The sequence below is a fragment of the Devosia sp. MC1541 genome (genome assembly GCF_012847305.1).
Taxonomy (GTDB): domain Bacteria; phylum Pseudomonadota; class Alphaproteobacteria; order Rhizobiales; family Devosiaceae; genus Devosia.
In genome coordinates this window covers 1-53910 of sequence record NZ_JABBDZ010000008.1, presented here as the reverse complement: position 1 = coordinate 53910, position 53910 = coordinate 1, and the positions used below count along the sequence as shown (strand labels likewise).

Annotated in this window: 61 protein-coding genes and 1 pseudogene (1 of these 62 only partly in view); 27 read left to right on the top strand and 35 right to left on the bottom strand. The window is 58.1% G+C overall.

Annotation, left to right across the window (positions count from 1 at the left end):
* Together HKD40_RS10365 and HKD40_RS10360 are read right to left on the bottom strand one after the other, a co-directional pair.
* Positions 1 to 322 carry the 5' end (the start) of a peptide ABC transporter substrate-binding protein gene (locus HKD40_RS10365; RefSeq protein WP_169195679.1) on the bottom strand. 1277 nt of this gene lie to the left of the window's left edge, so 322 of the gene's 1599 nt are visible here — the first part of the coding sequence; it begins with the start codon at positions 320 to 322; its stop codon lies beyond the left edge, outside the window.
* A gap of 192 nt (positions 323 to 514) precedes the next feature.
* Positions 515 to 2878, bottom strand: coding sequence for a transketolase (locus tag HKD40_RS10360; protein WP_169195678.1), 2364 nt, complete (start codon positions 2876 to 2878; stop codon positions 515 to 517).
* Positions 2879 to 2991: 113 nt separating this feature from the next.
* On the opposite strand from HKD40_RS10360, the gene HKD40_RS10355 reads away from it, so the two are divergent.
* Both HKD40_RS10355 and HKD40_RS10350 read left to right on the top strand, forming a co-directional pair.
* Positions 2992 to 3468 (top strand): Lrp/AsnC family transcriptional regulator, encoded by a 477-nt coding sequence (locus HKD40_RS10355; RefSeq protein WP_169195677.1) that lies wholly within the window; start codon positions 2992 to 2994, stop codon positions 3466 to 3468.
* 460 nt (positions 3469 to 3928) lie between these two features.
* Positions 3929 to 4345, top strand: coding sequence for an IS1 family transposase (locus HKD40_RS10350; RefSeq protein ID WP_169195676.1), 417 nt, complete (start codon positions 3929 to 3931; stop codon positions 4343 to 4345).
* 333 nt (positions 4346 to 4678) lie between these two features.
* Here the strand turns inward: HKD40_RS10350 and HKD40_RS10340 are convergent, their stop codons facing one another.
* Entirely contained in the window at positions 4679 to 5638 is a 960-nt protein-coding gene (locus tag HKD40_RS10340) for a metallophosphoesterase (protein WP_169195675.1), read from the bottom strand.
* Positions 5639 to 5683: 45 nt separating this feature from the next.
* Between HKD40_RS10340 and HKD40_RS10335 the strand changes: the two genes are divergently transcribed.
* Entirely contained in the window at positions 5684 to 6157 is a 474-nt protein-coding gene (locus tag HKD40_RS10335) for an NUDIX domain-containing protein (protein WP_248306013.1), read from the top strand.
* Positions 6158 to 6178: 21 nt separating this feature from the next.
* Here HKD40_RS10335 and HKD40_RS10330 read toward each other — a convergent pair whose 3' ends face one another.
* Positions 6179 to 7138, bottom strand: a complete 960-nt coding sequence (locus HKD40_RS10330) for a glutathione S-transferase family protein (protein WP_169195674.1) — start codon at positions 7136 to 7138, stop codon at positions 6179 to 6181.
* Positions 7139 to 7484: 346 nt separating this feature from the next.
* On the opposite strand from HKD40_RS10330, the gene HKD40_RS10325 reads away from it, so the two are divergent.
* Genes HKD40_RS10325 through HKD40_RS10315 form a run of 3 tightly spaced genes read left to right on the top strand, consistent with a single transcriptional unit; the run spans position 7485 to position 9863 of the window.
* Positions 7485 to 8033, top strand: a complete 549-nt coding sequence (locus HKD40_RS10325) for an N-acetyltransferase (protein ID WP_169195673.1) — start codon at positions 7485 to 7487, stop codon at positions 8031 to 8033.
* A gap of 46 nt (positions 8034 to 8079) precedes the next feature.
* Complete coding sequence (locus HKD40_RS10320; RefSeq protein ID WP_169195672.1) at positions 8080 to 8703, top strand: CoA pyrophosphatase; 624 nt, start codon at positions 8080 to 8082, stop codon at positions 8701 to 8703.
* Entirely contained in the window at positions 8700 to 9863 is a 1164-nt protein-coding gene (locus HKD40_RS10315) for a CCA tRNA nucleotidyltransferase (protein ID WP_169195671.1), read from the top strand. The genes HKD40_RS10320 and HKD40_RS10315 overlap by 4 nt, the downstream gene beginning before the upstream one ends.
* Here the strand turns inward: HKD40_RS10315 and HKD40_RS10310 are convergent.
* From HKD40_RS10310 to HKD40_RS10295, 4 genes are all read right to left on the bottom strand, one after another.
* A complete protein-coding gene (locus HKD40_RS10310) occupies positions 9860 to 10045 on the bottom strand; it encodes a DUF1059 domain-containing protein (protein WP_169195670.1) in 186 nt (61 codons plus the stop codon). The two genes, HKD40_RS10315 and HKD40_RS10310, sit on opposite strands and share 4 nt — an antisense overlap.
* A gap of 66 nt (positions 10046 to 10111) precedes the next feature.
* On the bottom strand, positions 10112 to 11245 hold the full coding sequence (locus HKD40_RS10305) for an AAA family ATPase (protein ID WP_169195669.1): 1134 nt from the start codon (positions 11243 to 11245) through the stop codon (positions 10112 to 10114).
* A 65-nt stretch (positions 11246 to 11310) separates the two neighbouring features.
* Positions 11311 to 12183 (bottom strand): oxygen-dependent coproporphyrinogen oxidase, encoded by an 873-nt coding sequence (hemF, locus tag HKD40_RS10300; protein ID WP_248306012.1) that lies wholly within the window; start codon positions 12181 to 12183, stop codon positions 11311 to 11313.
* A 74-nt stretch (positions 12184 to 12257) separates the two neighbouring features.
* Positions 12258 to 12728, bottom strand: a complete 471-nt coding sequence (locus HKD40_RS10295) for a tRNA (cytidine(34)-2'-O)-methyltransferase (protein ID WP_199532308.1) — start codon at positions 12726 to 12728, stop codon at positions 12258 to 12260.
* 237 nt (positions 12729 to 12965) lie between these two features.
* On the opposite strand from HKD40_RS10295, the gene petA reads away from it, so the two are divergent.
* From petA to HKD40_RS10270, 5 genes are all read left to right on the top strand, one after another.
* Positions 12966 to 13493: a ubiquinol-cytochrome c reductase iron-sulfur subunit gene (gene petA, locus HKD40_RS10290; RefSeq protein ID WP_169195667.1), complete on the top strand. Its 528-nt coding sequence runs from the start codon at positions 12966 to 12968 to the stop codon at positions 13491 to 13493.
* 15 nt (positions 13494 to 13508) lie between these two features.
* Positions 13509 to 14762, top strand: a complete 1254-nt coding sequence (locus HKD40_RS10285; protein WP_169195666.1) for a cytochrome b N-terminal domain-containing protein — start codon at positions 13509 to 13511, stop codon at positions 14760 to 14762.
* Between the two features lie 14 nt (positions 14763 to 14776).
* Entirely contained in the window at positions 14777 to 15619 is an 843-nt protein-coding gene (locus HKD40_RS10280; protein WP_169195665.1) for a cytochrome c1, read from the top strand.
* Between the two features lie 155 nt (positions 15620 to 15774).
* Entirely contained in the window at positions 15775 to 15969 is a 195-nt protein-coding gene (locus HKD40_RS10275) for a hypothetical protein (protein ID WP_169195664.1), read from the top strand.
* Positions 15970 to 15997: 28 nt separating this feature from the next.
* Complete coding sequence (locus HKD40_RS10270) at positions 15998 to 16531, top strand: adenine phosphoribosyltransferase (protein ID WP_169195663.1); 534 nt, start codon at positions 15998 to 16000, stop codon at positions 16529 to 16531.
* Positions 16532 to 16586: 55 nt separating this feature from the next.
* Here HKD40_RS10270 and HKD40_RS10265 read toward each other — a convergent pair whose 3' ends face one another.
* From HKD40_RS10265 to HKD40_RS10240, 6 genes are all read right to left on the bottom strand, one after another.
* Complete coding sequence (locus HKD40_RS10265) at positions 16587 to 16985, bottom strand: GFA family protein (protein WP_169195662.1); 399 nt, start codon at positions 16983 to 16985, stop codon at positions 16587 to 16589.
* 62 nt (positions 16986 to 17047) lie between these two features.
* Positions 17048 to 17440 (bottom strand): VOC family protein, encoded by a 393-nt coding sequence (locus tag HKD40_RS10260; RefSeq protein ID WP_169195661.1) that lies wholly within the window; start codon positions 17438 to 17440, stop codon positions 17048 to 17050.
* Between the two features lie 172 nt (positions 17441 to 17612).
* Positions 17613 to 18632 carry a TerC family protein gene (locus HKD40_RS10255; protein WP_169195660.1) on the bottom strand — a complete coding sequence of 340 codons (1020 nt, stop codon included), beginning with the start codon at positions 18630 to 18632 and terminating at the stop codon, positions 17613 to 17615.
* A 228-nt stretch (positions 18633 to 18860) separates the two neighbouring features.
* Positions 18861 to 19205, bottom strand: a complete 345-nt coding sequence (locus HKD40_RS10250; RefSeq protein ID WP_169195659.1) for a hypothetical protein — start codon at positions 19203 to 19205, stop codon at positions 18861 to 18863.
* A gap of 31 nt (positions 19206 to 19236) precedes the next feature.
* Positions 19237 to 19794, bottom strand: coding sequence for a MaoC family dehydratase (locus HKD40_RS10245; protein ID WP_169195658.1), 558 nt, complete (start codon positions 19792 to 19794; stop codon positions 19237 to 19239).
* Complete coding sequence (locus HKD40_RS10240) at positions 19791 to 20270, bottom strand: MaoC family dehydratase (protein ID WP_169195657.1); 480 nt, start codon at positions 20268 to 20270, stop codon at positions 19791 to 19793. The genes HKD40_RS10245 and HKD40_RS10240 overlap by 4 nt, the downstream gene beginning before the upstream one ends.
* A gap of 196 nt (positions 20271 to 20466) precedes the next feature.
* Between HKD40_RS10240 and ychF the strand changes: the two genes are divergently transcribed.
* The 3 genes from ychF to HKD40_RS10225 all read left to right on the top strand — a co-directional run bounded on the left by ychF (position 20467) and on the right by HKD40_RS10225 (position 24726).
* Complete coding sequence (gene ychF / locus HKD40_RS10235; RefSeq protein ID WP_169195656.1) at positions 20467 to 21564, top strand: redox-regulated ATPase YchF; 1098 nt, start codon at positions 20467 to 20469, stop codon at positions 21562 to 21564.
* 167 nt (positions 21565 to 21731) lie between these two features.
* Complete coding sequence (locus HKD40_RS10230; protein ID WP_169195655.1) at positions 21732 to 23207, top strand: multicopper oxidase family protein; 1476 nt, start codon at positions 21732 to 21734, stop codon at positions 23205 to 23207.
* A 172-nt stretch (positions 23208 to 23379) separates the two neighbouring features.
* Entirely contained in the window at positions 23380 to 24726 is a 1347-nt protein-coding gene (locus tag HKD40_RS10225) for an alpha-glucosidase/alpha-galactosidase (RefSeq protein WP_169195654.1), read from the top strand.
* A 232-nt stretch (positions 24727 to 24958) separates the two neighbouring features.
* On the opposite strand, the gene pth is transcribed toward HKD40_RS10225, so the two are convergent.
* Together pth and HKD40_RS10215 are read right to left on the bottom strand one after the other, a co-directional pair.
* On the bottom strand, positions 24959 to 25690 hold the full coding sequence (pth, locus tag HKD40_RS10220; protein ID WP_169195653.1) for an aminoacyl-tRNA hydrolase: 732 nt from the start codon (positions 25688 to 25690) through the stop codon (positions 24959 to 24961).
* A 71-nt stretch (positions 25691 to 25761) separates the two neighbouring features.
* Positions 25762 to 26355 carry a 50S ribosomal protein L25/general stress protein Ctc gene (locus HKD40_RS10215; RefSeq protein ID WP_169195652.1) on the bottom strand — a complete coding sequence of 198 codons (594 nt, stop codon included), beginning with the start codon at positions 26353 to 26355 and terminating at the stop codon, positions 25762 to 25764.
* A gap of 241 nt (positions 26356 to 26596) precedes the next feature.
* Here HKD40_RS10215 and HKD40_RS10210 point away from each other — a divergent pair, with 241 nt between their 5' ends.
* A complete protein-coding gene (locus HKD40_RS10210; protein WP_169195651.1) occupies positions 26597 to 27028 on the top strand; it encodes a hypothetical protein in 432 nt (143 codons plus the stop codon).
* A gap of 72 nt (positions 27029 to 27100) precedes the next feature.
* Here HKD40_RS10210 and HKD40_RS10205 read toward each other — a convergent pair whose 3' ends face one another.
* The 4 genes from HKD40_RS10205 to lgt form a co-directional block, all read right to left on the bottom strand.
* Positions 27101 to 28033: a ribose-phosphate pyrophosphokinase gene (locus HKD40_RS10205; RefSeq protein WP_169195650.1), complete on the bottom strand. Its 933-nt coding sequence runs from the start codon at positions 28031 to 28033 to the stop codon at positions 27101 to 27103.
* Positions 28034 to 28148: 115 nt separating this feature from the next.
* Entirely contained in the window at positions 28149 to 28913 is a 765-nt protein-coding gene (gene pgeF / locus HKD40_RS10200) for a peptidoglycan editing factor PgeF (protein ID WP_199368528.1), read from the bottom strand.
* Entirely contained in the window at positions 28910 to 29989 is a 1080-nt protein-coding gene (locus HKD40_RS10195; protein WP_248306519.1) for an SAM-dependent methyltransferase, read from the bottom strand. The genes pgeF and HKD40_RS10195 overlap by 4 nt, the downstream gene beginning before the upstream one ends.
* A gap of 33 nt (positions 29990 to 30022) precedes the next feature.
* Positions 30023 to 30847 (bottom strand): prolipoprotein diacylglyceryl transferase, encoded by an 825-nt coding sequence (lgt, locus tag HKD40_RS10190; RefSeq protein WP_169195649.1) that lies wholly within the window; start codon positions 30845 to 30847, stop codon positions 30023 to 30025.
* A gap of 195 nt (positions 30848 to 31042) precedes the next feature.
* Here lgt and HKD40_RS10185 point away from each other — a divergent pair, with 195 nt between their 5' ends.
* The 3 genes from HKD40_RS10185 to proC all read left to right on the top strand — a co-directional run bounded on the left by HKD40_RS10185 (position 31043) and on the right by proC (position 32940).
* The gene (locus HKD40_RS10185; protein ID WP_169195648.1) at positions 31043 to 31288 is read left to right on the top strand and encodes an accessory factor UbiK family protein; all 246 of its coding nucleotides are present in this window, start codon (positions 31043 to 31045) and stop codon (positions 31286 to 31288) included.
* A 330-nt stretch (positions 31289 to 31618) separates the two neighbouring features.
* Entirely contained in the window at positions 31619 to 32119 is a 501-nt protein-coding gene (locus tag HKD40_RS10180; protein ID WP_169195647.1) for a YbjN domain-containing protein, read from the top strand.
* Positions 32119 to 32940 (top strand): pyrroline-5-carboxylate reductase, encoded by an 822-nt coding sequence (proC, locus tag HKD40_RS10175; protein ID WP_169195646.1) that lies wholly within the window; start codon positions 32119 to 32121, stop codon positions 32938 to 32940. Before HKD40_RS10180 ends, proC begins: the two co-directional genes overlap by 1 nt.
* Before the next feature lie 63 nt (positions 32941 to 33003).
* On the opposite strand, the gene HKD40_RS10170 is transcribed toward proC, so the two are convergent.
* Positions 33004 to 33525, bottom strand: a complete 522-nt coding sequence (locus HKD40_RS10170; RefSeq protein ID WP_349236552.1) for a MarR family transcriptional regulator — start codon at positions 33523 to 33525, stop codon at positions 33004 to 33006.
* A gap of 136 nt (positions 33526 to 33661) precedes the next feature.
* On the opposite strand from HKD40_RS10170, the gene HKD40_RS10165 reads away from it, so the two are divergent.
* Positions 33662 to 34555: a branched-chain amino acid aminotransferase gene (locus HKD40_RS10165; RefSeq protein WP_169195645.1), complete on the top strand. Its 894-nt coding sequence runs from the start codon at positions 33662 to 33664 to the stop codon at positions 34553 to 34555.
* A gap of 67 nt (positions 34556 to 34622) precedes the next feature.
* Here HKD40_RS10165 and HKD40_RS10160 read toward each other — a convergent pair whose 3' ends face one another.
* From HKD40_RS10160 to HKD40_RS10135, 6 genes are all read right to left on the bottom strand, one after another.
* Positions 34623 to 35069, bottom strand: coding sequence for a molybdenum cofactor biosynthesis protein MoaE (locus HKD40_RS10160; RefSeq protein WP_169195644.1), 447 nt, complete (start codon positions 35067 to 35069; stop codon positions 34623 to 34625).
* Between the two features lie 3 nt (positions 35070 to 35072).
* Complete coding sequence (locus HKD40_RS10155; protein WP_169195643.1) at positions 35073 to 35324, bottom strand: MoaD/ThiS family protein; 252 nt, start codon at positions 35322 to 35324, stop codon at positions 35073 to 35075.
* Positions 35321 to 35890 (bottom strand): CDP-diacylglycerol--glycerol-3-phosphate 3-phosphatidyltransferase, encoded by a 570-nt coding sequence (gene pgsA, locus HKD40_RS10150; RefSeq protein ID WP_169195642.1) that lies wholly within the window; start codon positions 35888 to 35890, stop codon positions 35321 to 35323. The genes HKD40_RS10155 and pgsA overlap by 4 nt, the downstream gene beginning before the upstream one ends.
* A gap of 165 nt (positions 35891 to 36055) precedes the next feature.
* A complete protein-coding gene (locus HKD40_RS10145) occupies positions 36056 to 37129 on the bottom strand; it encodes a 3-deoxy-7-phosphoheptulonate synthase (RefSeq protein WP_169195641.1) in 1074 nt (357 codons plus the stop codon).
* Between the two features lie 246 nt (positions 37130 to 37375).
* Complete coding sequence (gene uvrC, locus HKD40_RS10140) at positions 37376 to 39253, bottom strand: excinuclease ABC subunit UvrC (RefSeq protein ID WP_169195640.1); 1878 nt, start codon at positions 39251 to 39253, stop codon at positions 37376 to 37378.
* Positions 39250 to 40035, bottom strand: a complete 786-nt coding sequence (locus HKD40_RS10135; protein WP_169195639.1) for an SDR family oxidoreductase — start codon at positions 40033 to 40035, stop codon at positions 39250 to 39252. The genes uvrC and HKD40_RS10135 overlap by 4 nt, the downstream gene beginning before the upstream one ends.
* 177 nt (positions 40036 to 40212) lie before the next feature.
* Here HKD40_RS10135 and HKD40_RS10130 point away from each other — a divergent pair, with 177 nt between their 5' ends.
* Both HKD40_RS10130 and HKD40_RS10125 read left to right on the top strand, forming a co-directional pair.
* A complete protein-coding gene (locus HKD40_RS10130; protein WP_169195638.1) occupies positions 40213 to 41100 on the top strand; it encodes a DMT family transporter in 888 nt (295 codons plus the stop codon).
* 49 nt (positions 41101 to 41149) lie between these two features.
* Positions 41150 to 41590 (top strand): hypothetical protein, encoded by a 441-nt coding sequence (locus tag HKD40_RS10125; RefSeq protein ID WP_169195637.1) that lies wholly within the window; start codon positions 41150 to 41152, stop codon positions 41588 to 41590.
* Positions 41591 to 41630: 40 nt separating this feature from the next.
* On the opposite strand, the gene HKD40_RS10120 is transcribed toward HKD40_RS10125, so the two are convergent.
* Positions 41631 to 42122 carry an SH3 domain-containing protein gene (locus HKD40_RS10120; protein WP_169195636.1) on the bottom strand — a complete coding sequence of 164 codons (492 nt, stop codon included), beginning with the start codon at positions 42120 to 42122 and terminating at the stop codon, positions 41631 to 41633.
* A 116-nt stretch (positions 42123 to 42238) separates the two neighbouring features.
* Positions 42239 to 42661, bottom strand: a complete 423-nt coding sequence (locus HKD40_RS10115; protein WP_169195635.1) for a hypothetical protein — start codon at positions 42659 to 42661, stop codon at positions 42239 to 42241.
* 147 nt (positions 42662 to 42808) lie between these two features.
* Here HKD40_RS10115 and HKD40_RS10110 point away from each other — a divergent pair, with 147 nt between their 5' ends.
* The 3 genes from HKD40_RS10110 to hemH all read left to right on the top strand — a co-directional run bounded on the left by HKD40_RS10110 (position 42809) and on the right by hemH (position 46524).
* Positions 42809 to 43708, top strand: coding sequence for a LysR family transcriptional regulator (locus HKD40_RS10110; protein ID WP_169195634.1), 900 nt, complete (start codon positions 42809 to 42811; stop codon positions 43706 to 43708).
* A 9-nt stretch (positions 43709 to 43717) separates the two neighbouring features.
* On the top strand, positions 43718 to 45415 hold the full coding sequence (locus HKD40_RS10105; RefSeq protein ID WP_169195633.1) for a DUF1007 family protein: 1698 nt from the start codon (positions 43718 to 43720) through the stop codon (positions 45413 to 45415).
* 86 nt (positions 45416 to 45501) lie between these two features.
* Complete coding sequence (gene hemH, locus HKD40_RS10100) at positions 45502 to 46524, top strand: ferrochelatase (RefSeq protein ID WP_169195632.1); 1023 nt, start codon at positions 45502 to 45504, stop codon at positions 46522 to 46524.
* 76 nt (positions 46525 to 46600) lie between these two features.
* Here hemH and HKD40_RS10095 read toward each other — a convergent pair whose 3' ends face one another.
* Both HKD40_RS10095 and HKD40_RS10090 read right to left on the bottom strand, forming a co-directional pair.
* Positions 46601 to 46969 (bottom strand): hypothetical protein, encoded by a 369-nt coding sequence (locus HKD40_RS10095; RefSeq protein WP_169195631.1) that lies wholly within the window; start codon positions 46967 to 46969, stop codon positions 46601 to 46603.
* 106 nt (positions 46970 to 47075) lie between these two features.
* Complete coding sequence (locus tag HKD40_RS10090) at positions 47076 to 47582, bottom strand: pyridoxamine 5'-phosphate oxidase family protein (protein WP_169195630.1); 507 nt, start codon at positions 47580 to 47582, stop codon at positions 47076 to 47078.
* A gap of 168 nt (positions 47583 to 47750) precedes the next feature.
* Between HKD40_RS10090 and HKD40_RS10085 the strand changes: the two genes are divergently transcribed.
* Both HKD40_RS10085 and HKD40_RS10080 read left to right on the top strand, forming a co-directional pair.
* Positions 47751 to 48152: a DUF559 domain-containing protein gene (locus tag HKD40_RS10085; RefSeq protein ID WP_169195629.1), complete on the top strand. Its 402-nt coding sequence runs from the start codon at positions 47751 to 47753 to the stop codon at positions 48150 to 48152.
* Between the two features lie 174 nt (positions 48153 to 48326).
* Positions 48327 to 48674, top strand: a complete 348-nt coding sequence (locus HKD40_RS10080; protein ID WP_169195628.1) for an endonuclease domain-containing protein — start codon at positions 48327 to 48329, stop codon at positions 48672 to 48674.
* Between the two features lie 123 nt (positions 48675 to 48797).
* Here HKD40_RS10080 and uvrB read toward each other — a convergent pair.
* The 4 genes and pseudogenes from uvrB to HKD40_RS18190 all read right to left on the bottom strand — a co-directional run.
* Positions 48798 to 51272: pseudogene (gene uvrB / locus HKD40_RS10075) on the bottom strand (excinuclease ABC subunit UvrB); the annotation flags it as partial.
* Between the two features lie 371 nt (positions 51273 to 51643).
* On the bottom strand, positions 51644 to 52303 hold the full coding sequence (locus HKD40_RS10070) for an NAD(P)-binding domain-containing protein (RefSeq protein ID WP_349236806.1): 660 nt from the start codon (positions 52301 to 52303) through the stop codon (positions 51644 to 51646).
* 52 nt (positions 52304 to 52355) lie between these two features.
* On the bottom strand, positions 52356 to 52931 hold the full coding sequence (locus HKD40_RS10065; protein WP_349236805.1) for an SDR family oxidoreductase: 576 nt from the start codon (positions 52929 to 52931) through the stop codon (positions 52356 to 52358).
* A 2-nt stretch (positions 52932 to 52933) separates the two neighbouring features.
* The gene (locus HKD40_RS18190; RefSeq protein ID WP_349236804.1) at positions 52934 to 53068 is read right to left on the bottom strand and encodes an SDR family NAD(P)-dependent oxidoreductase; all 135 of its coding nucleotides are present in this window, start codon (positions 53066 to 53068) and stop codon (positions 52934 to 52936) included.
* Positions 53069 to 53204: 136 nt separating this feature from the next.
* Between HKD40_RS18190 and HKD40_RS10060 the strand changes: the two genes are divergently transcribed.
* A complete protein-coding gene (locus HKD40_RS10060) occupies positions 53205 to 53753 on the top strand; it encodes a TetR/AcrR family transcriptional regulator (RefSeq protein ID WP_349236803.1) in 549 nt (182 codons plus the stop codon).
* The last annotated feature ends 157 nt before the right edge of the window (positions 53754 to 53910 follow it).

Sequence of the window (53910 nt, the reverse complement as noted above, 5' to 3'; positions counted from 1 at the left end):
AAACAAAGTCTTCCGAGGTCAGAGGTTCACCATCGGACCAAACGAGGCCGGGGCGCAGCTTGAAGGTCCAGGTGAGGCCATCCTCCGATTGGCTCCAGCTTTCCGCTGCCATCGGAACAAGCTCAAATTCCTTATCGAAAGTAGCGATCGGAATTTGCAGGAGTTCAGCGAAGGTGGCGCGGTCATAGACCGTCTTCATGTAGTCCATGTAGGTGCCGGTGGTCGATTGGCCCGGTGCCACAATGGTGGTTTGGGCCAAGGTCGGCATGGTCAACGCTGTTGCGACGGCCAGTGCGCCTACCAATTTCGGTAGAATGTGCATGAGCTCCCTCCTTCTCGAAGCTTGATGTCGTTCCCTGAAGTCCGGCGCATCTTTGCGCTCGTGCTTGGTTCGTCTGTCCCTTCCAAACGAACCAATTGACATATGTCTGACAAATGAAATCGACGCTGACAAGCGTATTTCTAGGAAACGATTGCAATAGAGGGGCCGTGTTTATTGCCTGGCCAGTTCGCCTCAAAATGAGGCGAACTGCTTTGCTGCACGAACAATATCGTCGGAGGAAATGCCGAAGTGGCGGTAAAGGTCCTGAACCGTGCCGGTTTGACCAAAATGCTCGACGCCGAGCGCAATGGTGCGATGACCGCATACGCTGCCGATCCACGAGAGCGTGGCCGGATGGGCGTCAATCGCGGTGACGATGCCGATTTTATTGGGCACTTGGGCCAGCAGTTGCTCGATATGGCTCGGGGTGTGGTCGCCATGCATACGGGCCCGTACAGAGCCCTGCCAGCCCGCGTTGAGGCGGTCGGCGGAGGTGATGGCGAGCACGGCAACATTGCGTCGGTCGCCGCCCAATCGTGCCGCCGCTTCAATGGCTTCGCTGGCCAGCACGCCCTGATAGGCCAGCACCACCTCGCATTGCGGCGTGGGCGGATTGAGCCAATAGGCACCGCGGATAATGCCTTCGCTGAGGGCTGGTGTAACAGGGCGGGGTGGCTGCTCGAGCGTGCGGGTCGAGAGGCGCAGATAGACCGAGCCGCCGGTGACGTCGCGCGGCCAATCGGCGAGGTCAGGGCGAGCATCGCCCGTGCGTTGCATGTAGTCAAAAGCCCAATCGGTGATGATGGATAGCTCGTCGGCAAAGGCTGGCTCAAAGCTGGCGAGACCATCCTGCGCCATGCCAATCAGTGGCGAGGCGATAGACTGGTGCGCGCCGCCTTCACCCGCCAAGGAAACGCCGGAGGGCGTAGCGACCAGCAGGAAGCGAGCGTCTTGGTAGCAGGCATAATTGAGCGCATCGAGGCCGCGCGAAATGAACGGATCGTACAGTGTCCCGACCGGGAGGAGGCGTTCGCCAAAGAGCGAATGGGAGAGCCCTGCTGCGCCGAGCATGAGGAAGAGGTTCATCTCGGCAATGCCGAGTTCCATGTGCTGGCCTGAGGGGGTGAAGCGCCATTTCTGCGTCGACGGGATGGCCTCTTTTTGGAAGAGGTCGACCTTCTCTTTGGGGGCAAAGAGATTGCGCCGGTTGACCCATGCGCCAAGGCCCGTGGAGACGGTGACGTCAGGCGAGGTGGTGACAATGCGTTCGGACAAGGCGCTGTCAGATTTCGCATAGGCGTCGAGAATTTTGGCAAATGCGGCTTGAGTGGAGGTCGCGCCTGTGCCGAGGAGCTGGGGGCCAATGGTTGGGACTGCGGCCGAGGAGAGACGGCGCGAGGCCTTGGTGTTGAAGGGGACTGCGTCCAAGAAGGATTGGAGTTCGTCTTGATTTTCAAGACCTTCAAAGCGATCCCACTCATGCCCGTCGCGGATTTTGTGCGCAGCGCGGAGCTGTTCAATCTGGGCCGACGTCATCTGCCCAGCGTGATTATCCTTGTGCCCCGCGAGCGGCGTGCCCCAGCCTTTTACCGTATAGGCGATGAAGACGGTGGGCGTATCCGAGCCTGCGGCGGTGAACTGTTCGAGCAAGCTCTCGGCGCAGTGGCCGCCGAGATTTGCCATGAGTTCGGCAAGCTCAGCATCAGAACGGCGGGCGAGGAGGGCGGAGACGGCTCCCTGATCGCCGATGGCATCGGTGAGGCGCTCGCGCCAAGCCGCGCCGCCCCGGAACATCAGCGCCGAATAGAGATCATTGGGGCAATTATCGATCCATGCCTTGAGCTTATCGCCGCCGGGCTCGGCGAAGGCGGCGCGCTGGAGGGCGCCATATTTCAGCGTAACGACCGTCCAGCCGAAGGCCTGGAAGATGGCTTCGATGCGGTCGTAAAGCCCTTCGCGCACAACGCCATCAAGGCTTTGGCGGTTGTAATCGATGATCCACCAGCAATTGCGTAGCCCGTGTTTCCAGCCTTCCAAGAGGCATTCGTAGATATTGCCTTCGTCGAGTTCGGCATCCCCGGCGAGTGCGATCATCCGTCCTTCGGGGCGGTCAATCTTGGCCCAAGATTTGGCGCGGACATAATCTTGGATCAGCGAGGCAAAGGCGGTGAAGGCGACGCCAAGGCCCACGGAGCCGGTGGAAATATCAACGTCGGAGGTGTCTTTGGTGCGGGACGGGTAGGACTGCGCGCCGCCGAAGGCTCTGAAATCAATGAGTTTTTGCTTCTCCTGTCGGCCCATCAAATATTGGATGGCGTGAAAGATCGGTGCCGCGTGCGGTTTTACGGCGACACGATCTTCAGGTTTTAAAACGCCGAAATAGAGGGTCGAGAGCAGCATGGCCATGGAACCCGAGCTGGCCTGATGCCCGCCCACTTTAACGCCGTCGACATTGGGCCGGATGTGATTGGCGTGATGCACCATCCAACTGGCAAGCCAGAGAGATTTTTTGTTCAGTGCTTCAATGGCCGCAATGCGATCCGAACCTAGTGTCATCGGCTTGTCCTCCCATAATGTCTGACATTATGCTCTGTTCAGGGACGGTTTCCGCCTATCTCGCCCTCTAAGGCGATTGATAGCGCAGGAAATCGCAAGTTCTGGAGATAATCTTGGCAGAATTCGCCAAACGAGAGATCGATCCAATCGACCACAAAATCTTGCGTGCGTTGCAGGAGGATGGGCGCATTACCGTGCAGGCTTTGTCCGAGCGGGTGGGCATTTCGCCCTCGCCCTGTCTGCGGCGGGTGCGGCAGCTGGAGGAGGCCGGGATTATCTCCGGCTATGGGGCGAGCATTGATCCCAAGGCGGTGGGGCTGCCGGTTTCGGTGTTCATCTCGATCAAACTCGAACAGCAGCGGGCACAAAATCTCGACGACTTTGGTGCGGCCATCAGTCGGTGGCCGGAGGTGATGGACTGCTATCTGATGACAGGCAAGTTCGACTTTCTCATGCGCGTGGTTTGCGCCGATCTGGAAGCCTATGAGACGTTCCTGCGCAAACGGCTGACGCAGCTCGACGGCGTCGCCTCGATCGAGAGCAGTTTTTCGCTGGGGGCAGTGAAGAGTTCGCGCGTGCTGCCGATTTAGGGGCCACAATTGGCACATTATGGGCATTCTGCTGGCCTTTATGGGCACGAGGATGGGCGCGGAGGTGGCGGTTTGGGGCGCGAGAAAGGGGCGCAAAGGCGGAAAAGATCGCGCCGCCAAGGGGGCGGCTTTTTTTGGGGGGAGGCGCTCGGCGCGGAGTGAGGGGCAGGGGGCTCCCATGATGCGCGTGGTTTTGGCGGCGGGGATTGCTTAATTCGTTTGGGTGGTGGTGAGGATCACCGGTGATGGGTGACTTCTGTCATAGCAGGTGTGTCCCTCGCACGGCTCGTTACGCTTGGGGTTGACCCAAGGGGCTACACTTGGGCGTGCCCGGGAGTGAGTAGGTGCGGGTTTGGAGGAAGACCCCCACCCGGCCTCGCCCGAATACGGGACTGTTTACAACTTACTCATTTGGGATTCTAGTTTGACTGCTTGGGGGTGATTTGCCGGAGGGTTTGAGATGGATTGTCCAGATTGTTCTAGCACTGCCACGGTCAAGCGCGGCCTCAAGGCGGGTTACCAGCGATTTAGCTGTAAGGAGTGTGGTCGGTACTTTACTGATCGCGCCCCTAAATTCAGCGCTCAGACAAAAGCGCAGGCCGTTCAGATGTATCTCAACGGCACCGGCATTCGGGCCATTGGGCGCGTCCTTTCGGCCTCCCCAGCCGCGGTCCTTAAATGGATCCGCAAGGAGCACGACATCTTGCAAGAGCGGATTGCGGCTCAGCGCGGTACGCCAGCGAGCGGGCCCGATATTATTGAGATGGACGAGATCTATACCTACGTCCAAAAAAACAGCAGCGAGCGGTTATCTGGACCGTTTATAGCCGAAGACAGCGCCGCGTTGTTGCCCACCACATCGGTGACAAAGGCGTAGAAAGTGCGATCACGGCTTACCGCTTGGCCCTGCAGGCTGTGGGTGAGATCGGGGCCATCTTTACCGATGCCAACTCTTGTTACGCACTCGCTTTCAAGCGCAATGGCGTGACCGTGCCACACCTGGAAACAAAGGCGCAAACCCACCTGATTGAGTCCTCAAATTCCTCAATCAGGGACAATCTTGCGCGGTTCAATCGGCGGACGAAGCGCGTCTCCAAAACAGTGCAGATGCTCGAGATTACGCTCAATCTGTTCTTCAACAGACACCTCATAAGGAGTCCCAAATGAACAGTCCCCCCGAATTCGGGGGAGGAGTAGAGCTGCTTGCTCTTTAGTAAATCCGCATTTGCATGCGCATGACGATGTCGGAGCCGATGCGCTGGAAGCCGTATTCGCGCATGGTGCACTGCCACGTCTCGCCCGCTTTTTCGATGCGGAAGAGATTGTAACGGGCTGGATCGTCGAGCGTGCCGCCTTGGGCGGCGCTGGCGGCGGCGACGCCGATCACTGGAACCTCATGCCCCTTGCCGGGGATGTGGTGGATGGATGAACGGTGGGTGTGGCCGTGAAGGACCATTTCAGCGCCTTCTTCGGCGATGACGCGGCGGAAGGTGCGGTGGCCCTTGAGGCCAAAGCTTGGGTGCTGAAGCGCTTGGACGGGCGGATGGTGGATCATCACCACGCGGAAGTAACCCGCATCGCCGAGAATTTTGAGAAGGCGCGACAGACGCGCGGCCTGCATATCGTCAAACTTGCCGACGGCCAAGAACGGCGCGGTCGGGACAGCGCTTGAGCAAGAGATGATGGCAACGTCGCCCACACGGCGCACGAAGGGGAAGGCCTGGCCTTCGATGGTCTCGCCCTTGAGATAATCGCCCCATTCGCGCTGCGCGTGCTCAAGCGCGCCGGGGACATAGGCGTCGTGATTGCCGGGGCAGACGGCCGTGGTTTCCGAAGACCCCAACTCGCGCAGCCACTGGCCAGCGCGTTCGACCTCGAAGGGCAACGCCAGATTGGTCATATCGCCAGTGACCGCCGTAAAGTCGGCGTTTTGCTCGCGCATGTGCGCAACCAGTCGCTGCAGGGTTTCGGTGTTCATCTCACCGTGGCGCTTGAGCTTCCAGTTCAGGTAGCCCGTCAGGCGTTTGCCCAAAAGGTCACGCGGTGCCACTTCTGGAAGCGGCGAGAGATGGATGTCTGAAATGTGGGCGAGTGTGATCATCGAGAGGGGTTGTGCCAGAATGAAGCGGCCAAGAAAATGTTCAATCGTGCTTCCACACGATTTTGTCACGCGCAAAGCTCTGCTAGCGATGGGGCAAGTATTGGAGCAAAGCCGATGATGAATGGCCGACAGCGCATGATTGCGCGCATCTTTCTAACCGTAAAAGGCTTTATGCTCCGCATGACTGTCGGCACCCGCGTTATGCTGGTCGATGGCGATAAGGTCTTGCTAATTAAGCATACTTACGTGCCGGGCTGGCAATTTCCGGGCGGCGGCGTCGACCCCGGCGAGACTTTTGAAGAGGCCGGCGTGCGCGAGGCTTTGGAGGAAACCGGCTATCGAGTCGAGGGCCCGATGGAGTTATTTGGTCTTTACCATAATTCCAGTCCGGTGACGAACCGGGACCATGTCGCCTTCTTCGTCTGCAAGAAATTCAGCCACGAATTCGAGCGTAAGCCGGATCGCGAGATCGCAGAGATCGGCTGGTTTGACCGTCGGCAGCTGCCAAATGGGGTGTCTCCGGCAACTTCGCAGCGGATCGACGAGTATTTTGACGGCGTCGAAAAGCGGAAAGTGTGGGGCTATTAAGCCCCACGCCGAATTTTACGTTTAACGCAGGAATTCCAGATCTGGCCCGACCGGCACGACGCGGGTTGGGTTGATGGTGATGTGGCTCCAATAATAGTGCGTTTTGATGTGGTCGAGGTCGACCGTTTCCTTGATGCCCGGGACCTCGTAGAGCGCCTTTAAATAGTGCGAGAGGTTGGGGTAGTCGGCGATGCGACGGATGTTGCATTTGAAGTGACCGACATAGACCGCATCAAAGCGTACGAGCGTGGTGAAGAGACGCCAATCGGCTTCGGTGATGGTATCGCCGGTGAGGTATGAGGTTTCGCCGAGCAGGCCTTCTAGCCAATCGAGGGCTGCAAAGAGTTTTGCTACCGCTTCTTCGTAAGCGGGCTGAGTCGTGGCAAAGCCAGCCTTGTAGACGCCGTTGTTGACCTCGTCATAAATGCGGGCGTTGACCGCATCGATGTCAGCGCGCAGGGCTTCGGGATAATAGTCGTCCTCATTGCCGGTCAGCTCGTTAAAGGCCGAGTTGAACATGCGAATGATTTCGCTGCTTTCGTTCGAGACGATGGAATTGGTTTTTGTGTCCCACAAAACTGGAACGGTGACGCGGCCGGTGTAGTCCGGCTTGGCGGCAGCGTAGACCTGCCAGAGGAAGTCTTTGCCTAAAAGCGTGTCGCCGGAGGAGCCTTCGTCGGTTTTGAATGACCAGCCGGTTTCGTCTGGCATTTTGGGCGAGACGATGTGGACCGGGATCAAATCTTCAAGGTTTTTGAGCTTGCGGAAGATCAGCGTGCGGTGGGCCCAAGGGCAGGCGAGGGAGACGTAGAGGTGATAGCGGCCTGCTTCGGCTTTAAAGCCCCCTTCGCCGGACGGGCCGGGAGCGCCATCAGCGGTGACCCAATTACGGAAGCCGGATTGCGAGCGGACGAACTTTCCGCCGGTCTTGGAAGTGTCGTACCACTGGGTTGACCACTTGCCATCTATCAACTGTCCCATTGTTCGTCCTTTCGTTCGCCATCGCACGTCCTCAATGAGGCAGGGGATGTGGAGGTTGCTGTGGCCCCAAAGTTAGGGGGAATGAGGGGCGGAGATAAGGGGAGGCAATGGCAACGCACTGTTGTGCATTTGGAACACAAACAGGCGATGCGAACACAAGACTGTTCGCGACTTCGCATTTTTGTTTACGTGATCGCACACCGGTGCTAATCGGGATTCTAGACGTGGAGGCGTCCAGGATGGTGAAAGTTTTTCAGATGAACCGACGACCCTAGTTGGTCGTTTTTAACGGGTGCCCCGAGCGGGTGGCCCTGTCCTCGTCTGAACATTACTGGACCATTTTCTCATGACCGCTTCTCTTGCGTCCGCTGCCATCACGACTCCTGCTGGCGAAACCCTGTCCCTGCGTGTTGCAACCCCGGCTGACGATGCATTCGTCGATGACCTTCAGGCTCTGGCCTTCGGTCCGGGACGTTTTGCGCGGACGGCTTTCCGGGTGCGTGAGCGTTTCCCGATTGATCCGAGCCTGAGCCTGATTTCGGAAGTCGATGGCGTGCCGTCCGGTTCGGTGTGGATGACCCCGATCAGCGTTGGCGACATGAACGGCTACATGCTTGGGCCGCTGGCAACACACCCGAAATTCCGCAAGCGCGGTGCTGGTAAGCTTTTGGCTTTGGAAGTGTCTAAGCTGGCGCTGTCGCGTGGCGAGGGCAAGTTTGTGCTGCTGGTTGGCGATCAGGACTATTACTGCCCGCTTGGCTGGGAAATCACCACTCCGGGCAATATCGAGTTTCCCGGCCCGGTCGATGTGAGCCGCGTGCTGCTGCTGTCGGATGACAAGGGCCTTGCCAAGACCCTGTCGGGCCGCATCGGTGCGTTCCGCACCGGTCAGTAGGCAGATTTCTGCTGCTCTTTGCGTTCGGCTGCCCTAATCTGGCGCTATGACTATTCGCGACGAAGCATTCCTTTCTCGACTGAGCAGCCGCCTGTTGCAGGTTCCGCCAGTACACGCCGGAGAGCTGGTGCCCGATTGGGCGCCTTTGACACCCTATGACCGTCCGCCTGTTGCGGCGGCAGTGATGATTGCTTTGGTCGAGCGGCCTGAAGGGTTGACGGTGCTCTATACGGAGCGGTCGCCCGATTTGCGGGCGCATTCGGGGCAGGTGGCTTTTCCCGGCGGCAAGGTCGACAAGACCGATGCCGATGTGGCGGCGGCGGCTGTGCGCGAGGCCAATGAAGAGGTGGGGATGCGGGCGGAGGATGTGAAAATCCTTGGCTATTTGCCGACCTACTACACGGGCACGAATTATCTGATTACCCCGGTGGTGGCTTTGGTCAGTCCAAGTGGGCCGTTTGTCCCTAATCCGGGAGAAGTGCACTCGGTGTTTGAAGTGCCGCTGTCGCGGATATTGGAGCGATCCACCTATGGGCGCTTTAAAATCTCCCGGCAGGGGAAAGAGCACACCACTTGGCAGATCGACCATGATGGTCACATGATCTGGGGTATTACGGCCAATCTCACGCGGAAATTCCGAGATTTGGTGATGGATGAGGATGCTGCATGACGTCGACCAAGCTTAAAGCGGATTGGCTCGCTCTTCCTGCTGTGCAGACCATTTTTACGGTGCTCGGCGGCGCTGAGGGGAAAACCCGCGCGGTCGGCGGGATTGTGCGCGACAGCCTGCTCGGCTCGCTTCGGCCTAATACCGATATTGATATGGCCACCGAGCTTTTACCGGTGAGCGTGATGCAGCGGGCAAAAGCTGCGGGCATAGCGACCTATCCGACGGGCATTGACCACGGAACTGTGACGCTTCGGCTCGACGACACGAGCGTGGAAGTGACGACCTTGCGCAAGGACGTGGAGACCGATGGTCGGCACGCGCAGGTGGAATTTGGCACGGACTGGGTGGAGGATGCTCGGCGGCGCGATTTTACGATGAACGCACTCTATGTGGAGGCTGATGGGACGGTGTTTGATCCGCTGGGCGGGTTGGGCGATCTCCATAATCAGCGCGTGCGCTTTATTGGTGATGCGGCGACGAGAATCGCTGAGGACGGTTTGCGGGTCTATCGGTTCTTCCGATTCTCGACGACGCATGGTGGCGGGCAGTTTGATGCCGAGGGGTTGGCTGCTTGTCGCGCGGCCTCGGGGCGCTTGGACCATCTCTCGCGCGAGCGTGTCGGTTCAGAAATGATGCGGATGCTGGCGCAGCCAAAAGTGGCGCGGACGCTGGCGGTTATGCAAGGCATTGGCCTTGTCCGGGCGACGGAAAAGCAGATTGCAAGCCTTGTAACCTATGAGGACCTTGGCGGTCGCTCCGCCGAAGCGCGCTTGGCGCTCTTTGGCGCGGATAGCCTGCCGCTGCGTCAGGCCGAGTGGCGGCTCTCGGGCGAGGTTTATGCCAAGGCTTTGCGCATTGTTGAGTCCGCAGACTTGCTGGTGCATAATCAAGCCAACTGGGCCGCTTATCGGTTTGGCGAAGACGCGGTTGAAGGGCTGGCTGTTGTGGCGAGCACTGATGACTGGCCGCGTGATCGGCTTATGGAAGCGGCACGAGAATTGGCGCGACTGCCCGCGCAGCCGCTGCCAGTGTCGGGGAAAGACCTGATGGAGCAAGGCGTTGCCGCTGGCCCGGAAATGGGTCAACGGCTTAAAAAGCTTGAGAAGGCCTGGGTCGAGAGCGGTTTTACGCTTTCAAAACATGAGCTCCTCGCGCTTTAGGCGCGGGGACCAACGTCGACGATCCGCTCTTTGATGCGCTCGACCATGTCGGGGCGCACTTCCGTTTCGCCGTGCAAAGATTTTAGATTTTCGACAGCGCGACGCACGACTTCAGCTTCTGATTCCGCCTCTGCGTGCCAGGTTGCGCCTGGGATGAGTGTTCCAGCATCAAATCGCTTCATCACGTAACTCCTTGGTTTGACCTTGGGCGTGTCCGGGCAAAACGAGTGGGCGGGGCATGGGTTCCGCTAATCTTCGTCATCGGGGAAGAACCCCATGTCCGAAAGGCCTTCGAGCCAAGTTGAACCCTTGCGGCGGATAACGGTTCGAGGGGCGACGCCTGTGGCGTCTTCAAGGGCCTGAGCGAGCGCTTGGGAGTGGGTGACGACCCAGACTTGGGTTCGCTCAGAAGCGCGGGCGATGGCTTGCGCAAGGGCTGGTAATAGATCTGGGTGGAGCGAGGCTTCAGGCTCGTTGAGAGCGATGAAGGGGGCGGGGCGGTAGCTGAGGAGGGCACCCAGCAAGGCGAGAAATTGCAATGTACCATCGGAGAGTTCCGCAGCGCCGAAGGGGCGGTTGGGGACCTCAGGGAAGGTCATGGTGAAACTGGCGTATTTGTCTGGCGGCGGGATGTCGAGACGCGCACCGGGGAAGGCTCGATCAATTGCTGCGTCGAGATCGACGGTGTCGCCGCGAATATGTTTGAGGGTCGCAAAGACCGCGCCGAGATTGCTGCCGTCAGAATCGAGCATGGGCGAGGTGATGGCGAGCGAAGGTCGGCGCAACGGCGAATCTGGGTCGGTGCGGAAGCCGTGATAGAATCGCCAGCTTGCGAGCATGTGGCGAACCGCATCGACCTCGGGGAGAGTGCCGCGCAATGACGAGAGGGCGGTCTCGCTCGGCAAGAGCGGCTCATCGAGCTGGCGGCGCGCGCCATTATCATCGCGATACCACACTGCTGAGCGATTGCGCTCCAGCAGCGTCACGGGACGGCGACCGGGCAGGATCAGGCTCTCGGATTTGATCTGGGGTTCTTCGGAGAAGACGGCTTCGTATTTGCTGTCGCCAAAGCCGACTTCAACGGCGTAGCGCGGCAGGATGACGTCGGATCCATTGTCGGCCTCAAGGCCAATTTCGAGGCAGAGGCGCGGCAGGTCTTTGACACCGCGCTCGCCCGCCCAAAGGACGGAGCCAAGCCCACCTTCGCGGGCGATGGCGTGGGTAATGGTGCCATTGGCCGCAGCTTGCAGGAGTTCGAGGGCGCGATAGAGATTGGTTTTGCCGACGCCATTTCCGCCGGTCAGCACGGTCAGGCGACGTAGGGGGAAGCGGATCGATCGAACCGAGCGATAGGCTTTGATCTCAAGGTCAGAAACAGTCATGGCGCCAGTCAATCAGAAGGTGAGTGAGGGCGCCATGATCAAATTTGAGTTGGGTCAGTCGCCGATCAGGGCCACTTTACCGCAGGCGGCATGGAGGAGAGGATGGAATTGATATTGCCACCGGTCTTCAGGCCAAAGGTCGTGCCGCGATCATAGAGCAGGTTGAATTCGACATAGCGCCCACGGCGAACCAGCTGTTCGTCGCGCTCAGCTTCCGACCAGTTCTTTTCAAAATGGCGGCGAACGAGCTTGGGATAGATGTCGAGGAAGGCTTCGCCGACAGCGCGGGTGAATTCGAAATCGGCATCCCAATCACCAGTATTGAGGTGATCGTAGAAAATGCCGCCGATACCGCGATGTTCATTGCGGTGTGGCAGGAAGAAATATTCGTCGCACCATGCTTTGAGGCGATCGTAGTCGACGCCCGGACGGTTTTCGCAGGCGGCCTTCATGGCAGCGTGGAAATCGATAGTGTCGGTGTCGTCCTGCGTGCGCTTAACGTCGAGAACTGGCGTCAGGTCGGCGCCGCCGCCCCACCACTGCTTGCCCGTGACGATCATGCGCGTGTTCATATGCACGGCAGGAACATGAGGGTTCCAAGGGTGGATGATGAGCGAAATGCCCGAACTCCAGAAGCCCGCACCCGCTTCGGTGCCTGGCATCTGCTTGGCAAAGTCTTCGGAGAAGGTGCCGTGCACAGTTGAGATGTGCACGCCTGCCTTTTCAAAGACGCGGCCGTGAAGCATGCCCATTTCGCCGCCGCCGCCAGCGGCGCGATCCCATGGGGAAATTTCAAACTTGCCGGGTGCCCTATCGGCATGAGGTCCGGTGACCTCAGCTTCAATAGCTTCCAGCTCCGCCACGATCTTGTCTCGCAGAGTACGGAACCAAGCTTGCGCAGCGATTTTTTTGTCGTCGATATCGATTGGCAGTGTCATGGCGGGGGACATGTACCTTTATGCGGAAACTGTAAAGGGTCCTAGCAGCATGGGGGGATGCCGTGCGGATAGTTTCAAATGTCTTCAGCGTAACTGCCAGTCTGACGGATGGCTTCTCCTAAAGCCATAGCGCCAGCGATAGCGATATTGAGAGAGCGCAGGCCTTCTCGCATGGGGATACGGATACGAAGGTCGGCGCGTTCTGCGACCTCATCTGGCACGCCAGCGCTTTCACGTCCAAGGAGCAAAATGTCGCCAGCGACAAACTGCGCCTTATAAAGTGATGAACTGGACTTGGTGGTCATCAAAACCAGCCGCCTGCCTTGGGAAATCCGCCAGTCTTCAAAGGCGGAAAAGCTGTTGTGCTCAATAAGATTGGCGTGATCGAGGTAATCCATTCCAGATCTTGCGAGATTTTTCTGGGTGATGGCAAAGCCGGCTGGATGAATAACGTGAACTGGTACTCCCAGGCACGCTCCCAAGCGCAAAAGGGTCCCGGTATTTGCTGCAATGTCAGGTTGATAGAGTGCTAAATCCAAGGCCATGACTAAGTGTTCATCTTTCGCAAGGGTGGAGCATGCATGATCCACGGGTATAGTGTCGCAGGAGGGTGCTGTCAGTTGTCGCACTCTGGACAAGTGCCCGTGACAGTGCAAAAAGGACCCTAACTGACGGACCGCTTGAGGGCGGACGGCGGTCGATTCTGCATATTCTCCTATTTGCATAATCGATAATGCCGCTGCCGGCTCCGTCAAAGGTGCATTCGTACGGGGATACGGACTTTGGCCACAGAAGTAGAACATTCATCCACGAACCGGCGGGACTTTTTGTACGTCGCCACGGGCGCTGTTGGCGCTGTTGGCGCAGCCGCCGTGGTCTGGCCGCTGATCAATCAGCTTAATCCGGACGCTTCAACACTGGCTCTCGCCAGCATCGAATTCAACCTAGGCGCAATCGAAGAAGGCCAGTCGGTAACCATTACCTGGCGCGGTCTTCCTGTTTTCGTACGTCACCGTACGGCTGCTGAAATTGCTGAAGCCAAGGCTGTACCTTTGTCGGATCTGAAGGATCCGGAAACAGATGAGCAGCGCACCAAGGAAGGTCACGAACAGTGGCTGGTTATGGTTGCGAACTGCACGCATCTTGGTTGCGTACCAGTTGGTGAAGCTGGTGAGTTCGACGGCTGGTTCTGCCCGTGCCATGGTTCGCACTACGATACCGCAGGCCGCATTCGCAAGGGTCCCGCGCCGACAAACCTCGTCGTGCCGCCTTATGAATTTGTCAGCGATACGCTGGTTAAGATCGGTTAGTGGGGGACTTACCCGATGGCTTCTGAACACTCGAATTATACTCCGGGATCCTCAGTCGAGAAGTGGCTCGATGACCGCCTGCCGGTCGTGCGCTTCGCTAAAGAGCACTTGATGGATTTCCCCACTCCGAAGAACCTCAACTACTGGTGGACCTTCGGCGCTATTCTCGTGATGTGCCTTGGCGTGCAGATCGTGACCGGGATTATCCTGGCCATGCACTACACCCCGAACGTCTCGATGGCTTTCGACTCGGTTGAGCACATTCGTCGTGACGTCAACGGCGGCCGCATCATTCAGGCGACCCATGCTGTGGGTGCGTCGATGTTTTTTGTCGCACTCTACATTCATATCTTCCGTGGGCTGTATTATGGTTCGTATAAGGCACCACGTGAAATCATCTGGATTCTGGGTGTGCTGATCTTCATCCTCACTATGGCTACCGCCTTTATGGGCTATATCCTGCCGTGGGGTCAGATGAGCTTTTGGGGTGCTACCGTTATTTCTAACGTGTTCACCGCAATTCCGGGCATTGGTGAAAGCATTAAGCAGCTCGTTTTGGGTGGATTTGCCGTTGGCAACCCAACCCTGAACCGCTTCTTCTCGCTGCACTACCTGCTGCCGTTCATCATCGCTGCGGTGGTGGGCTTGCACATTTGGGCGCTTCACGTACCGGGTAATAACAACCCAATTGGCGTCGAAGTGAAGGATAAACGCGATACCGTGCCTTTCCATCCGTACTACACGATGAAAGACCTGTTCGCGATGGTGCTGTTCTGCATCCCCTTCGCTTGGTTCGTCTTCTTTGCGCCGGACATTCTGGGCCATGCCGACAACTACATCATGGCGAATAGCCAGGTAACGCCGGCTCACATTGTTCCAGAGTGGTACCTGCTTCCGTTCTACACCATTCTTCGTGCGGTTGACTTCAACATCTTGTTCATCGACTCCAAGCTTGGCGGTGTTATCGCCATGGGCGGTTCGATGCTCCTGCTGTTGGTTCTGCCGTGGCTCGATACTTCCAAGGTTCGTTCGGGTTCGTTCCGTCCGATGTTCAAGTGGTTCTACGCTCTGTTCGTGATCAACTTCATCGGTCTGGCTTACCTCGGTGCGCAACCGGCAGAAGGCGTCTACACCACATTGGCAAAAGTCTGCACTGCGTACTACTTCATCTACTTCCTTGTGATTCTGCCGGTGCTTTCGCGGATTGAAACGCCAAAGCCGCTGCCGACCAGCATCTCCGAGAGTGTTCTCGGCAAGGTACACTCGTGAACGAGGCGAGACCTATGTCAAAAATCAAAACCATTGCTATCGCAATGGCAGTCGCAGCAGGCCTTGCTGCGACTCCAACCTTCGCCGCCGGCGAAGGGGCTCATGTTGAACGCCAGAATTGGTCGTTCGGCGGTCTTTTCGGTACTTACGATCAGAACCAGCTTCAGCGCGGCTTCCAAATCTATCGTGAAGTTTGTGCGAGCTGCCACGGTGCGCGTCTTCTCTCGTTCCGTAACCTTTCGGAAGAGAATGGCCCGTCCTTCTCGGAAGAACAGGTCAAGGCACTTGCTGCTGAGTACGAAGTCGCTGATCCAACCGCAGAAGGTGGCGTTCGCCCAGCTGTTCCAGCTGATCGTTGGCCGAGCCCATTTGCGAGCGACGCTGAAGCAGCCGAAGCGATGGGCGGTTCTTTCCCGCCTGACTTCTCGGTGCTGGCAAAGGCTCGCGGCGTCAAGGACGAGTTCCCGACCTGGATCTTCAACTACTTCACTGGCTACCAGGAAGGCGGCGCTGACTATATCTATGGTCTGCTGACCGGCTACCGCGACGAAGCTCCAGAAGGCTTTGAGCTCCCAGATGGCAAGTCGTACAACGACGTGTTCCCTGGTCATGCTATTGGCATGGCGCCTCCGCTGTCTGACGGTTCGGTGACGTATGAGCCAGGTCCAAACGGTGAAACCGTTCCGGAAACCCTGGACCAGTACGCCCATGACGTTGCTGCTTTCATGATGTGGGCTGCAGAGCCTCACCTCGTGAGCCGCAAGGAAACCGGCTTCATGGTTCTGATCTTCCTCATCGGCTTCGCCGGTCTGCTTTATGCAACCAAGCGCAAGCTCTGGAAGGGCATCGAGCACTAAGTCCACGCTCGCTGAACGTTTAAGGGGCCCGTCGGGCCCCTTTCTTTTTGGTGGTTCGGGTAAACTAATCCGCTCACGCTTGCGCCATGCTCTTGCCATCGGGTGGAAGTATGGTGATATTCCCGTGAAGTCGCTGTGTTGAGAGAAGGACTGAGATGTCCGCTGTACGTCTGGCCGTTACGGTCGTTACTACTGCTATCACCGTCAGCCGCCACCCAGCGGTTCGCGCGGGGATTCAGGCAGTGGCTCAGAACCCAAAAACGCGCGAAGTCGCGATCAACACATCCCGGAATGTCGCTTATAGTGCTGGCGTTCTGGCGCGGCATCTTTTGGGCCGCAACAAAACCTAATTCTTAAATTCTAGCCTCAAGGCCGCAGATGTCGCTCGACCTGAAGTCGCTCGTCCGTACGATTCCGAATTATCCCAAGGAAGGGATTCTGTTTCGGGACATCACCACCCTGATCGAGCATCCGGAAGGGTTCCGTCAAAGCGTTGAACAGATCGCGGCTCAATATCGCGATCAGGGTTTCACCCATGTCGCTGGTATTGAAGCGCGTGGTTTCATTTTTGGCGCTGGCGTTGCCATCGCGATGGGCGTGGGCTTTGTGCCGGTCCGTAAGCGCGGCAAGCTGCCGGGCGCAACTATCGGCCAGAACTATGTGCTTGAGTATGGCGTTGACACGATCGAAATCCATGCTGACGTGCTTAATGCTGGGCACAAGGTTCTGATCGTTGACGATCTGATCGCCACGGGCGGCACTGCTATTGCTGCAGTCAGCCTCGTGCGCAGCACGGGCGCGACGTGTGACCATGCAGCCTTTGCCATTGATCTGCCCGATCTGGGTGGTGCGGCGAAGCTGGCGGCACAGAACGTTGAAGTCAGCGCGCTGATGGCTTTTGAAGGCCACTGAGCCGGTTTAAGCTGAATGTGAAGGGGTCGAGCCTAGCTCGGCCCCTTTGTCGTTTCTACCAGTTGTTGCGGCCATCCATGGCGGTGATGGGAATGCTGGTGCGGTCGAAATCATCGACCAAATTGAGATTGAAATACATGGCGCGGGTTTCAGGGACGCCCTCGGTCGCGCCCGGCTTGAGCGTGCCGTCGTCGTTGTAGATCGCGCTCCAATCGGGGCTGTCGCCCCAAGTCTGCATGCCGCATGCGGCGCAGAAGTGATGCACGTTCAGCCCTGTCGGGTTGTAGGTGCCTTCAGCGCTGTTGGAGAGCAGCTTGAAATCTTCAGGCTTTACACCGGTCCAAACGGCTCCCGACCGCTGGCAATAGCTGCAGTTGCAGGTGTGTGCCTCGCTTGGGGCAGAGGCAATCTCGAATTTTATAGCGCCGCAGTGGCAAGAGGCGGTCAAAGCCATGGTCAGTGTCCTCGTTATGAGTGAGTGCTAACCAGTGGTTCTGACAGAGCTTGTCAGTAGGCCTAGGCGGCGATGGCTTCGCGCTTGTCGATCAGGCAGAGCTGATTGCCCTCAGGATCGGGCATCACCGTATAGGTGGGCAGTACCCGATCAATGCTGGCGCCAAGCTCTTTCAGGCGATCCACCTCCGCCTGCCGATTGGCGACTTCCACATCGAGGTGGACGCGATTGTTATCGTGACGCTGTCCATCGACGTTTTGGAAGCAGAGGCTCGGGCCGGGGCCATCGACCATGACCTTTGGGTCGGTTTCTGGGGTGAGGCCAAAGACGGCCAGCCGAACCAACTCAAGCTGATCGTATTCGCGCAGGGCGTAGCCATCCAATGCGTTGGCCCAAAACCTTGCCAGAGCGGCAGGGTGTTCGCAGTCAAAAACGATTTGATTGATGACGCCCATGGCGCTTCTCCTCATTCTTTACCGAAGGGTTAACGGCAGAATGGGGCCAGAGCTTGAACAGAATAGGGCGAGGTCGGGGCTGGCCGACGCATTTATGTAGTCTGGTTCACGGCGGATGAACCCAAAAAAAAGAGGCCCCGGAGGGCCTCTTTCCTGTTCAGAGCTGAGCGGATTAAGGCTCGAGCTTGCCGGTTTCCGGATGGTCTTCGGCGCTGATGTTTGGCTCGTTGCGGGTCTTCCACAGGGAGTAGAAAACGCCAGCAGCAAGGATCGAGATCGTGACGCCGAGCGAGAGCAGGGTGTCGATATGGATGCCGAATGGCACCAGACAGATCTTGATACCGATGAGAACCAGAATGACAGCCAGCGATACCTGCAGGTAACGGAAGCGGTTCATTGCGGCTGCCAGAGCGAAGTAGAGCGCGCGCAGGCCAAGGATCGCGAAGATGTTCGAGGTGTAGACAATGAAGGTGTCTTGGGTGACAGCGAACACAGCTGGAACCGAGTCGACCGCAAAGATCAGGTCGACGATTTCAACCATGATCAGCGCGATGGCCAACGGGGTCAGCCAGGTAACGAGCTTGCCGGTCTTCGGATCTGGAGCCTTAACGGTGAAGTTACGGCCATGCAGTTCCTTGGTGACGCGGAAACGGGACGACAAGAACTTGTAGATCTTGTTGTCTTCCATGTTCGGCTCTTCGTCTTCGTGCTTGAACATTTTCAAGCCGGTGAAGATGAGGAAGGCACCGAAGATCGCCAGAATCCAGCTGAACTGGTGAACCAGAGCAGCACCAACGCCGATCAGAACAGCGCGGAACAGGATCACGCCCAAGATGCCCCAGAACAGCACGCGGTGCTGATAGAGACGTGGGATGCCCAAGAAGCCGAAGATGGTGGCGATGACGAACATATTGTCCATCGCCAGCGACTGCTCGATCAAATAGCCGGTGTAGAACTCAAGCCCGGCTTGCGAGCCGCGCTGGAACCAGACCCAAGCACCAAACGCTAGCGCGATGATGACGTAGAAACCGTAGAGCAGAAGGCTCTCTTTGGCTTCGATCTCGTGTTCATCCTTGTGAAGGATGCCAAGGTCGAAGACAAGCAGAGCAAGAACGATCGCGATAAACGCGATCCAGAAGTAAGCGGGGGTACCGAGGAAATCGCCCGATAAGGCAGACAGCAGCATATCCATGTGCCGGACCTTCTCCATGTAACGTGGTGGAGCAGCTCCGACATCGCCGTAGCAAGAGCTACGACCAGAGGGGCCCGGCGCTGCTCGTATAAAATGCGCCAGAAACGGGAAAGTTTCAAGGTGTTGGCACGAAGCAGGGCGTAAAGCACAGAATTATGCTGTGCCCAATTGGCAGCGGAACAAGAGACGGCGCGCGTGCGCCAGGCTTTTGTGGGGCGTCAGACGGGATTAGCGGACGGTGCAGAACATAACGACGGCTTCAGCTGTTTCCAGCTGGAGGGCGATATTGAAATTTTCGTCGCTGGTTATGCGGCCGGCCTGCACCGAGCCATTGGCGCGCAGATTGCCATCGTTGAAGCCGACGCCGTCCTGATAGGCGGTGACTGTGCCCGTGCCGGAGCGTGTGTCGCCCATGGTTCGTCCCGCCCAACCATAGACGCCACCATACATGGTGAGGATGCCCACGCGTTCAGTGGTCTCGTCTCTGCAGCTCCAATTGCCTTCATAGGCCTGAGCGAAGGCAGGGATTGCGGTTACGGCGGTGACAGCAAGTGCAAGGGCGAATCGGCGCATAAGTGCACAGTGCCGACCCGACCTCTGTCTTTCAAGACCCGCGCTTGATCAAACTCTTGAGCAGAGGAACTTTGGTGAGACCAAGAAGCAGTTTGAGCTTGAGCGGCATCTTGTAGTCGCGCAGCTTCGAGAAGCTGACGAGTTCTGCCGAATAGACGGCTTCGCCATTCTGGTTGGTGCTCGACACATGGGTGATGAGCACGCCCCAGCCCGGCAGCGAATTGGAGACGCGCTTGGATTTGACGTACATCGAATAGGTGATGGTGTCTCCGGGGCGAACCGGCGTTGTGTATTGCATGGAGCTAATGCCGGGGGAGGGACCCGAGACGCCCGGCGACTGGCCGGCATCGATCAGGCGCTTTTCTTCGGCAAAGAGCGCATCGACCATGAGCCGCTGGCCGACGGATGCAGTGTGCCAGCCAGAGGCGATGATGCCGCCAAAATGGCTGTGCTTGGCCTCTTCGGCGTCGGTATGGAAATACTGCGGATCGTAGAGCGAGGCGAACCGCACAATCTCGTCTTGAGTGAATGTGTGGCTTCCCATCGGGAAGTCTTCGTTCAGATTGATCTCTTCAAACCAGCGCGTCATGCCGCGACCTCCGGATTGCGGCACTCAACCAGATTGGCGAGGCGCATGGTCATGACCTGCTTGTTCTTTTGATTTCGAATGTCGAAATCAAGGGTGACAATGCCCCAATGGGGGTGTGACTGCGAGCGGCGGAGCTCGGAAATAGTCACAGCGCCCGAGATAGTGTCGTTGACCATGACCGGGGCCTTCCACTTCAGATCGGAAAAGCCGAGGCCGCCAGCCGACGCAATTTTGGAGAGGAACGCATCGACGAGGGCGCGAAGGCTCAAAGCGCCCGTCTGCCAGCCGCTGGAGGCAAGGCCTCCAAGCAGGCTCTGACGAGCTGCTTCTTCATCCAAATGGAAAGGCAGAGGATCAAACTCTGCGGCGAAAGTCGTGATCATCTCGCGTGTCAGCGTCGAGGGGGCGAGCGCAATAGTTTCGCCGAGGCGCAGGTCTTCAAAATGGAGACGATTAGCTATGACTGGATTGGTCATTTGCTTTCCCTATACGTCAATTGTTTTCTTCTGCCATAGGGTGCGGGGCACGGGCAAGGTGTTTGGGGATGGACTTGCTTCACTGAGATCATTTTCAGCACTGTGATGGGCCTTGGCAGGCAGGGAGTACACCCCGACGCATTGACTTCTGGGGCAATCCGACCCAATTGGAACCCAATGATTTCCGGAGATCCCAATGGGCTTCAAAATGGGTATCGTCGGTCTGCCGAATGTGGGCAAGTCGACGCTGTTTAACGCGCTTACGCGCACCGCCGCAGCAGCTGCTGCAAACTTCCCTTTCTGCACGATCGAGCCGAACGTCGGTGATGTGCCGGTTCCGGACGTGCGTCTGCACAAGCTTGCCGAAATCGGCAAGTCCATCAACGTATTGCCAGCACGCATGAGCTTCGTGGATATCGCGGGCCTCGTGAAGGGTGCATCCAAGGGTGAAGGGCTGGGCAACCAGTTCCTCGCGAACATCCGTGAGTGTGACGCGATTGCCTATGTGCTGCGTTGCTTTGAAGACGGCAACATCATCCACGTCGCCAATAAGGTTGATCCACTAGCGGACGCCGAAGTTGTCGAAACCGAGTTGATGCTCGCTGACCTTGAAAGCCTTGAGAAGCGCCGCGCTGGCGTGGAAAAGAAGGCCAAGGGCAATGACAAGGACGCCAAGGTCACGCTCGATCTGATCGATCGCGCTCTGGTTGTTCTGCGCGAAGGCAAGTCGGCTCGCTTTGTTAAGCGCGATGCTGAAGAAGAAAAGGCCTTCCAGGAGCTGCAGCTGCTGACGTCCAAGCCCGTGCTCTACGTGTGTAACGTAGACGAAGGTTCGGCCGACAAGGGCAATGCGATGAGCAAGCTGGTTGAAGACTATGCTGCTGCCAATGGCGCAGGCGTTGTCATCATCTCGGCTGAAATCGAAAGCCAGTTGGCGCAGCTTCCAGACGAAGAACAGGCAGAATATCTTGAAGGCCTCGGCCTTTCGGAAGCCGGTCTGAACCGTTTGATCCGCGAAGCCTATGACCTTTTGGGTCTGCAGACCTACTTCACCGTAGGTCCGAAGGAAACGCGCGCCTGGACCATCCATAAGGGTGACAAGGCTCCGGCTGCGGCTGGCGTTATTCACTCGGACTTTGAACGCGGCTTCATCCGCGCGCAGACCATTGGCTATGAAGACTACATCGCACTCGGCGGTGAATCTGGCGCCAAGGAAGCGGGCAAGGCACGCGACGAAGGCAAGGAATATGTCGTCAAGGACGGCGACGTGATGCTGTTCAAGTTCAACACCTAAGGGTTTTGGATTTTTGCAAGATTGAGAAGGGGTCGCTGCGGCGGCCCCTTTTTTGTTGGTGGTTTTGGAGAGCAACATCCGGGTCGATTTTAGATTGCAAACACTATTGCAGTCGAATCTGGGCTCTATGCTAACGTGCTCAGAGTAAGATCTTTTCCGGAGCCGTTATGTCTGTCTCGATCAGCCGTCGAAAGTTGCTTGTTTCTGGAAGCGCGCTTGCGGCTTCCGGTGTTGCCGCTCCTGCCTTGGCACAGCACGCCCACCATCATGGCGGTGAGGTGCGTGTTACCGAAAAGCCTCTGAGCCGCGCTGTGGCGCTGGCCACGGGTGACGATATCCGTTTCCCGGAAGTGCGTCGGTCGGTGAATGGCGTGCTGGAGACCAGCTTACGTCTAGCCTATGGGCCAGCCGATGTGGACGGAGAGACAGCCACGGTGATGAGCTTTGACGGGCAGTATCCAGGCCCAACGCTCATGGCCAAGCCGGGCGATACCATCAAGATCAAGCTGATCAATGATCTCGATGATGTGACGAACCTCCATACGCACGGTCTGCATGTGTCACCATCGGGCAATAGCGACAACGTTATGCTCGTGATCCAGCCGGGTGAGACATTCGACTACGAGATCAAGATTCCGGCCGACCATATGGCGGGCACATATTGGTATCACCCGCATGTGCATGGGGTGACCTATTCGCAGGTGTCGGGGGGATTGGCTGGCGCGCTGATTATCGAAGGCGGGCTGGATGAGGTTGAGGGGATCAAAGATCGTGTTGATCAGCTGCTCGTCATCCAGTCGACCCAGTTTGACGAAAACAACTCCATCATCCCTTCAGATGATCAGGACATGCACCGCCAGACGCGTACGGTGAATGGGCAGATCAATCCGACGCTGCGCATTCGCTCTGGCGAAGTGCAGCGGTGGCGCTTCGTCAACGCGGCCTCGGAAACCTATCTCATGATCGGGCTGGAAGGGCATCCGCTCTATCAGATTTCCAAGGACGGTAATGCGATGACCCGTGTGGTCAAGCATGATCAGCTGCTGATCGAACCGGGTACGCGCGCCGATGTGCTGGTGCAGGGGCACATGTTCCGTGGCGCTTTTGAATTGCGCAAGACATTGTGGCTGGGTTCGCCGCGCCAGTATGAGCCGGATGAGCTGCTGGCAACGCTTGTGGTTGAAGAGGGTGATGCTGTCACCGATCACCAGATCCCAGAAGTGCTGCTGCCGCTATCGGAAGATCTGCGTGGGAAAGAAGTCGATCGGAAGCGGACAATTCGCTTTGACGTGATCCGCGGCGAGCCGGGCGGCACACGCTTTGTGATCGACGGCCAGCAGGTGGATATGAACCGCGTGGACCAGACGGTTCCGCTCGGGGCCTTCGAGGAGTGGGAGTTGGTCAACGACTCGCCCGAATGGCATCCGTTCCACATTCACACCAACGACTTCCAAGTCGTGGCGGTGAATGGCGAGCCCGTTGATGAGGTTCTCTCGTGGGAAGATACGCGCGGCATTCCGCCGAACGGGTCGCTGACCATTCGTCATCGCTTCCTCGATTTTACCGGCAAGTATGTCTACCACTGCCATCTGCTCTTCCACGAAGACCACGGCATGATGGGCATTGTTGAGGTCGTTGAATAAAATCGGAAGGGCGGGAGCGATCCCGCCTTTTTTGCGTCTCATGGGTAAAGCTTAGAAAGCCGGAATATTCGCTTTTAATCCCGGATTGCAAGTCGATGCGGTCGCGCTAGCATGGACAAAAGCGGCGGGAGGAGCCGCGGGCCGGCCTGGCCGCTATCGGAGCATTTTCTAAATGGCTAATCCTATCATCACGTTCATCGGCGCTGGCTCGTCCGTGTTCATGAAGAATATCGTGGGCGATATTTTGCAGCGTCCGGCCCTTGCCGGTGTGCAAATTCGCTTGATGGACATCAATCCGACGCGTCTTGAGGAAAGCGCGATTATCGCCGGGAAGCTGGTCAAAACGCTGGGTGTGCCAGCGAGTGTGACGACCTACTCGAACCAGCGCGAGGCGTTGACGGGGACCAATTTCGTCGTCGTCTGCTTCCAGATCGGTGGCTTTGAGCCGTCGACGGTGATCGATTTTGATGTGCCTAAGAAGTACGGCTTGCGCCACACCATAGCTGACACCTTGGGCGTTGGTGGGATCATGCGCGGCATCCGCACGGTGCCGCATCTCTGGAGCATTTGCGAAGACATGATGCAGGTCGCGCCTGAGGCGGTGATGCTGCAATATGTGAACCCGATGGCGATCAATACCTGGGCGATTGCGGAGAAATTCCCTAAGATTAAGCAGGTTGGCTTGTGCCACTCGGTGCAGGGCACGGCGCATGAGTTGGCCCATGATCTCGACATTCCTTATGAGGAAATCCGCTACCGCTCGGCCGGTATCAACCACATGGCCTTCTATCTCAAGTTTGAACATCGTCAGCCGGACGGGTCGTATAAGGACCTCTATCCGGAGCTGCACCGCGCCTATGCAGAAGGCCGCGCGCCCAAGCCCGGTTGGAACCCGCGTTGCCCCAATAAGGTGCGCTATGAGATGATGAAGCGTCTCGGCTATTTTGTCACCGAAAGCTCCGAGCACTTTGCCGAATACACGCCGTATTTCATCAAGGACGGGCGCGACGACCTGATCGAAAAGTTCGGCATTCCGCTGGATGAATATCCAAAGCGCTGCATTGAGCAGATCGAGAATTGGAAGAAGACGTCCGAGCAGTATCGCAATGCTGACACGATCAGTGTGAAGGCGTCGCACGAATATGCGTCCTCGATCGTGAACTCGGTTTGGACGGGCGAACCCTCGGTGATCTACGGCAATCTGCGCAACAATGGGGTGATCACCTCGCTGCCGAACCAGGCCGCCGTGGAAGTGCCGTGTCTGGTCGATAGCAACGGCATTCAGCCAACCTATATCGGGGAATTGCCGCCACAGCTGGCGGCGCTGATGCGCACCAATATCAACGTGCAGGAGCTCACTGTGCGGGCGCTGATCGAAGAGAAGCGCGAGCATATCTATCACGCGGCGATGCTTGATCCGCACACGGCGGCGGAGCTCGACCTCGATCAGATCTGGTCGCTGGTCGATGATCTGCTCAAGGCGCACGGGGACATGTTGCCGGAGTGGGCGCGGGGGTAAGGCTCCGCGCTGCCCCCACCTAGCCTCCCCCGGAACCGGGGGAGGGATGGGATCGAGTGTGTGGGGAGATTTGGGCTGAGTACGCACCGAACTAAAGACCCCCACCCTCAATCCCTCCCCTCAAGGGGGAGGGAGGCAGTGCGGTGTTTGGGGTTAGGGTTGCGACTGAAGTGGTTTGTCACATTCCACTCGATGCAGCTCCTCCCCCTGTTCATGGGGAGGTGTGGGGCGGTTACTCGCCGCCTAAAAGCTTTTTGAGCATGTCGGCCATGGGGCCGGATTTGGGGAGCTCGACCTTGGACGCCGCTGGGCGGGCTTGGCGGATGTGGCTTTGGCCTTTGGGTGCTTCAGACGCTTCTGGCGAAGGTTTCTTCGGCTTGGCATCTTTGGCTGGTTCTTCGGGCTTGAGCGCGAGGGCGAGCTTGTTCATGAAGCCAGCGTCGTCGCCGTTGAGGAGAAGCGGGGTCTGACGGGCCAGCTCATCGAGCAGCGGCTCAAGCCAGATTTTGTCAGCCTTGGCGAAGTCGCCGAGAACGTGGTGCGTGACGTTCTCCTTGCCGGGATGGCCGATACCGAGACGGATGCGCTTGTAGTCGAGGCCGATTTGCGGGTCGATGGAGCGCAGGCCGTTGTGGCCGCCATTTCCGCCACCGGTTTTGACGCGGACTTTGCCCGGCGCGAGATCGAGCTCGTCATAGAAGACGTAGACCTCGCTGACGGGAATTTTGAAGAATTTGGCGATCTGCTGCACGCTGTCGCCGGACTTATTCATGAAGGTTTGAGGCTTGAGGAGGAGCACGCGCTGGCCGCCGACATTGCCTTCGACGTATTGGCCCGAGTGCTTGGTTTTCCACGCGGAAATGCCATAAGCGCGGGCAATGGCGTCAATCGCCATGAAGCCGATATTGTGGCGGTTGCCAGAGTATTGAGCGCCGGGGTTGCCCAGACCAACGAGCAGTTTCATGAAACCAAACCTTACAAATGACTGAGGCGGCCGCAAGGCCGCCTCAGAAAGCATCGAGCTAGAAACTGAAATTATTCAGCAGCAGCTTCTTCCGACTTCAGTGCGGAAGGAGCGACGATGGTCGCGATAGTGAAGTCGCGGTCGGTGATGGTCGGAACCGCACCAGCTGGCAGGGTTACTGCCGAGATGTGGATCGAATCGCCGATTTCTGCGCCGGTCAGATCAACGGTGATTTCTTCCGGGATCTTGTGAGCGAGAACGGTCAGTTCAACAGCGTGACGAACGACGTTCAGAGTGCCGCCCTTCTTAAGGCCAGGAGCCTTTTCTTCGTTGATGAACTTAACAGCAACTTCTACGGTGATCAGCGACTTAGCCGAAACGCGCAGGAAGTCGATATGCAGTGGCATATCGCGGACAACGTCCAGCTGGTAATCGCGTGGGATTACCTGGTGGATGGTGCCGTCAACGTCGAGGTCGAGGATGTGGGACTTGAAGCCGCCTGCGTAGATCGCCTTGTAGGCGTCCTTGAACGAGACGGACACAGTGACAGGAGCCTTCTTGTCACCGTAGATAACTGCAGGAACAAGTCCCTGACGACGTGCTTCGCGAGCTGCCCCCTTGCCCACTCCGTCGCGCGCCTGTGCCTTGAGCACTTTATTGGCCATGGAAATCATCCATTCCGGTTGGTGTACGGTGTTACACAACACCATACGCGCCCGTCCTCCAGGGGTGACGAGCGCTTCATGGGGGCGGCTATAGCGCAAAGGGGGGCGGGGAGCAAGAAATATAGTGGTTTTGCGGGCCTCTTGGCCGGGTGAAAACGCACGGGGGCGGCATAAGTGATTTGATAGGTTCGCATCCCGAAGATAGGGTCTGCCCTGTTTGTATTTATCTCGGGATTGTTCAATGAAATCAATAGTTTTGGCGTGCGCTGTGGTTCTTTGCGCGGCTGTCACTCCGGCGATGGCGCAGAGCCAAGTCGACTTCGGCGATGACAGTGGCAGCTACGCTAATGATGGCGAGTGCGACGATCCACGATTCACTGGCGCTGGCATGACGGCAACCGATCTGCTCAGCGAGGATCTGCTGGCCGATGCCACCGACTGTCAGAGCGCGTATGACGCCGGCAAGATTTCACTTCTGGGCGTCGCGGAAGACGGCAAGATTGATTTTGGCGACGACGAGGGCGAGTTCGCCAATGACGGTGAGTGCGATGACATGCGCTTTAGCGGCAGCGGCATGACCGAAACAGCTTTGATTCAGGACGACATCATGCACGACGCGGCCGATTGTCGTGCGGCTGCCAAAGCGGGAACGATCGAGCTGCGTAACTCGTAAGAGCGCAAGAAAAAGCCTTCAGACCATGCTGGTGGTCTGAAGGCTTTATAGAGACCGAAAAGGTCTCGAATCTTAGTCGAACAGGCTCGAAACCGACTGTTCGCTGGCGGTGCGGGCAATCGCCTCGCCGAGGAGCGGAGCGATGTTCATGCGGCGAATATTGGCCGCGGCCTTGCTGTTTTGCGGGTCAAAGATCGAGTCGGTGATGACCAGTTCTTTGAGCTTGGAAGCGGCGATACGCTTGTCAGCTTCGCCGGACAATACGCCGTGTGTGATGTAGGCGGAGACTTCCTTGGCGCCCGCATTGAGCAGAGCTTCAGCAGCATTTACCAGCGTGCCGCCAGAATCGACGATATCGTCGATGAGAATGCAGGTCTTGCCCGATACGTCGCCGATGATGTTCATCACTTCGGACACGCCAGCGCGGGGACGGCGCTTGTCGACAATGGCGAGGTTGACGCCAATGCGGCTCGCCACATTGCGTGCACGAACCACGCCGCCAACGTCTGGCGACACGATCATGACATTGCTGACGTCGTAGTGATCCTTGATATCGCGCACCATCACCGGAGCTGCGGTGAGGTTGTCGGTTGGGATATCGAAGAAGCCCTGAATCTGCGAGGCATGCAGGTCGAGCGTTAGGACGCGGTTTGCACCAGCCTCGGTGATGAGGTTGGCAACCAGCTTTGCCGAAATCGGCGTGCGTGGTGCTGATTTACGGTCCTGACGGGCGTAGCCGTAATAAGGGATAACGGCGGTGATACGACGGGCTGACGAGCGACGCAGAGCATCGATCACGATCAGCAGTTCCATCAAGTTGTCATTGGTCGGGTAGCTTGTCGACTGTAGGATGAAGACGTCTTCACCGCGCACATTCTCATGCACTTCTACATAGACTTCCTTGTCGGCAAAGCGCTTGACCGTGCAATCGGTCAGCGGCAGCTCAAGGTAGCTCGCCACAGCTTCCGCTAATGGACGATTGGAATTGCCAGTCACCAGTTTCATGAGGTGCGATCCTGTCTCAACCGGCCCCACGGGAGCAGGGGCCAACCAGTTTCGTGGGCAGCTTTAGCGGCAGAACTTCGGACTCACAACTACACTTTTGGCCAGTGTCGTTAAATTATCGCAGAGAGATGCTAATTACGGACATTTGCCGACCGGTCTTGCGCGATTGATGGGTCGCGAGGCGATGGGAGAAATAGCGGTCTGGGTTGTCGTAGGTACAGCCGCCCACTTGCTCGATGGTGGAAACCCTTGCATCCCTTAGTTGTGCCTGCACAAATCCGGGTAGGTCGAAGTGGGCTTTTCCGCCAGTTGGGGTGAAAAACAGGTCGTCGCCAGTGGGATGCAGAGCTAGGAAATCGGTCTGGAATTGGTCGCCAACCTCGTAGTTTTGCGCCCAAATGGTGGGGCCGTATGCCGCAACAATGTGCTCAGGATCCGCACCAAGCTTAACCATAGCAGCGATGGTATTGCCGATAATGCCCTCAACGGCACCGCGCCAACCAGCGTGAGCGGCGCCGATGATGTGCGCTTGGCGGTCGGCGAAAAGGATCGGCGTGCAGTCGGCGGTTTGAATGCCGAGAAGCAATCCGGGGGTGGCGGTGACCATGGCGTCGCCCTCGACCACGCCCGTTAGGGGCGCGGTGATGGTCTCGACATGCGTAGAGTGAGTCTGCTTGAGAACGATCAGCGGAGCACCACCCAATGAAACCGCGATAGCTTGGCGGTTGGCCAGAACACTGGCTTCATTGTCGTCAACGGCGAGGCCGACGTTTAGGCTGTCGTAAGGGGCGGTTGAGACGCCGCCCTTGCGACCGAAAAAGCCGTGACGGAGCCAATCCATGGACGCAAGGGACGGAGAGTGTTCTGCCGACAGGGTCATGCGCCGAAACCTGACGGTTGCAGGCCGGGGCTGTGGGCGCAAAGAACTTTGAACAACTCACCCATTTGATCGGCACCGATGAGGCGCTGCTCGGCGGCGCGAATGTCTTGCGCCAGATTGGGGTTGGCCCCGGCAAGGGCCGTCGCACGGTGGCTAATGCCCATGTCGGTGAGGAAGCCGCCTTGGGTCTGGAGCGGTTGGACCGCGAGGCCAGACTGGCGCGCAACGCTGGCCAGCGCCTCGAAATCGACGTGAGCCGAGAGGTCGACTTCGCCGGGTGCTTCAAGCACGTCGGCATAGGCATGGCGACGTACGCCTTGCAGGGTTTCACCAGTTTGGGTGCGGGCGTAGCCATAATCGATGGCGAGCATAGCGCCGCCCTGACGGCTCACCAGCTGGCTCAAGCGGCTCATGAGTTGCGCGCCACCGAAGCAGAATTCGAGGATTTCATCGATCGCGGCGTCGGCCACGCCGGGCGGCATGGACATGGGCGGAATGGGTGTGGGCGAGAGGCCGAAGACGCGCTTGTCGCCATCAAGCCCGATTTGACGCTCATGCCAGCCGTTTTCTTTGCGGACGAACTGACGGATCGGCAAGGCGTCAAAAAATTCGTTCGCAAGAATGATGATCGGGCCGGAACCGACATTTTCAAAGTTCTCGAGCCATTTGGGATCGTAAGCTTCGAGGCGCGCTTTTTGCTCGGCCACAAGGGCAGGGCTGGTTTCAAAAAGGCGCAGGTCGAGCGCATCTCGGAAACCGGGGGCGCGGCAGGCAACGCGCAAGACGTCGCTCATCAGCGTGCCGCGACCGGGGCCGAGTTCGAGCAGGGTGAACGTCTTGGGCTCGTTCATCTGCTGCCAGAGATTGACCACCCAGAAGCCGATCAACTCGCCGAACATCTGCGAGATTTCCGGCGCGGTGATGAAGTCACCTTTGGCGCCGAATGGGTCATGGTTTTTGTAATAGCCTTTGCTCGGGTGCGTGAGGCAAAGCCCCATGTAAGTCGCGACCGACATGGGACCGGAGGTGCGGATCTGGAATTCGATCTGCTGCTCAAGCGTGGGGGCTTGGTTCACGTTGAACGTCTCGCTTGCACTAGAGAAAGAGGATTATGGGCGGATGGGGTCTTGGCGCCGGGTCAGCGCGTAGACCACCAGAGCGATGCCGCCGAGGAGAATGGGAAGGCTGAGAAGCTGGCCCATGGTGAGCCATTCGCCGTTGAGATAGCCCAATTGCGCATCCGGCAGGCGGATGAATTCGACAAAGGAGCGCGCCAGCGCATAGCCAATGGCGAAAATGCCAGCGACGAGGCCCGGCTTGCGCAGCCCATAAAAGATATGGGTGACGATGCGGATGATGATGAAGAGCAGGAGGCCTTCGAGCAGGGCTTCATAAAGCTGGCTTGGGTGACGGGGCACTTGCATCGGGTCGGTCGGGAAGACCACGCCCCAGGGCAAATTGGTGGGTGCGCCATAAAGCTCGGAATTGATGAAGTTGGAGACGCGGCCAAGGAAAATACCAATGGTGGCCACTGCGCCGAGGAGATCAAGGCTCGACAGCCAATTGCCGCCTTTGGAGCGCGTGAAGAAGATGGCAGCGATCATCAGGCCTGCCATGCCGCCGTGGTAGGACATGCCGCCATCGAGCGTGTTGATCATCTCCAGCGGGTTCTGGCTGTAATATCCCCAGTTGTAGAACAGCACATAACCAACGCGGCCGCCGATAACGATGGACAGCATGGCCCAGAAGGCGAAATCCCAAATGTCTTTGGCTTCAAAGGGGGGATTGCCGCGGTGCCAGAGCCGCGTGTTCTTGAGCAGGGAATAGCCATAGGCCGCGCCTAGGAAAACACCAAAGAGATAGGCCAGTGCATACCAACGGATAGCGATAGGGCCGATAGCAATGGCGATCGGGTCGATATTGGGGAAGGGCACCGATGGTTCTCCGAGGTTCGACCGAAACTTGCCAAGCAATCGTGGCAATAGAGTGCCTGAGGTAGCGCGTCGGTTGGAGCCATTCAATCCCTGTGACGTTGAGCACGTCAAAGGGCTTTGCTTGGGTACTCTGGTTTTTAGGTCCTAGGTGGCTTAAGTAAATGCAAACAATGCCCCAATGGGAACGGACACAGTATGAACCAGAACAACAAGCTATTCGACGGGCTGGGTCGTGTGATGAACGAAGCTGCTGGCGTCGCTGACGGCGTTCGCCGCGAGGTCGAAACCGTGGTGAAGACCCAAGCTCAGCGCATCGTCAATGATATGGACCTGGTGAAGCGCGAAGATTTCGACGCGCTGCGCGAGCTGGTTCAGGTGCAGGGCGAAGAAATTGACGCTCTGCGCAAGGAACTGGCTGAGTTGCGCGGTAAGTCCGCTTAACAATAGCGGATTGATGATCATGCGAAGGCGCTGCGGTAACGTGGCGCCTTTTTTATTGGGAATTGTTCCTGGGCGATGAAAGTGCACCATTATGAAACGGTGTGCACAATTTCTGTTAAACCCTCGTTAATACTTAAAGACCAAGGATCATCCACAAGAGATTGGCGTTCGGCGGTTGGCCCGCGTGCCCTGAATCAAATGCTCAGTGTAGGGTTTGCTTAGGAGGACGATTCGTAAGTCGCGGTTGCGGCGATCAAGTTCCTTCACGCGCATCCAGAACGCGCAGCAAATGCTGCGCCATGACAACGCCCTTTGTGAGGACGGAACTTCATGTCTCTGATTGAATTCGAGCCCGATCGGATGTCCCACCCGGTGGACCTAGTCGAGCACATCGCTTCGATCAACGACTGGACGTTTGAACGTCAGGACGCGGACGAGATTTCTATTTCAGTACGCGGAGGGTGGAGCGACTATCATGTGTCGTTCAACTGGATGCAGGATCTGGAAAGTCTGCACATTGCCTGTGCCTTTGACTTGAAAGTTCCCGAAGCGCGGCGCGCTGAAATCAAACAACTGATCAGCCTCATCAACGAACAACTTTGGATTGGCCACTTCGACGCTTGGCACAAGGAAGGCGTCGTCTTGTTCCGGAATTCGCACCTGCTCACCGGTGGCGCGGATGTGTCGCCCCAGCAGTGTGAAGCGCTGCTTCGTTCGGCCAGCGAATCCTGCGATCTGTATTATCAGGCGTTCCAGTTCGTCGTGTGGGCTGGCAAATCAGCCGCAGACGCTCTGAGCCATGTGATGTTTGAGACGGTAGGCGAAGCCTGATGACGAATTTGCAAAATTTGGGTCCGGTCATGCTGGTTGGTGCCGGCAAGATGGGCTTGGCACTGGCGGAAGGCTGGCTCGGGGCTGGATTTCCGGCGTCGAACCTGGTGTTGGTTGATCCCAACCCCAGCGAGCAAGCGCTGGCTTTGGCGGCGGACAATGGCATTGTCGTCAATAAAGAAGCCTTTGGTCTTCAGCCAAATGTGTTGGTTCTGGCGGTTAAACCGCAAGTGATCGGGCCCGTGATGGACAGCCTCGCGCCCGTGATTGGTTCACATACGCTGGTTCTCTCCATTGCCGCCGGTATTTCGATTGAAAAGCTGTCGGCGGGTTTGGGGACAGACCGTGTGGTGCGCACTATGCCCAATACCCCGGCTCAGTTGGGCAAGGGTGTGACGGGCGCAGTCGCAGGGTCGGGCGCTTCCGTTGAGGATCGCGCTGCGGCTGATGCGCTGTTGGCGGCTGCAGGCATGGTCCTGTGGTTCGACAAGGAAGGCGACCTCGACATCGTTACCGCGGTTTCGGGTTCAGGCCCGGCCTATGTGTTCAATATGGTTGAGGCTATGGCGGCAGCTGGTGTGGCGCAGGGGCTTCCTGAGCACATCGCCATGAAACTGGCGCGCCAGACCGTGATTGGTTCGGCAGCGTTGATGGAGGCCGACCCGGCACCGGCCAGCGTGTTGCGCCAGAACGTGACCTCGCCGAACGGCACCACTTTTGCGGCGCTCAATGTGCTGATGGCCGACGACGGTCTGACGCCGCTGATGGAGCGGGCCGTGGGAGCGGCAAAGCTGCGCAGCGAAGAGCTGGGCCGCGGCTAAGCCCGCAACCAGCGAGAGACAGAGATAAGCGATGGCCTCCAAGCACAGTGCTTGGGGGCCATTTTACTTGAGTTTTGTCGTGAGGCTGAGCTGGTCGAGCTTACGGTGATCTTCGGTGTCGACCATGCCAACGAGAAACTTACGGACGATGTCGGCAGCGTCAGGGGGGAGGGCCGCGATAGAGGATTTAATGCGGCTCGCCTGAGTCGAAGACAGCACTGCGAAAAACTCGCGGCCCTTGTCCGTGGCGTAAAGCAGGCGTTGGCGACGATCCGATTGTCCGGTGCGTTGCTCGATATAACCGTTATCCACCAGTTGTCGCAGCACGCGGGCGAGACTCTGCTTGGTGATTTTCAAGATGTCGAGAAGATCGGCTACCGACATGCCTGGACGTAAATTTACAAAATAAAGCACGCGGTGGTGAGCGCGGCCGAATTCCTGACGCTCCAAGACCGCATCCGCGTCGGCAGTGAAGTCCCTGTAGGCAAAAAAGAAAAGCCCCATGATGTCGAGCGGCAGGTCAGCATGCTCCAGCGTTGCTGAATTTATGTCAGCCTTGTTGACATTGTTTACGTCCGCAGGCATAGTTTCTCCACTGTCGCCTTCCACTTGGTCTTATCCCAAAGGTGTTCGGGTTTGCCAAGGGCATGTCCCTTATGCATGATCGGCGGCAATGGCCACCCAAGAGGATGGCTGCTCATAAATCTGCGGAGTAGGAACTATGGCAGGCGTGCCAATGGACCAGCGCGAAGGCTGGATCTGGTTTGACGGCGAACTCAAGCCTTGGAAGGACGCAAAGATTCACGTGCTGACGCACGGGCTTCATTACGCGAGCTCGGTGTTTGAAGGCGAGCGTTGCTACGGCGGCGAAATCTTCAAGTCTGCAGAGCATACTGAGCGTCTTATCCGTTCGGCAGCAACGCTCGATATGCAGCTGCCATACTCGGCAGAAGAAATTGAAGCAGCTAAGCGCCTCGTTCTTGACAAGAACGGCCTGACCGACGCGTATCTGCGTCCAGTTGTCTGGCGCGGCTCTGAGGAACTTTCGGTTCCAGCGCGCAACAACAAGGTCCACGTCGCAATCGCGGCTTGGGTTTGGCCGAGCTATTTCTCGACCGAAGAAAAGCTCAAGGGCATTCGCCTTGAGTGGTCGAAGTGGCGCCGTCCTGATCCCGCAACCATTCCACACACGGCTAAGGCCGCTGGCCTCTACATGATCTGCACCCTCTCGAAGGATGCGGCCATGGCCAATGGTTATGCTGACGCGCTGATGCTGGACTATCGCGGTTATGTCGCTGAAGCGACCGGCGCGAACGTGTTCTTCATCAAGGGCAAGAACATCGTCACCCCGACACCGGATTGCATTCTGAACGGCATTACACGTCAGACCGTTATCCAGCTCGCCAAGGACGCAGGTTACACTGTCACCGAACGTCATATGCAGCCGGAAGAACTGGCTGAGTTTGACGAGTGCTTCCTCACCGGTACGGCTGCAGAAGTGACCCCGGTTTCGGAAGTTGGCGAATATCGCTTTACCCCGGGCAATGGCTGCCGTGAGCTGATCGAGCTCTACACTGCTGCTAGCCACCCGGCCAAGGCTGCTGCTGCTGAATAAGTAGCGCTGAATGAAATTGAAAACGCCCGCCGCAAGGTGGGCGTTTTTGTTTGGCGGGAAGGGGGCTTTAGCCCTGCCAGCGATCGCGCGCGGTGTCGTCGGTTGATTTGGCGTCGACCCAGCGCAGGCCCGACGCGGTTTCTTCCTGTTTCCAAAAGGGCGCGTCGGTTTTGAGGTAGTCCATCAAAAATTGCGCGCCATCGAAGGCGGCCTGACGGTGGGGCGCGAGCGTCATGACCATCATGATGGTTTCGCCCGGAACCAGGCGTCCGTAGCGATGGATGATGGCCGCGTCGGTGAGGGCGAAGCGAGTGATCGCTGCGTCACGAATGGCGGTAAGTTGGTTGAGGGCCAGTTCCTCGTAGCACTCTAGGATCAGGGCCGAGATCGGGTCTGACGGCAGAGAGCGAACAAGGCCGGTGAAGGTGACGAGTGCGCCCGCCTCAGTGTGTCGGCCAATGAAGGCATTTGCCTCTGCGCCTTGATCGAAGGCTTCGGTGGTGACGCGGATCATGCTTTAGCCGCCTGTCATGGGCGGGAGGATGGCGATTTCTTTGGCATCGCCGATGGGTGTATCCCAAGCCGCTATTTTGGCATCGCGGGCGAGTTTGAAAATTTTGGTATTTTGCATAGCGTGGTCGAGCACTTCGTCATTGGCGCGGAGCCAAGCGATGAGATCGTTGAGTGTCACCACCTCTGCAGGCGGAGACACCTCATCGCTGGCGCGATTGAGGCGCTCGCGCAGCCAAGCAAAGTAGAGAATTTTCATTTTCTGCCGATGCCGGAAAGATGCGGCCAGGAGGCGCGCAGATAATTCCAGCCGGTGAGGAGCGTGATGACGCCTGCGGCCCAGAGGAGAAGGCTGGCGACGATTTCAGCTTGCGGAACGTTTCCTGCGAACAGAACGGCTGCGAGGGCGACGAGCTGTATCGTCGTTTTCCATTTGGCGAGCTGGCTGACGGGCAGGACGACGGCGGTATTGCCCAAGAACTCGCGCAGACCCGGAATGAAGGTTTCGCGGAAAATGATGGCAATGGCCGGGATCATGTCGAGGCCGCTGAGGCTGCCGTCCCATGCCAGAGCTGCAATGAGGATATTGACCAAGAGCTTGTCGGCAATGGGGTCGAGCATGCGGCCAAGGTCGGAATACTGGTTCCACGCGCGGGCCAGATAGCCGTCCAGCCAATCGCTGGCGGCGGCAACGACATAAAGGACAAGGGCCACCCAGCGGAGCGTCGGGTCGCCGCTCATCACCAGCGCAACAATGGGAATGATCGCCAGAATGCGGGCAATGGTGATGATGTTGGGGACGAGGAAGAGCGGGTTCTGTGCCATGGCGCGAGAGAACAGGGTTCGGCGTCGGGGGTCAAGGGGAGAGGTGCGTTTGGGCACTGGGATGTGGGGGAGGTTGGGGCTGTTGCGCCACCCCCACCTAGCCTCCCCCTGGTAGGGGGAGGGATGGGATCGCGTTTTTGGGGTGAGGGGGCCTCTACGAGGCGCTTATGCCACGGCTTGGGAGTTGATGGCGCGGCGCTGGGTGACGGATTCGGCCAGTGCTTCGAGGGTGGTGACGGTGGTTGCCCAATCAATGCAGCCGTCGGTGATCGACTGGCCGTAGACGAGGTCCTGACCTTCAACCAAATCCTGACGGCCAGCGACGAGGTTGGACTCGATCATCACACCGATGATGCGCTTGTCGCCGGAGGCGACCTGCGTGCCGATCTCGCCGAGAACCAGTGGCTGGTTTTCTGGCTTCTTAGAGGAATTGGCGTGGCTCGCGTCGATCATGATCGCCGGGTTGACGCCGTTCTTCTTAGCCAGCTCTGCGGCAGCGTTGACGCTGTCAGCATCGTAATTGGTGGTTTTGCCGCCGCGTAGAATGATGTGGCAGTCTTCGTTGCCAGCAGTTGCTGCGATGGCGGAACGGCCGTCCTTGGTCACGGCCAGGAAATGGTGTGGCTGGGAGGCGGAGAGCACAGCGTCGAGCGCGATCTTGACGTTACCATCGGTGCCGTTCTTGAAGCCGACGGGGCAGGAGAGGCCGGACGACAGTTCGCGGTGGATCTGGCTTTCTGTGGTGCGTGCACCGATTGCAGCCCAGGACACCAGGTCCGCAATGTATTGCGGGGTGGTCATGTCGAGGAATTCGCAAGCGGCGGGCAGGCCGAGGTTGTTTACTTCGAGAAGCAGCGCGCGGGCGGTGTGCAGGCCCTGATTGATGTTGAAGCTACCGTCGAGGTCTGGATCGTTGATCAGACCCTTCCAGCCCACAGTGGTACGCGGCTTTTCGAAATAGACACGCATGATGATTTCGAGACGATCGCCGAGCTTCTCACGCAGAGGAGCGAGCAGCTTTGCGTATTCAATCGCGGCCTTGGGATCATGGATCGAGCAGGGGCCAACAACAACAGCCAAACGGTCGTCTTGACCGGTCAGGATGTTGTGGAAGTCGTGACGGGCCGCGAGAACGGTGCGCGTGGCCGCGTCGGTGCGCGGATGCTGGCGCATAACCTCAATTGGGGTGGTCAGCGGCTGGATATTGGTGATGCGAAGGTCGTCAGTCGATTTAAGCATTTGGCGTCTCTTGATTTTGTATCAAGGCGGCCAAGAAAAAAGCCGCCTCGGGTTCGGGCGGCTGGCTTGCGATTTGCTTACTGATTTTGTCTGATCAGGATGCGCGCGCGATAGCCTCCGCCGGGAGCGGATAGCTAAAGTACCAGTAAAAGGTTGCTGCGTTGATCATGGCACAATTTGTAGATGAGGCGCGGCGGGTTTGTCGAGTCCTAAACGCCGCGCCTGATTACGGCTTTGGTATAAGGCCTAGGCCTGGTTGAAATGGTCGTAAACCAGCTGGGCGATGGCGGCAGAAATCGTTGGAACGGCTTGTAAATCTGCAAGCGATGCGCGGGAAACTGCCTTGGCCGAGCCGAAATGATTGAGCAAGGCACGCTTGCGGGTGGGACCAATTCCGTCGATTTCGTCGAGCGGATTTTTGATCTGATCTTTCTTGCGCTTGGCGCGGTGAGTCCCGATGGCGAAGCGGTGGGCTTCGTCGCGGATACGCTGCACATAGTAGAGGACCGGATCGCGGTGGGGCAGCATGAAAGCCTCGCGACCTTCCATGTGGAATTTTTCGCGCCCGGCGTCGCGGTCTTCGCCCTTGGCGATGCCAATGAAGGTCACTTCCTTGGGCAGGTTGAGCGTAGCGATCACTTCCTTGACGGCGTTCAGCTGGCCTGCACCACCGTCGATGAAGACCACATCGGGCCAATCTGGCATGCCAGTGGCATCGTCTTCAGCGTCTGTTTCACTTTCAACAGCGAGCCGAGAGAAGCGGCGGGTGAGCACTTCGCGCATCATGCCAAAGTCGTCGCCCGGCGCGATGTCGGATTTGATGTTGAAGGTGCGATAGTGCTTTTTGGAAAAGCCGTCTTCACCCGCAACCACCATAGCACCCACCTGATTGGTGCCCGAAATATGGGAATTGTCATAGGTTTCGATGCGGCGAGGCACGCGCTCAAGACCAAAGGCTTCAGCCACGCCTTCGAGCAGGCTGCGGTTTGAGGCACCCTCGGCAAGTTGACGGCTGAGGGCTTCCTTGGCGTTTTGCAGCGCGTGATTGACGAGATCTTTTTTCTCGCCGCGCTGCGGCACTTCGATACGAACCTTGCGGCCCGCACGCGTGGCGAGAGCTTCTTCGAGCAGTTCTGTTTCGGCCAAATTGTGGCTGAGCAGGATCAGTCGCGGCGGCGGGCGGTCCTCGTAGAATTGGATGAGGAAGCTCTCCAACACTTCCTCGTCCGTGAGGGTGATGTCGGCCTTGGGGCGGTAAGGATAATTGCCCCAGTTTTGGAATGCGCGGAAGAAGAACACCTGCACGCAGAACTGGCCACCTTCATGGTGGATGGCAAAGACGTCAGCTTCTTCGACCGATTGCGCCGTCGAGTCGCCCTGCGACTGGATAAGGGCCAAGGCCGATAAGCGGTCGCGGATGACGGCGGCGCGCTCAAAATCGAGGTCTTCGGCGGCTTGCGCCATGTCTTTTTGCAAGTGGTCCTGCACGGCGCGTGACTTGCCGGTGAGAAAAAGGCGCGCGTCCTCAACGAGGCCGGCATAGCCCTCAAGGCTGATTTCACGAGTGCAGGGACCGGCGCAGCGCTTGATTTGGTATTGCAGGCACGGACGTGTGCGCCCGGCGTAAAAACTGTCAGAGCAATTGCGCAGCAAAAAGGCGCGCTGAAGACTGGCTATGGTGCGGTTAACAGCGCTGGCCGAGGCAAATGGGCCAAAGTAGTGCCCCTTCCGGCGTCTGGCCCCGCGGTGTTTGGTGAGCTCGGGCGCTTCGTGATCGGTGGCGATCATGATGTAGGGGAAGCTTTTATCGTCGCGCAGCAGCACGTTGTACCGAGGGCGCAGGCGCTTGACCATATTGGCTTCAAGCAGAAGGGCCTCAGACTCGGTTTCGGTGCGGACGAACTCCATGCTGACGGTCGCGGCGATCATGCGCTGCAGACGAACGGGCAGGGCCTCAGGCCGCGTGTAATTGGTGACGCGCGACTTTAGCGAGCGCGCTTTGCCCACATACATGACGGCGCCTTCGGCATCGAGCATGCGATAGACGCCGGGTGCAGAAGGTAGCGTGCGCACGAAAGCCTTGATGACTTCCGGGCCCGCCTGAGGTGTCTGGTCGGTGCTCATTTGCGTCGCGTGAGCCCACTTTCGGGCAGGTAGCTTAAGTGTTCGCCGCCATCGAGAGCCAGCATTTGACCGGTGTAGGAGCGCATCGAGAGGATCGCGAGCACCCCTTCAGCGATTTCTTGGGGGCCAGCGCTGGTGTGAAGGGGAAGGCGCAAGAGCGATTCTTCAAACTCGGCTTGTGTCTGGCGGGCATTAGGGAGGACGGGGCCGGGGCCGATGGCGTTGACGCGAATGGCGGGAGCCAAGCTTTGCGCCATGGTCTGCGTGGCCGTCCAGAGAACCGCTTTGGAGAGGTAATAGCTGAAATAGCCCGGGGTCGGGTGGAGCACGCGCTCATCAAGAATGTTGATGATATTGCCCGATGTCCCGGCGGGCAGTTGGGCGGCAAAGTCGCGCGAGAGAAAGACGGGCACTTCGGCGTGGATGGCGAAATGCTTGTCCCAAAGCTCTTCAGACACGTCGAAAATACTATCGCGTTCGAAAATCGATGCGTTGTTGATGAGCAAGGTCAGCGGGCCAAAGGGTTCGCCTGCCTTGGCGATCACATGGCTGCGCTGAGCGCGATCGGCGAGATTGGCCTGCAGAACTTCGGCACGACCGCCGGCGGCGACAATCTCCGACTTAACGCGATTGGCTCCCTCCGGATCAGAACGGTAATGCACGATGACGGCATAGCCTGACGCGGCGAGTGTTTTGGCCAGACACGCGCCAATGCGATCATTGGCACCGGTGACCAAGGCGACGGGATTTTGCGAGAGCGAAGCAGCGGGTGTGTTTGACATCAACGGCACAATAGGTCGGATCGGCGATTCAGTTCAACGCATCAGGTGCATAGTGAGAAGGTGTGTCAACGTGTGGCAGTTGGTTTCGTCTGTGGTCTGCGTCACTTGCTTGAGATAATGATGTTTAGCGTTCTGCGGTAGACCGGGGCAGAACGCTTTTTCTTGAGCGTACAGACTATGACCATTTCTGCAGACTTTTCGCGTACCGATCAGATCGGGCGTGGCATCTTCCTGACGATCTTCTGCGTTTTGGTTTTTGGGGTTCAAGACGCGCTCTTCAAGCTGATGGTGCAGGACTATTCGCCCTTCCAAGTGGCTATGATGCGCTATTGGGGCTTTGCCTTATTTGCGCTGTGGCTGGTGTCGCGGCAGGCGCCGCTGCGCAAAGCTTTCCAATCGAAAACGCCGAAATGGCAGATTGCGCGCGGCGTGTTTCTTATCGCCGATATCTGGTGCTTTGCGTTCGGGTTGGTTTCCGTTGGGATTGCCGAAGCGCAGGCGATTGCGTCCATATACCCGCTGCTGGTGACGCTGATTGCGATCCCGGTTTTGGGTGAAAAAGTTGGTCCATTCCGCTTTTTCGCCGTGGGCGCGGGGTTGATTGGGACTTTGATCATTGTGCGTCCGGGCATGGTTCCGGTCGGCACGGGTACGATGTTCCTCTTGGCCAGTGCCGCGCTCTATGCGGTGTATATCGTCATCACCCGCAAGGTGACGCGCGTCGATAGTGCGTCGACCTCTATGCTTTACACAGCGGTGGTTGGCTTGGTGCTATCGAGTGCCGTCGGGGTGTTTTTTTGGCAACCGATGGGATGGTGGCATCTGGCCATTATCGTGACGATCATGGGCACGACGATCGCCGGGCACGGGCTGATGACCTATGCGCTCAAGCTGGCTCCGGCGAGTGTCATTCAGCCGTTCAATTATCTGGCGATCCCGTGGGCGATCTGCATTGGATATTTCGTTTTTGGCGAGCACATTGATCCGTTGACCCTCGTCGGCGCGGCCATAGTTGTGGGGGCCGGACTGGTGGTGATGGCGCGTGAGAGCATGAAGCGGTCTTGACCTTGGGGCTCACGCTCTACATGTGTTCTGAATTAGGAGGGCTAGCCACATGCTGATTTTGATCGAAATCGCCATTGTGCTTTTGGTGGTCGGCGGCGGCTGGACCTATCTCAATCGCAATAAGCGCAATGCCAAGCGTGAGGCGCTGACCTTGCGGCGTGTGGACGCCTATATCGAAACCATTCGTCGTGAGCGGAAAAACGCCGAGCTGGCGGCCATGAGCGACAGTGAGTTGCGGGACCTACTGCACGCCGGGGCAACGAACCTCAAAGTTGCCGAGCAGCGTCGCAATCTGGCTGTGACCGGCATTGGTCTTGTGACCGTGATAATTGCGGCGGCTCTCGGGAGCCAAGAAGGCTGGGTTGCTTTTTTGGCAAGTGGTGCGGTAGGCGCGCTCGTCGGCTATGGCACGAGTGTTTACCTCAGTCGTACGGCCAAGGCGCCGCTCGAAAAGCGCGGGATCGATGTGGATCGATTGCAAGTGATGTAACGAAAACGCCGCCCCTGAGGGCGGCGTTTGTTATTTGAGTTTAGCTTCCGGCGCAGAAGTAACCATTCGGGCCGTTAAAGCAGAAGCTTGCGTTCGGACCACCGGGATTGATCGGGTAGATCGGTTCTGGACGCGGTGGACGTGGGTTCCAATGGGGCGGACGTGGTGGTGGGCCTGGATTCCAGTGTGGCGGGCGCGGTGCCGGGTTCCACTGTGGCGGGCGCGGAGGACGTGGGCGTTCCCATCCGTTATCCCAACCATTGTCCCAGCCTGAGCGGGTGCTCAGATAGCTGGAGGACACCCAGCCTTCGCGGCCACGACGTTCAATGTAGCACCAAGAGCCTCGGCACTGATCGACATTAACGCGTTCGCCCTGGAAGAGGGTCCCGATCACGCCATAGCCAGTACCGGGACCGGTGCGGACGTTGACGTTTGCGGTGGCGACTGCGGAGGCTGCCGACGCAGCTCCGGCAGTGGCGAAGATGGCCAGTGCGGCCATACCGGCTGTGAGCAGTTTCTTTTTGAAGGTCATTTGACACTCCCTGTGTGTTGCGGCGGCTTTGCAGCCTGTGATCACAACAAACACCATTCCGGATGAACCCAAGCTGAATGGTGCGTTTAGGAAGTTTTTCGCGTTCAAAAAGGCCGCTAGAGACGCAGGAGATTGATAAAGCGGGTGAGGGCGTCGCCAAGCCTTTTGCGGTGCTTTGGCTTGAGCTCACCCATGAGCGCTTCTTCCAATTGAGCCCAATTATCCGCGAGACTGTTGCGGAGGCGAAGACCGCGATCCGTGAGCACAATCCCAGGCTCTAAATGGGGCCCGACAGCCTGGCGCGCGATAATATCGCGGTCGACCAGACGCTGCAGGCGGGGCTGGAGCATCTCGGTGGTTATACCAAAATCATTGGCAATACTGATCTCAGTGGAGCCTTTTTTGCCGAGAGCGAACAGAACGGCGTCATCTCCCGCTTCGAGGCCTTTTTCATAGAGGGGGACAACCAGCGCCTTGTGAGCGAGCTGACCGGCCTCGATGAGTTTATACAGCGTTGAACGGGAAGAAGGTTTGGACATGAGGGGGAAAATAATCCGAACTCCTTCTTTGGTCGATGCACCTTGCATTCTATCGTTAATCTACAGACGACCAAGGGGTCTTATTGTTCACTCACAGCGGATGAGCTATGCGTGGGCTTTAACCCGGAAACGGATGGAACGGTTGCTATGACGCAGGATCTTGCCCGCATACGTGCATTCGTCCAAGTGTTCGACGCGGGTGGATTTTCTGCCGCAGCGCGTCAGCACGGGCGGTCCAAAGCGTTGCTATCGAAGTATGTCACCGATCTTGAGGACTACCTCGGGGTTCGTTTGATGAACCGGACGACGCGCAAGTTGAGTCTGACCGAGGCGGGCGAGGCCTATTATCGCGAGGCCTCGAGCCTCTTGCTGCAATTGGACGATCTGGACGCAACGATTGCCGAACAAACAACCGAACCCCGTGGGTTGTTGCGCGTCTCGGCGCCCCGCAATTTCGGGGAGACTACACTCGCGCCCGCGATTTTTGATTTTCTGCTACAACACCCAAAGGTGCAGCTCGATCTGCGCCTTGAGGATCGTTATGTCGATCTTATCGACGAAGGTATCGACGTTGCCCTGCGCATTTCGACTTTGGCCGATAGCTCGCTGATCGCCCGTAAGATTGCCGATATGCATGTGGTGGTGGGCGCTGCTCCCGAGTTTATCGCCGCCCATGGCGTGCCGAAGCATCCGGAAGATTTGCGCCATCTGCCCTGTATTGTGGACGTCAACCTGCAGGGGCAATCGAACTGGCGCTTTACCGAAGACGGTAAAACCATATCAGTGCCGGTTAATGGCCCGGTTCGTGTGAATTCTCCTCTGGCGGCAATGAGCGCTGCCAAGGCCGGTCTCGGTTTTGTCGTATTGCCCTCTTATTTGGCAGAGCCAAGTTGTGCGACTGGCGAGCTGGTGCCGGTGTTGGCTGAGTTTTTGCCCACTGGGCAGACTTTGCAGGCTGTGTATCCGCATCGTCGACACCTTGCTGGCAAGGTCCGCGCCTTGATCGACCATCTGGTGGACTGGTTCGCCGTTCACCCCATCCACTAGGACGAACTATTGAAACATTGGCGTGCCCCGCTGTTTGGTGCAGCACTCGGTTTGTTTGGCCTAACGCATGGGGCACAGGCGCATCCGCATATCTTCATCGATGCCAAAGTCGACATTGGTTTTGATGCGGCTGGGCGCATTGCCACCCTCAAGCATAGCTGGACATTCGACAGCGCATTTTCCGTGTGGATGGTGCAGGGCCTCGACACCGATGGTGATGGGTTGACCACCAGCGCTGAGCTGCAAGAGTTGGCCGACGAGAACATGATCGGTCTCGCTGAGTTCGGTTTTTACACGGTCGCAGGGGAGGGCATGGAGTGGGTTCCGGCGGGGGACCAAGCCATGCGCTATGAGGATAATCGAGTGACGCTCGATTATACGTTGGCCGCCGTTCGCCCGCAGGTGCCGGGCCCCAATTTTGAGCTGGGCGTCTACGATCCTGAGTATTACGTGGCCATCACCACGGCTTCGCTTGCGGACGTCACACTCTCGAATGCGCCAGCGAGTTGCACAGCGCGGGTGGAGCCACCCAAGGCAATGTCGCGCGACATTGAAGAGCGGATTTATGCGCTGGGACCGGAAGTGCTGGAGCTGCCGCCAGACTTGGCTGCAGCGATGCGGGGCACTCAAGGCGTAACCATTGTGTCGTGCAGTGGCGGCGCAATCCCAGTGCCTGAAACGGCGCTGGATGCGACTGAGCAGATGGCCGAGCCGCGCGCGACGGTTCCGTTTGCCGGACCGCCTGCCGAGGTTGGCCTCAATCTGCCGCGCACAGGATTTTTCGGCTGGCTGCAGAACACTCAGCGCGATTTCTATGGCGCGATGACTGCGGCGCTCGACAGCATGCGCACCGATTGGACCGCTTTCTGGGTTCTTGGGGGGCTGAGCTTCCTCTACGGCGTGTTCCACGCTGCGGGGCCAGGGCATGGCAAGGTGGTTATTTCATCGTACATGCTGGCGAACGAACAGCAGCTGCGGCAGGGGATTTTGCTGAGTACGATTTCGGCCCTGATGCAGGCGGTGGTCGCGATCGGCTTTGTTTTGGTGCTGGCAGGGATACTGAATTTCACGAGCACGGCCTTGTCGGATGCGGCGCACTGGGTTGGCGTTGTTTCCTACGGGCTGGTGGCCTTGCTCGGCCTGTGGCTCGTGGCGCGCAAAGTGTTTGGCTGGGGGCATCATCACCATCACCACGGCGCCGCGCATGAGCCGAGGCCGAAAATCCGCTGGGACGACGCTTCAGATGCCCATCACCACGAGCACGCACATGATCACGGTCATGCGCATGACCACGGTCATCATGACCATAGTCATTCACACGATCACCATCATCAGCATGACCACGGTCATTCAGAGCACATGCACCACGCGGTCGGCCCGCAGAAATTGAACGCGTCGTGGACAGAAAAACTCAGTGTGGTTTTGGCTGTCGGACTTCGCCCTTGTTCTGGGGCTTTGGTGGTGATGGTTTTCGCCTTATCGCAGGGCTTGCTGGCGGCCGGTATCTTTTCTGTGCTCTTGATGGCAGCAGGTACGGCAATCACCGTGAGCACGCTGGCTGCTTTGGCCGTGACGGCCAAGAGTTTCGCTGGCAAGATCGGCGGCGCTGACAGTCGGTTGGCTGTGGCGTTGCTGTGGTGGGCTGAACTGTTGGGGGCCGTTTTTGTGCTCGTATTTGGTATATTGTTGTTGGTTGCGAGTATTTGATCGAAGCGCGACCCATCGCCGCCTTGCGAGGTTGAATTAAACCCTTATGTTCCGTCCAAAAGTGGAACCCTTCTAAACTGGCTCTCATGTCCCAAGTTTTGCCCAAAGATCACCCGACCGTTCCCCAGCAGAAGATTGGGGTTCTGTTGCTGAACCTCGGGACGCCCGACGCTACCGATTATTGGAGCGTTCGACGTTATCTGAAGGAATTTTTGTCCGATCCGCGCGTTATCGAAACGCCGAAGTGGAAGTGGTGGCCGATCCTCAACCTGGTCATCCTCAGCTTCCGCCCGCAAAAGGCCGGGCATGCGTATGATATGGTTTGGGACAAGGAGCGCAATGAGAGCCCTCTGCGCGTGATCACGCGTGCTCAGAGCGAAGCGCTGGCCGAGCGTATGGCTGGCGACGGCGTTATGGTTGAATACGCCATGCGCTATGGCAATCCATCGACCAAGTCTGTCCTCGAAAAGATGCAGGCCGCTGGTTGCCAGAAGATCCTTCTGGTGCCGCTCTACCCTCAGTATTCTGCAACGACTACCGCGACCGCAAACGATAAGGCTTTCGACGCGCTCAAGACCATGCGCTGGCAGCCAGCTGTGCGCACCGCTCCGGCGTATTTTGAAGATCCAAAATATATCGAGACCCTTGGTAACTCGATCCGCGATGGCGTCGCCAAGCTCGATTTTGAGCCGGATCTGGTGATCACGTCCTATCACGGCATGCCGGTCGAATATCTCAAGAACGGCGACCCGTACCACTGCCAGTGTCTCAAGACGACGCGTCTGGTCCGCGAATACCTCGGCTGGTCGAAAGAGAAGCTGATGGTGACGTTCCAGAGCCGTTTTGGGCCGACGGAATGGCTGCAGCCTTACACTGACACGACACTTGAAGAGCTGCCCAAGAAGGGCATCAAGAAGGTCGCGATCCTAGCGCCAGCCTTTTCGGCGGACTGTATCGAGACCCTCGAGGAAATCGCTATCGGCGGCAAGGAAACCTTCCTTGAAGCTGGCGGAGAGAACTATGCCTATATCCCATGTCTGAATGCTTCGGATGAAGGCATGGACATGATCGAGGCGATGGTTCGCCGCGAATTGATGGGCTGGCTCTAAGCCTAGCGCCAGAAAAAACAAAACCCTCTCAGCCTAGGCCGGGAGGGTTTTTTGTTGGCTAGACTTGAGGGCGGAATTACCAGCCGGCGCCGTGGAAATCGGGGGGTGTCACGTTGACGAGGCCCTTGCCGACGATCCAGCTGCGGTCGACCCAGCCTAGTTCAGGAATGTGACAATACTGACGCGCAAACTTGCCGCGCAATCGGTGCCCGGCATCGCCAAATGAGCCCCAATAGCTATCGCTATCGTTCTGGGTGCATTCGTCGACCGGGATTTCCTGTCCATCCATCAGGCGCGCAACGATCCGCGCGCCTTCGCGGGGTTGGTCGTAGACTGCGATATTGCCGCCCGAGACGCGGGCGGTGATGGTCAGGGCGAAAGTCGGGGCGATCAAAGTGGCGCTCGCCAATACGGCTGCTGCCACACCAACAATAGTCCGCTTCATCTCTCAAACTCCGTCTGGCGCGCAGGAAACTTGTCTCTGCGCGCAGATTGTGGCGGGGAAAAGATTGGCTTTCCCCTTTGCTGGTCAATCAACGCATCTGAGGTGGCTAGAGTTCAACCTTCTGGTTTTCACCCATGTCTGGCGCTTTGCCGGTGACGGCAGCAGCAGCCATTTTGACCAGCGCGACAGCGGCATTGGGGCTATCCCAGAGTTCCCCATCTTCGGGCGATACGGTGATCAAGCGAATGCTTGGATCATTGGCATCTTCCCACCAAGCCTTATCCCAATCGCTCCACAGATCGGTGATTTTGGCGCGATCATTGCTCACCGAGGCTTTGCCAGACATCACCGCATAGCGATGGCCGCCATTATCGGCCCAAGCCAGAGACACAAACGGGTATTTTTCGATCTGGTGGTTCTTCTCGCCGCTCACATCGACGAGGAAATAAATCGCATCTTCCTCGCGTTTAACGCGAGCAGAGAGCGGGCGCGAGCGCTGGCGTTCCCCGTCCCAAGTGGTGAACATGCAGATGTCGATCTTGCCCGCCAGTTCCCAAATGCGATCAGCGACTTCCTGAGGGGTTTTCTCGTTATCGTGGTGTTCTTTGACCATGTCTGTCTCCTCGTTAGGAGTGTGTAACGGCTCGGCGCTCCTGCGGTTGCACGCCGCTCCCACACGCGGGGAAGGCAGGGCGAACCACGCTGCCTGTCCGGAAAAATCTGTCTTGTCGGATCTTTGCAAACGGCAGAGGGTAGGGGGGTAATGTTGCAGGGGGGCGACATGAGTGATGGGGGCAAGCCTGCACAGGGCGTGAGGCGCTATCAGACAATGGCCGAGCGGCGCTTCTGGGCGCTGCTGTACCCTTGGCGTGTGAGTGGTTGGCACTTTCGCCGACAGGGCACGGTCGGGGCGTTTGTGGCTGACGTGGTGTGTAAGCGGGGCAGGGTGGTGTTCGATATCGTCGGCACCTCCGATGGAGACGCCAATGCCGAGGCCGACGACAGTGCCCGCAACGCCCGGCTCGCCGCGCGCGGCTATCGCGTTGTTCGCTTCAGCGATGATCAGTTGCGCTATCGCCCTGACTGGGTGACCGAACAGCTGAATGCGATTTTTAGCACCACCTGGCCGACGGATATCGCCGCACTGACGCGCCAAATGGCGGAGGTTTTACGGGAGGGGTGACCGACGTAGTCTGACTTACTTTGGGTGCGTGATATGTTCGTATTCTCGGGCAGTGGGGAGGGCGAATTAGCCCCCATGTTATCGTGAGGGGTTGCATCGTCGTTGTCGCGGTCGCCGTTACGAAAGCAGGAGCGCCCTTCCCTCGCTTGCGGGGGAGGTTGGGTGGGGGAGCCCATGCGTGACCAGATCAAGTTTGCACAAAGCCTAAGGCGCAACCAGACCGACGCTGAACGCAAGTTTTGGGCGCTGCTTTATCCATGGCGTGAGCAGGGCATGCACTGGCGGCGGCAGACGCCTATCGGCCCATATGTTGTCGATTTCCGCTGTAAGCGGATGAAACTGGTTGTTGAGATAGACGGCGACAGCCATTCAACCGAGGCGGAAAGAGCTCATGACGTCGCGCGAACGGCCTGCCTCACACATCGAGGGTTCACAGTTCTCCGTTTCACCAATGTTGACGTGTACGAGAGCCCCGAAGGTGTATTCGACGCCTTGTGCAAGGTGCTTGGTACCCCCACCTAACCTCCCCCTGTTAGGGGGAGGGATTGCATCGAATGTGCTCTGCGTTCTCTCCCAAACGCGGGACGAGCCCGGTAATGACGAAGGTGGGTTAGGGCGTCAGCTGATCTCGCCGTCCAGCGTGTCCAGCTCCATCTCTTTGAGCCGTTTGACTTCGTCGCGCAATCTTGCTGCCTTCTCGAATTCGAGATTGGTGGCGGCTTCGCGCATTTCTTTTTCGAGGTCTTTGATGACCGTCGCGAGATTGTCGCCGGTGACGATCTTTTCCTTGCCGTCCTTGGTCTTGCCAATCGAGATCGTGACGTGGTCGCGGTCGGCGACGCTGTCGGTGATGTCGTTGATGCGTGCCTTGACCGATTGCGGCGTGATGCCGTTGGCGAGGTTGTAGGCGACCTGCTTTTCGCGACGGCGATTGGTTTCAGCCAAGGCCCTTTCCATTGAACCGGTCACCTTGTCCGCGTAGAGAACCACGCGGCCATCGACGTTACGCGCGGCGCGGCCGATGGTCTGGATCAGCGAGGTTTCCGAGCGGAGGAAGCCTTCTTTATCGGCGTCGAGAATGGCGACGAGACCGCATTCGGGAATGTCGAGGCCTTCGCGGAGCAGGTTGATGCCAACCAGAACGTCAAAGGCGCCAAGGCGGAGATCGCGAATGATTTCAATACGTTCGATGGTGTCGACGTCCGAGTGCATATAGCGGACGCGAATGCCCTGCTCGTGCATGTACTCGGTGAGGTCTTCCGCCATCTTCTTGGTGAGAACCGTACAGAGCGTGCGGTAGCCGGTTTTGATGGTTTTGCGGATTTCGTCGATGACATCGTCGACCTGATGGGTCGCCGGACGGATTTCCACTGGGGGATCGATGAGGCCCGTCGGGCGTATGACCTGTTCGGCGAAAACGCCACCAGTCTGGTCCATTTCCCATGAGCCGGGCGTGGCCGAAACATAGACCGATTGTGGGCGCATGGCGTTCCACTCCTCGAAGCGGAGCGGGCGATTGTCCATGCAGGAGGGCAGGCGGAAGCCGTATTCGGCAAGGGTCGCCTTGCGGCGCAAGTCGCCACGATACATGGCGCCGAGCTGGCCGATGGTGACGTGGCTTTCGTCGACAAAGACAAGGGAATTATCGGGCAGGTATTCGAAGAGGGTCGGTGGCGGCTCGCCCGGCTTGCGGCCGGAGAAGTAGCGCGAATAGTTTTCAATGCCGGCGCAGGAGCCAGTGGCTTCCATCATTTCGAGATCGAAGAGCGAGCGCTGCTCGAGGCGTTGCGCTTCGAGGAAGCGACCTGCGCCGTTGAGTTCCTGCAGGCGCGCGGCGAGATCGGCTTTGATCTGCTTGATCGCCATGTTCATCGTCGTGCGCGGGGTGACGTGGTGGGAATTGGCGTAGACGCGGATGAAGGTCAGGTCGGCAGATTTTTTGCCTGTTAGCGGATCAAACTCGGTGATCGCCTCGACTTCATTGCCGAAGAGGGAGACGCGCCAGGCGGCAGCTTCATAGTGGGCCGGGAAGATTTCGACCGTATCCCCGCGCACACGAAACGTGCCGCGGACGAAGCCGGTATCGCCGCGCTTATATTGCAGGGCGACGAGCTTGGCTAGCAGCTGGCGCTGGTCGATCTGTTCGCCCTTTTGCACGTCGATGGTCATGGCGGTGTAGTCTTCCACCGAGCCAATGCCGTAGATGCAGGAGACCGAGGCGACGATGATCACGTCATCGCGTTCGAGGATCGCGCGGGTCGCCGAGTGGCGCATGCGGTCGATCTGCTCGTTAATGGTCGACTCTTTTTCGATATAGGTGTCGGTGCGCGGGACGTACGCTTCCGGCTGGTAGTAGTCGTAGTAGGACACGAAATACTCGACGGCGTTGTCCGGGAAGAAGCCTTTGAATTCGGAATAGAGCTGGGCGGCCAAGGTCTTGTTAGGCGCAAGGATCAGCGCGGGGCGCTGAGTGCGGGCGATGACCTGAGCAGCGGTGAAGGTTTTGCCGGAACCGGTAACGCCGAGCAGAACCTGATCGGTTTCGCCGTTCTCAATGCCTTCCACCAGTTCGGCAATCGCCGTGGGCTGGTCGCCGGAGGGCGTATAAGTGGTGTCGAGGCGGAAGGGCAGGGAGGCGCCGCGTTTGGCCGGACGCTCGGGCCGATGCGGCATCCAGGGGGCAGAACCTTCGACCTCCTTACGGCCATGCAGAATGATCTGCTCCAGCGCCTTCACCGTGGCGGTGACACCGACGGTGGTCGCATTGGAGACGTCTTCGTTGTTTTTGGCCTTGTTCTTCTTCACCGAAGCGTTGAGCTGAGCGCGGATATTTTCTTGCGCTTCCTCATTCGCCGGCATGTTGGCCGGCATGTGATTGAAGCCCGCCTGTGCGGCTTCCCCAAGCCCCGAAAAATCGACACGATCAACGGCGTTGATCTTCGTCTTAGACGACTTTTTCGACATGCCGGTAGCGGTGTCGTGGCTGGCCTTGGTGGTGCGGCGCTTTTCGAGGGCAGTGAGCTTTTTGGCGGCGGCTTTTTCGGCCTTTTCGGCTTCCTTGGCAGCGGCCTTAGCTGCAGCGTCCTTTTTGTCGGCCTCAGCCAAAGCCTCACGGTCCATGCGGACCTTGTTCTTCATGCGCTCGGCATAAAGCGGCTTGCTGGCGGCAATGTCTTCGGCCTTTTCGATCTCGGCGAAAAACTCATCGATGGAGAATTCAGCTTTACCGGGGCGAGGAGATTTCGGAGCCATAGGGAACCCTAAACTGAACGTGGCGCAGAGGCGCTGCCGGAGCGGGCGGCGATTCTGAGTTTTTCACCGATGATGCGATGGCACTGATATGGGAGATGTCGTCAGCAACTTCAATATTACTTGTTAGTGTAGCTGCGAACGAACAGAGAGGGAACCGTGCTGCTGACAGGGCGTGTCAGGAAGTGCATGCGGTGTCTTGTCGATGACGTGAGAGGTGGCGAGTGGCCACCCCCAGTCGGTTAGCGCCTTGCGGGTTTTTGGGCGCGGGCAATGTTGGCTATCAGTTCGGTGCGCGTTTGATGGGCGTGGGCTTCCCAAGCGGGCTGGCCGGGGCCGACACGCCAAGACTGGAATAGTGGGCTGTTGTCGACAGCATCAAAACCCAAATCATTATAGAGGCGGGTGACGAGACTAACGGCATCACGGAAGTTACTGGAGACCGCCAAGGCGTGGCGATTGGGTGTGCCTTCGGGGCTGGCGAGATTGAGGAGGCGCGGGGCTTGGACATGCGTGAAAGCGGAGGCGACACGGGAGTGCGGCAACTGTTGTTGGCGCAACTCGTGGATGGTCATAGCGCCGGATGTTACCTGCGGGTAATCGCCATCACGCCAGAGCATGTAATTGTTGGTGTCGAGAACGATTTTACCCGCCAACTCAGCGACTGGTAGCGTGTTGTCCAGCTTGAGCGGCGCGGCGATGATGACAAAATCGCCTGCGGCGGCGGCACCAGGAGCGGTGGACGCGCGGGCGTTGGGGCCAAGCGCCGTGACGAGGCTGCGCAGGGTTTCAGGGCCCCGCGAATTGGCGATGACGATGGAATAGCCGGCTTGAAGGGCGGCACGTGCAATCTGAGTGCCGACTTCGCCTGCGCCGATGATGCCAATAGTTTCTTTGGTCACGATAGAGTTCCGATGAAAGGGGACGGAGGGCTCGAAAACCCTCCGTTGAGATTTAAGCGGCGAAACCGCCGTCAATTGTGTGCATCGCGCCGGTGATGAATCCGGTTTCTGGCCCGGCCAGCCAAGCGACCATGTGTGCGACTTCATCGGGGTGGGCGTGGCGCTTGATCGCCATGAAGCTGTGTAGGGTCTCGGCCATCGGGCCGTCGTGCGGATTGGCATCGGTATCGATGGGGCCCGGCTGGACGACGTTAATGGTGATACCGCGCGGGCCGAAGTCGCGGGCAAGACCACGTGCCATGCCCTGCATTGCCGATTTGCTCAGCGCATAGGCGGCCATGCCCGGCACTGGGATGCGATCGCCATTCACCGATCCGAGGATGATAATGCGCCCGCCGGCTGGCATGCGGCGCGCGGCTTCGACCGAGGCGTGGTAAGGTGTGTTGACGTTGATCTGGAGCATCTTGTCGATATCGTCGGCAGCGAGCTCGAAGACATCTCCGAAAACGCCGATTGCGGAATTGACGACAAGAACGTCGATTGCACCCATTTTGGCTGTGGTTTCGATGACCGCTTGGCGGTGAGCGCTGTCTGCGTGGATCGCCTTAGCGCCCGTTTCTGCGGCCAAAGCTAGGGCGGCATCGGGGACTTAGCGTAGGTGAATGTAACGTCGGCGCCTTCTTTGGCGAAGCGGCGAACAATGGCGGCACCAATGCCGCGGCTGCCCCCGAGGACGAGAACTTTTTTGGACCCTGAAATGCTCATATTCAATACCTTGCTGGTTTGTGTAATGAGCGTTACATAATAGATCAAACGGCATTGTCAAAGGCATTTTGTAATGATCACTACACAAAAAGAGCGAGGCCGAGGGCGGCCGCGCGAATTCGATCGGGACGAGGCTGTGGCAAAGGCGCAGGCTGTGTTTCATCAGCGCGGCTATGACGCCGTGAACGTGGCGGAACTCGGGAAAGTTTTGGAGATCAATCCGCCGAGCCTCTACGCGGCTTTTGGGAGCAAGCTGGGTCTATATACGGACGCCTTGCACCGGTATTCCCAAACGCAAGGCGTGCCATTCACTGAGTTGCTGGGGAAGGCGGAGACGGTTGAGGACGGATTGGGCGCAATCCTGAAAAGTGCTGCACAACACTATGCCGACACGCATGGTGTGGCGGGCTGTATGGTGCTCGAAGGCATGCATTGCAGCGATGTTTCTGCCCGAGACGCGGCCCAGAAAATGCAAGCTGCTGCGCGCCAGTCAATTGCCGACCACCTGCAGCAAGCAGTCCCTGATAAAGCCGAGCAACTAACCGACTTCATGACCACAACGCTGGCGGGTCTATCGGCCAGTGCCCGCAACGGGCATGGGTTGGAGCGGCTGATGGCGACGGCTGATATGGCTTCGCAGGCCGTGCGAAGCCTTCTGGGGGAGCCGGTGCCGAACGGCCAATAGGTCTCAAAACTATGACAATGCGCGAGTATGAGCTGGACGTCCGCAAAAACCCTTGGCGGCTTTGATGCAGTCATGATTCATTGATGTCGCCCGATCATGGAGCGTCATCATGGACCCGCATTCGCTTTTCAGCCTGAACGATCACCTCGAAGCCTTG

What these genes read in the sequence shown, in the direction of transcription:
- HKD40_RS10360 (WP_169195678.1), bottom strand. Translation starts at nt 2,878, where the DNA reads ATGACACTAGGTTCGGATCGCATTGCGGCCATTGAAGCACTGAACAAA.
- HKD40_RS10350 (WP_169195676.1), top strand. Translation starts at nt 3,929, where the DNA reads ATGGATTGTCCAGATTGTTCTAGCACTGCCACGGTCAAGCGCGGCCTC.
- HKD40_RS10335 (WP_248306013.1), top strand. Translation starts at nt 5,684, where the DNA reads ATGATGAATGGCCGACAGCGCATGATTGCGCGCATCTTTCTAACCGTA.
- HKD40_RS10330 (WP_169195674.1), bottom strand. Translation starts at nt 7,138, where the DNA reads ATGGGACAGTTGATAGATGGCAAGTGGTCAACCCAGTGGTACGACACT.
- HKD40_RS10325 (WP_169195673.1), top strand. Translation starts at nt 7,485, where the DNA reads ATGACCGCTTCTCTTGCGTCCGCTGCCATCACGACTCCTGCTGGCGAA.
- HKD40_RS10320 (WP_169195672.1), top strand. Translation starts at nt 8,080, where the DNA reads ATGACTATTCGCGACGAAGCATTCCTTTCTCGACTGAGCAGCCGCCTG.
- HKD40_RS10315 (WP_169195671.1), top strand. Translation starts at nt 8,700, where the DNA reads ATGACGTCGACCAAGCTTAAAGCGGATTGGCTCGCTCTTCCTGCTGTG.
- HKD40_RS10310 (WP_169195670.1), bottom strand. Translation starts at nt 10,045, where the DNA reads ATGAAGCGATTTGATGCTGGAACACTCATCCCAGGCGCAACCTGGCAC.
- HKD40_RS10305 (WP_169195669.1), bottom strand. Translation starts at nt 11,245, where the DNA reads ATGACTGTTTCTGACCTTGAGATCAAAGCCTATCGCTCGGTTCGATCG.
- hemF (WP_248306012.1), bottom strand. Translation starts at nt 12,183, where the DNA reads ATGACACTGCCAATCGATATCGACGACAAAAAAATCGCTGCGCAAGCT.
- HKD40_RS10295 (WP_199532308.1), bottom strand. Translation starts at nt 12,728, where the DNA reads ATGGCCTTGGATTTAGCACTCTATCAACCTGACATTGCAGCAAATACC.
- HKD40_RS10285 (WP_169195666.1), top strand. Translation starts at nt 13,509, where the DNA reads ATGGCTTCTGAACACTCGAATTATACTCCGGGATCCTCAGTCGAGAAG.
- HKD40_RS10280 (WP_169195665.1), top strand. Translation starts at nt 14,777, where the DNA reads ATGTCAAAAATCAAAACCATTGCTATCGCAATGGCAGTCGCAGCAGGC.
- HKD40_RS10275 (WP_169195664.1), top strand. Translation starts at nt 15,775, where the DNA reads ATGTCCGCTGTACGTCTGGCCGTTACGGTCGTTACTACTGCTATCACC.
- HKD40_RS10270 (WP_169195663.1), top strand. Translation starts at nt 15,998, where the DNA reads ATGTCGCTCGACCTGAAGTCGCTCGTCCGTACGATTCCGAATTATCCC.
- HKD40_RS10265 (WP_169195662.1), bottom strand. Translation starts at nt 16,985, where the DNA reads ATGGCTTTGACCGCCTCTTGCCACTGCGGCGCTATAAAATTCGAGATT.
- HKD40_RS10260 (WP_169195661.1), bottom strand. Translation starts at nt 17,440, where the DNA reads ATGGGCGTCATCAATCAAATCGTTTTTGACTGCGAACACCCTGCCGCT.
- HKD40_RS10255 (WP_169195660.1), bottom strand. Translation starts at nt 18,632, where the DNA reads ATGGATATGCTGCTGTCTGCCTTATCGGGCGATTTCCTCGGTACCCCC.
- HKD40_RS10250 (WP_169195659.1), bottom strand. Translation starts at nt 19,205, where the DNA reads ATGCGCCGATTCGCCCTTGCACTTGCTGTCACCGCCGTAACCGCAATC.
- HKD40_RS10245 (WP_169195658.1), bottom strand. Translation starts at nt 19,794, where the DNA reads ATGACGCGCTGGTTTGAAGAGATCAATCTGAACGAAGACTTCCCGATG.
- HKD40_RS10240 (WP_169195657.1), bottom strand. Translation starts at nt 20,270, where the DNA reads ATGACCAATCCAGTCATAGCTAATCGTCTCCATTTTGAAGACCTGCGC.
- ychF (WP_169195656.1), top strand. Translation starts at nt 20,467, where the DNA reads ATGGGCTTCAAAATGGGTATCGTCGGTCTGCCGAATGTGGGCAAGTCG.
- HKD40_RS10230 (WP_169195655.1), top strand. Translation starts at nt 21,732, where the DNA reads ATGTCTGTCTCGATCAGCCGTCGAAAGTTGCTTGTTTCTGGAAGCGCG.
- HKD40_RS10225 (WP_169195654.1), top strand. Translation starts at nt 23,380, where the DNA reads ATGGCTAATCCTATCATCACGTTCATCGGCGCTGGCTCGTCCGTGTTC.
- pth (WP_169195653.1), bottom strand. Translation starts at nt 25,690, where the DNA reads ATGAAACTGCTCGTTGGTCTGGGCAACCCCGGCGCTCAATACTCTGGC.
- HKD40_RS10215 (WP_169195652.1), bottom strand. Translation starts at nt 26,355, where the DNA reads ATGGCCAATAAAGTGCTCAAGGCACAGGCGCGCGACGGAGTGGGCAAG.
- HKD40_RS10210 (WP_169195651.1), top strand. Translation starts at nt 26,597, where the DNA reads ATGAAATCAATAGTTTTGGCGTGCGCTGTGGTTCTTTGCGCGGCTGTC.
- HKD40_RS10205 (WP_169195650.1), bottom strand. Translation starts at nt 28,033, where the DNA reads ATGAAACTGGTGACTGGCAATTCCAATCGTCCATTAGCGGAAGCTGTG.
- pgeF (WP_199368528.1), bottom strand. Translation starts at nt 28,913, where the DNA reads ATGACCCTGTCGGCAGAACACTCTCCGTCCCTTGCGTCCATGGATTGG.
- HKD40_RS10185 (WP_169195648.1), top strand. Translation starts at nt 31,043, where the DNA reads ATGAACCAGAACAACAAGCTATTCGACGGGCTGGGTCGTGTGATGAAC.
- HKD40_RS10180 (WP_169195647.1), top strand. Translation starts at nt 31,619, where the DNA reads ATGTCTCTGATTGAATTCGAGCCCGATCGGATGTCCCACCCGGTGGAC.
- proC (WP_169195646.1), top strand. Translation starts at nt 32,119, where the DNA reads ATGACGAATTTGCAAAATTTGGGTCCGGTCATGCTGGTTGGTGCCGGC.
- HKD40_RS10170 (WP_349236552.1), bottom strand. Translation starts at nt 33,525, where the DNA reads ATGCCTGCGGACGTAAACAATGTCAACAAGGCTGACATAAATTCAGCA.
- HKD40_RS10165 (WP_169195645.1), top strand. Translation starts at nt 33,662, where the DNA reads ATGGCAGGCGTGCCAATGGACCAGCGCGAAGGCTGGATCTGGTTTGAC.
- HKD40_RS10160 (WP_169195644.1), bottom strand. Translation starts at nt 35,069, where the DNA reads ATGATCCGCGTCACCACCGAAGCCTTCGATCAAGGCGCAGAGGCAAAT.
- HKD40_RS10155 (WP_169195643.1), bottom strand. Translation starts at nt 35,324, where the DNA reads ATGAAAATTCTCTACTTTGCTTGGCTGCGCGAGCGCCTCAATCGCGCC.
- pgsA (WP_169195642.1), bottom strand. Translation starts at nt 35,890, where the DNA reads ATGGCACAGAACCCGCTCTTCCTCGTCCCCAACATCATCACCATTGCC.
- HKD40_RS10145 (WP_169195641.1), bottom strand. Translation starts at nt 37,129, where the DNA reads ATGCTTAAATCGACTGACGACCTTCGCATCACCAATATCCAGCCGCTG.
- uvrC (WP_169195640.1), bottom strand. Translation starts at nt 39,253, where the DNA reads ATGAGCACCGACCAGACACCTCAGGCGGGCCCGGAAGTCATCAAGGCT.
- HKD40_RS10135 (WP_169195639.1), bottom strand. Translation starts at nt 40,035, where the DNA reads ATGTCAAACACACCCGCTGCTTCGCTCTCGCAAAATCCCGTCGCCTTG.
- HKD40_RS10130 (WP_169195638.1), top strand. Translation starts at nt 40,213, where the DNA reads ATGACCATTTCTGCAGACTTTTCGCGTACCGATCAGATCGGGCGTGGC.
- HKD40_RS10125 (WP_169195637.1), top strand. Translation starts at nt 41,150, where the DNA reads ATGCTGATTTTGATCGAAATCGCCATTGTGCTTTTGGTGGTCGGCGGC.
- HKD40_RS10120 (WP_169195636.1), bottom strand. Translation starts at nt 42,122, where the DNA reads ATGACCTTCAAAAAGAAACTGCTCACAGCCGGTATGGCCGCACTGGCC.
- HKD40_RS10115 (WP_169195635.1), bottom strand. Translation starts at nt 42,661, where the DNA reads ATGTCCAAACCTTCTTCCCGTTCAACGCTGTATAAACTCATCGAGGCC.
- HKD40_RS10110 (WP_169195634.1), top strand. Translation starts at nt 42,809, where the DNA reads ATGACGCAGGATCTTGCCCGCATACGTGCATTCGTCCAAGTGTTCGAC.
- hemH (WP_169195632.1), top strand. Translation starts at nt 45,502, where the DNA reads ATGTCCCAAGTTTTGCCCAAAGATCACCCGACCGTTCCCCAGCAGAAG.
- HKD40_RS10095 (WP_169195631.1), bottom strand. Translation starts at nt 46,969, where the DNA reads ATGAAGCGGACTATTGTTGGTGTGGCAGCAGCCGTATTGGCGAGCGCC.
- HKD40_RS10090 (WP_169195630.1), bottom strand. Translation starts at nt 47,582, where the DNA reads ATGGTCAAAGAACACCACGATAACGAGAAAACCCCTCAGGAAGTCGCT.
- HKD40_RS10085 (WP_169195629.1), top strand. Translation starts at nt 47,751, where the DNA reads ATGAGTGATGGGGGCAAGCCTGCACAGGGCGTGAGGCGCTATCAGACA.
- HKD40_RS10080 (WP_169195628.1), top strand. Translation starts at nt 48,327, where the DNA reads ATGCGTGACCAGATCAAGTTTGCACAAAGCCTAAGGCGCAACCAGACC.
- HKD40_RS18190 (WP_349236804.1), bottom strand. Translation starts at nt 53,068, where the DNA reads ATGAGCATTTCAGGGTCCAAAAAAGTTCTCGTCCTCGGGGGCAGCCGC.